This is a genomic window from Gabonibacter massiliensis (genome assembly GCA_001487125.1).
Classification (GTDB): Bacteria; Bacteroidota; Bacteroidia; order Bacteroidales; family Marinifilaceae; genus Gabonibacter; species Gabonibacter massiliensis.
This window is the reverse complement of sequence record LN913013.1, coordinates 57,672-115,342: the sequence shown is the minus strand read 5'-3', so window position 1 is coordinate 115,342 and position 57,671 is coordinate 57,672. Positions and strand designations below refer to the sequence as shown.

Genomic DNA, 57,671 nt, shown 5'->3' with positions numbered 1-57,671 from the left:
GCTCGACCGTCTATGGCCAACCAGAAGGTCAAATCCCGGACAAAATCGATCTCCTGCCACAATCCCTTCACGTAAGATAAGGCCGCAAGAACCGCTAAAGTTCCTACAGCGGCAACGATCTGGTAAGAGGTCAGGCTCGACATGAACAAACCGATCGCCGCATAAGCGCAGATCAGTAAGTATAATCCCAATAAGCCGGAAAGGATATAGGGAATATCGATATTTTTGGCGGCACAAATTGCATATATAGCATAAAGCATCAAAACTCCGATCAAAACGAGAGCGTACACCATCATCGAGGCGTATTTCCCGAGAATGATCTGCCAGTTCGTCACCGGCGAGGAGTATAGTAATTTAATTGAACCGCTACCGAACTCCCGGCTCATCAAGCTCATCGTCAACAAAGGGATGTAAAGGTAAAGGTAAGATTGAACGGTTACAAACAAACCTCTCCAACCGTCAAAAAGCCCCCCGGTAACATTGTAGTTTCCGTAGCCTAAAGAATTGGAGCGTACCATCCCTCCCATTAAATCGGAGAAGGCCATGCTGCATTGAAAGGTAAAAATGATCAGGATCAACCACGCGATCGGGGAATAGAACAGAGTTTGCAACTCCGTCTTCGCTATCTTGAATATTGTCTTCATTGTAAACGTGTTTTAAAATTATTTCTTTGATAATTCGGCAAAAACGGCATCCAAGGAACTCTTCTCCTGGTAAACCTCCGTCAATCTCCATCCTCGGGAAACACTCGTCTCAACGAGTCGCTCAGTAACCTCCTGGAAATCCGTGTATTGAAGACGATACTTCATCCCTCCCAGCTCTTCCACTCCACTCACGCCAGGAATAGAACGCAACTCCTCTACCGGCGGGGCGGCGACCAGCGTCACTACCAACGTGTTCGGGATGATGTAATTATCGAACTCGTCCACCGTTCCGGCGAAAACAAGGTTACCCTGCTCGATCATACGGATGTAGTCGCAAGTCGCCTGAACTTCTGACAAGATATGCGTCGACAACACAACGGTGCGATCCTCCGCGATCTCCTTGATCAGGTGACGGATCTCCACGATCTGGTTCGGGTCCAGACCGTTCGTCGGCTCGTCCAAAACCACGAACTCGGGGTTGTGGATGATGGCCTGCGCTATACCCACGCGCTGTTGATAACCGCCAGAGAGGTTACGGATCAAACGCTTGCTGAAATGACTGATCCCGCACTTGCCCATAACCGCCTTCACGGCGTTCGATATCTCGCTGTCCGGAACGTGACGCAAGCCCGCGCAATACTCCAGGTACTCCGTCACCGTCAAATCCGGGTGCAAGGGCGGCGTCTGGGGCAAAAAGCCGATATGGCGTTTCGCCTCTACAGGGTTCTCCCGGATACTCACTCCCTTGATATAAACGTTTCCTTCCGTCGGACGCAAGACACCGCACATGATATTCATCGTGGTCGACTTGCCCGCGCCGTTGGAACCCAACAGGCCATAAATACCGTTCTTGGTGATCTCGAAATTGATATCCCGGATCGCCCACTGGATCGTGTAACGATGAGACAAATTTTCTACTTTTACAATTGATTCTTCCATACAATAGATTTACTTATAATTGTGATTAAAATGCATCCGTTTCAACATAACAACTTATCGAAAGTATATTTTCCCTGTATCTGTTTTGCTCAAAATAACTTCTATAATAGGTAAACCTATTTTTTTCAGAAACTGGTACAAAGAGATACGACAGGATACCCCTGCTATCTTCTTTACATAAGTTTAATAAACAATTTTAGATTCCCACTGATTTTGTCACTCTCTTTTTGCCTTACAAACACTCTTTGCATACAAAAACCAGCTCTCGGTAGCTGTAGAAGAAAAAACTTGTTTACAATTCTCATGATTATTGTTTTTACACAAATACTACATCCGGCTAACAAAAATAAATAAATAATTTTTTATTTTAATACACTCGATAGTGAAAAATATAAAAAAATTTTACATGCACATCTCCAATATTTTATCACCGGACCGGTAAAATAGAGTATAAAATCCTATTTATCCGTTTCCATATCATGCTCAATCCTTATTGAATCGACGATTCGACCCAAAAAACGAGAGGGATCGTTCGTCTCCAAACGATCCCTCTTTAGATCAACATTACAAGTCAATACGGCTAATTACACACTACAAAATTTCCCCTCGGTTTATTTAAAAATTCTAACCATATTGTCCAAAAATCATCGCCGTCTCCCGCCGGGTAAGCCCGCAAGGAAACGAGCGATGAGTAAAAATCACCACGCAACTACTATCGCCCTCTTCTCCGTATCCATATAAATATGGCTATGAAAATTAAAATAGCAGACAGTACTCCCATGAACATGATCTTCGTGATGTACATACCGGTCTCGCTCGGGTAAACTTTATTGTCCGGTGGTGTCGGACGACGTACATCGATAGGCACTTCCTCGTTCGATAACCAGAAGAAGGCCCCTTGTATAATCGAGTAGTTAGAAGCCCTGATATCTTTTCGAGATATTCTCAATTCGCCATTACTGATACAATCGGCATCGCCAAATATCATGACGCGTTGCTCCTTACCCCCTATCTTCCGCGATAAAGCCAAGGCCGTCACGAACGTTTTCTGCATCTCCCCACTCGACGGGTTGAAACGGGCCGTGTCATCAACGAAATTAGTCGTCTGCAACTCGTTCCAGCAATCGATCGTGTCGCTCACGAACAACGGGGTTACATCGAAACCCTTGTCCGTCACGTAATCCAAACCCGAACAACCGGGCATCGTTGCCACGTACTCCCGGCGCCTCATCGTGTTATAGATATAAGAGAAGTCCGCTGCCTCGCGCGTCGGACGCGCAACGATCAAATCCGACTGGAAATTCTCCGTCGGGCGAACAAGAATTCCAGGTACAAACTGAACGCCGAATTGCTCTATCAACGGGTTCATGACATCCCGACGCCTGGGTTCCCCGGCGATCAGCAAGTTTCCCCCCCGGGCGATGTACTTGTCCAGGTTCACTTGCTCGGCTGCCGTCAACGGTTGACGCATCTCGGCGATAACCAGAATGTTCACGTCTGCAGGTACCTCCTTGTCGAGCGTCACGCTCTCGAAATCGAAGCCCTGGTTGATCAACGAGTAACGGAAAGGCTTGTCTCGCGTGAACATGCTGTAATCGCGATCCCCTTCCCGTTCCGTGTTACGCTCCCCGTGACCCGTCAAAAAGCCTACCTTCGGCAACTTCATCACGATACGTTTGAAAGCGGCCGAGATCTCCGTCTCCCCGGGGAAGATCATCATGTCATCGAACACCCGCAAGAAGGTCTTTTGACCGTTCTCCCTCTCCAACAAACGAACGAAACGATTGTACTCCCCGGACAAATCAATTTGTGCACGAATCTGTTCGGGCTTCAATACCTTCGTTGTGTCCAATCCGGTGGATTCAAGCGTCCTCTTCACCATCTGGTCGAAGGTCATGTTCGGGTACCTCTTTTCCAGGTTCTTCATGTTTTTTACCGAATCGTAATAATAAACATATTTCATCGTGATATCCGGTTTAAAACGGAGATACTGACGGAAACGACGCAAATCGTAACTTTTTTGCGAGGGCATACCGATCCAATAGTAATCATCCATGACATTCACGTAGGTCGTGATCGTCAACTTCCCGTCCATGCGGGCAACGATATCCTGACTGTTCGGGGTCAACGTGTTCTGTTTCGTACGCGTTACATCATAAAACGACATTAAAGACGGACGTGAAGAGAGGTAACCGACAAGCATGGCAATAAACCATACCACGGCGTATTTACCGATATTTACGGCCCACGAACTCTTCTGTCTGCGGGATTGCAAGCGAATGACGGTCATGAACAGGAACAAGCCGATCACGATCAGGAAATAGATCACGTCCTCGGAGCAGATCAAACCGTTAACGAATTCTCCGGCTCGACCGGAAATCGCCAGCCAGAACGTGATATCGCGAACGAAATCGATCTCCTGCCACAATCCCTTCACGTAACTTAAGGCCGCAAGGATCGCCAAAGTACCCACGGCGGCAACGATCTGGTAAGAGGTCAGGCTCGACATGAACAAACCGATCGCCGCGTAAGCGCAAATCAAAAGGTACAAGCCCAACATACCCGAAAGAATAAGAGGAATATCGGCATCTTTTACCGCGAAAGCCGTGTAAATCCCGAAAATTGCCAACACGCCCATCAGAACGAGAGCGTACACCATCATAGAGGCGTATTTCCCGAGAATGATCTGCCAGTTCGTCACCGGCGAGGAGTATAGTAATTTAATTGAACCGCTACCGAACTCCCGGCTCATCAAGCTCATCGTCAACAAAGGGATGTAAAGGTAAAGGTAAGATTGAACGGCCGTGAACAGACCCCTCCAGCCTGCGTATAAACCCATGGTAGCGTTATAGTTCCCGTATCCCAACGATTCCCGACGTACCAAGCCGCTCATCAGGTCGGAGAAAGCCATGCTGCATTGAAAGGTAAAGATGATCAGGATCAACCACGCGATCGGCGAGTAGAACAACGTTTGTAATTCCGTCTTCGCTATTTTGTATATTGTCTTCATTGTAAACGTGTTTTAAAATTACTTCTTTGATAACTCCGCGAATATCGCGTCAAGAGAGCTCTTCTCCTGGTAAACCTCCGTCAATCTCCATCCCCGGGAGACACTCGTCTCAACGAGTCGCTCAGTAACCTCCTGGAAATCCGTGTATTGAAGACGATACTTCATCCCTCCCAGCTCTTCCACTCCACTCACGCCAGGGATAGAACGCAACTCCTCTACCGGCGGGGCGGCAACCAGCGTCACTACCAACGTGTTCGGGATGATGTAATTATCGAACTCGTCCACCGTTCCGGCGAAAACAAGGTTACCCTGCTCGATCATACGGATGTAGTCGCAAGTCGCCTGAACTTCTGACAAGATATGCGTCGACAACACAACGGTGCGATCCTCCGCGATCTCCTTGATCAGGTGACGGATCTCCACGATCTGGTTCGGGTCCAAACCGTTCGTCGGCTCGTCCAAAACCACGAACTCGGGGTTGTGGATGATGGCCTGCGCTATACCCACGCGCTGTTGATAACCGCCAGAGAGGTTACGGATCAAACGCTTGCTGAAATGACTGATCCCGCACTTGCCCATAACCGCCTTCACGGCGTTCGATATCTCGCTGTCCGGAACGTGACGCAAGCCCGCGCAATACTCCAGGTACTCCGTCACCGTCAAATCCGGGTGCAAGGGCGGCGTCTGGGGCAAAAAGCCGATATGGCGTTTCGCCTCTACAGGGTTCTCCCGGATACTCACTCCCTTGATGTAAACATCACCTTCCGTCGGTCTCAACACGCCACACATGATATTCATCGTGGTCGACTTGCCCGCGCCGTTGGAGCCGAGCAACCCGTAAATACCGTTCCGGGTAATCTCGAAATTGATATCCCGGATCGCCCACTGGATCGTGTAACGATGAGATAGATTTTCAATTTTTACAATCGATTCTTCCATACAATAGATTTACTTTATATTAGTGATTAATATTTTATTATCTTTTATAAATCAACACTTTAAAACGTCAATTATTATTTCTTATCCAACATCTTCCGTATCTTGTACAACATGTACTCGTAATGCAATTTCGTATCACCGGAACTTTTCTGAACGGCAGTTTTCAACAAATCCTGAACTTTAAACAACATGTTGAAATAATGATCCACCGGGATATAATCACTCGGCATAACCACGTTCATGTTCGGGTAAAAACCGCTTTGTTCCTCAACGGCCTTTCCGTCGACACGCACCTGATTGCGGTACTCGTCCATTAACCGGTTTGCCGTTTTCATGTCTATAACGGGGAATACCGCTTTATATGAATCCACCAAACCTTTTTTGGGAACGAAATTCCCGGCATTGGTCGCTACCGTCGAGGAGGCGACAACGCTTCCCAAGAACTCCCGTTGCAAGGCCATCTCGTGCTTCTCTAACGGACGGTTTTTTATCGTGCCTTCCCAAACCGCTTTATAGATATCGTCGACATACTCCTCCACGGGATAACCGCTACCTTTTTCGGCTCCCAACGCCACGTACTTCAAACGGAAGGTCAACGTACCGAAAATAAAACCACGGATACGGTCGATATAAGAGTTGCCGATCTCGAGTTGTCGCAGGACGGCCTCGTTCTCCAACCAGGAAAGATCTTTCGCCAGGTCGACCATCGCTTTCAAAGTAGCTTTCTGCGTGGTTTTCGGAACCGCGGTGTAACTCGTCAGATCTTCATCGTCAAACGCCTCGCGTTGATAAAAACCGCCAAGGTTTATCGAAAGGTCGTTTACCCGTTTTTGTAATTGCCCGTATAACATGTTATACAAGATCGCGCGCTGGCGTTGATCAACGTCTCCTTCAGCGTACCATTCATAAAAATGACGAACGGAGAGTTTCAAATTATTAACGGCGTATTCGAGGGCCTTTAAATGATCGTCTCCCAAATCCCCGGCGAACGTCGTCGGGTCGTAATAGTAATAAGGCATTTTACCGAAACGACAATTGGGGTTGTCCCGGCCTTCCTTGATCCAACGGTCTAAGGTTTCAAATTCATCCTCCGGACGGGAAGCGTTAGCGATAGGACGGTACAACCAATTGATCACGTAATAGTCGTAATCGCCCAAACCTTTCGGAGTCATACGAACGCCTTTCTCCACATCTCCCGGTTGGGCGATGTAATTACAAGGCACATCATCCATGATCGAGGGACTCAAACCGTGTTCCCGCGTGAATGAAGGGGAACGCAAAGAGTCTACCGGATAAGCACTCGAGGCCCCAGCGTTGTAGACTAAACCCAAGTTAATACCCGTTTCACGCATGACATTCGCCCGGATAAGCTCCCCGATCTGTTCGTCGGAAAGCTGTTTCCGTCTCACTCCCGGGTCGGAAGCCATCGTCGTCACCTTGCGATCAAGTTGTAAACCGGAGGCCAACCCGTCATAAAGGTAAAGAGACGCCTGCAATATCTCTCCCGTACGAGGGTCGATCGTCATGGAACTTTGCATGTCCATCCATAGCGGGGCGTAACGGACCGTCGAATAACCGATGTTGTTGGCATTAAAATCCGGATCGTTCCTCGGGAAATCGACCACGCGTATCGCATTTTTGAATCCTATCTTCTCAAAAGCCGCATTCCAAGCCTCGATACCCTCTTTCACGGGTTTCTTCCAGGCCGGGGGCATCAACGTGTCCATGTAAAAAACGATCGGTTTCAGAGGTTCGACCAATTCTCCTCGCTGGTAAGCCACGCTATCGCTCGGCTCTAAACGCCAGCGTTTCGTGAAATACGTTCTTTCAAGGGGCTTTCGACCATCCGGAAACTGGGACACGCTTGTGAAAGAAACTCCCAAGCGGGGATCCGCCAAGCGGGGTTTCATCGGCTCCTCCGGTAACAATAACAACATCTTGTTAGTCGTAACGGAAACCTTAACATCGGCCGGTAACATCTTGAATGCACCGAACAAGTACATGTTTTCGATAAAACCCAACTCGCAAGTCACCGAGATATTATCTTTATAAGACCTGACCTCTTTCAAGAAAGAGGTCTCTTTCTTGTACTCGTGAACACGGGCGATATAACCGTAAAAAGAGTTAGCCGAGTAAGCGGCAAAAGGGGTCGTGTAAGGAGAGTATTCCATGAAAAGAGGGGTCATGTCAACCACGATAGCGCTACTATCCGGCGTGTAAGCCGCAACTTTGAAAGAAGCGTAAACGCCACCCGCATTGGACCGCTCTATCGCCTCGTCCAGGTTCTGGTCTCCGCCACGGTTCAAGGGCTTATCCAGGAGAGAAATCCGCGCCTGTAACGTCGAGTCCAAAAGAACGAAACGGAAGGGAAGCGAGTACCCCCCGAATTGACCGACGACTCCCTCTCCGTTATCGCTGATATCTTCGATAGAAGAGACCAGTAACATCTCTTTTCCCAGCAGATTCAGCGGATACTCGACGAGGACTTTGTCACCCACCTTGTGGATCGTCATCACCCCCCGGGAAGTTTGCACTTTTTTACCTTGAAAAAGTTGCCGGTAAGGGGTCAACGTTTCTCCCCTCTCCACTCTCTTCTTTTTCCGCGCCCAAGATTCCTGGCAAAAAAATCCCAGCAAAAAAGAAGTGATCAATATATATAGTATTCCTTTCATACGTGACATCATGAATTATTTCAACGCCTGTTCCAGTTTATAAAGTAGTAAACGGTAATGTTGACGGGTATCGGCAGAACCGGTATTGGATTTCGATTTAACCAGGGACTGTATCTTTTTCAACATGTCGAAATAGAGGTGATCAAGAGGCTCAACTACCGTATTCGAATTGACATTCACCCAGTAACCGAAACCCTGACGCTCTAAATGTTCCAAGCTCGTACCCCGTTCAAGTGCAGGCACCTCCTTGCAAGCCTCGACACGCGGAAAGTCCGAATACATGCCCATCCACTCCGTAGATAACATCCCGTATTTTTCACGGTGAAACGTCTTCACCACTTCCGGGACATCCACGAGCCCGCTACCGGAAACGATCGAGAACGGGTCACCCGAGATTCCTTTCTTCGCCACGTCCGAGAACAACATGATATTGGCAAGCAATTTCATCTGGAGTTTCTTCTCCGACACCGAAAGGGTCTTACCCTGTCTGGTCGGTTTGAAAACGAACTCTTGAACGTCATTTAAAAATTCCCGGGGGGTGTAAGTATCCTTATTTTCATCTTTCACCGCCGTTAAAGTGACACTCCCCAACCGGCTCATCACCGCTCCGAAGATTTTGTCTTCCAGTTCGGACGAGATTTCGCTCCGCAACGGCCATTTAGATTGCAACTCTTTAGCGTCAAGCCAATCAAGATCACCGATCTGGCTCAACAAAAAGTGAAACGCACGGCGTTGTTTCTCTCTCGGAACCACGGAATAACTGGGGCGGGAATCTCCGTCATAACGCTCGTTCAAGTAAATACCGCCGATATTCAATAAAACGTGGTTCACGTACCGAACGTACTGGTAAATAATCTCGTTGTACATGTTCTCCCGGAACGCCAGGTCGGGATCGTCTTTTCCTACCCAGGCACTCATGTTCGAGAGCACGTGTTTCAAGTTTTTCACGCCGTAGGTCGCCGACTTTATAGCGTCGTCTCCCAAATCTTCCTCGATTGAGCTCGGGTCAAAACGTGAATATATCTGTTGTTTGCCGTAACGATAAACGGGATCGCCAGATTTCTCGCTGATCCACCGGTTCAATGTCGGAACTTCATCTCGAGCGCTCTTGACATCCAATAGAGGAGTGTATAACCAGGCGATAGCGTACAAGTCGTACAAGCCCAGGTTGGGGGGAGTCAATTTTACCCCTCTCTCTTTATCGCCAGGTTGGGCCACGTAGTTGTTACGGGCGTAATCCATGATCGAGTACGTAGTTCCATGTTTTTGGGTGAAAGAGGGTGAACGCAACGAGTCCGTCGGGATCGAGGAAGAACCCGCCATATTGTGCATCAAGGCCAGGCAGTGCCCCACCTCGTGCGCCACCACGTAACGGATACAATTACCAAGGGTCTCCTCGTCAAAAGCGACCTTACGCACGTCCGGATCTGCCGGCGCCGTTTGCAGGAAACGCCAGTTCGTGACCAACTCTACCATGTTATGGTAAAGGTAAACGGAAGCGTTCAATATCTCTCCCGTGCGAGGGTCCGTCCAAGAGGGGCCCATGGCATTAGCGATCCAGGAAGGGGAGTACCTCACGCAAGAATACTTCAGGTTATCGGGATCGAACTCCGGATCGTCCGTCGGGAAGTCCCTCGCGATTATGGCGTTTTTAAAGCCTATCTTCTCGAAGGCAGCCTGCCACTCCTCCACTCCGGCTTTGATGTATTTTTTCCAACTCTCGGGAAAGGCGTTATCAACATACCAGACGATAGGTTTTTTAGGCTCTACCAGCTGCCCCGAACGATAGGCCGATTCGTCCGAAGGTTCCAGACGCCAGCGAGTCGCATAATAAAGGGCCTCGACTCCTTTATTGTCGTGACTGAAAGAGGATACCCCCTGGTAAAAAATACCGATACGGGGATCAGCCAGGCGGGGACGCATCGGCTCGTCAGGTAAAAGGATAAAACTGCGGGTCAATACCGACGTGAAAGGTAACTTGTAAATGTAGTAATACCGACCGTCGCGAACATTTACCTCGTAACTTAAAGAGGACTGCACGCTCGCATTATCAGAGAAAGACTTCACCTTCCCCAGCTGGGATTTATCCTTTTTAAACTCTTTGACGATCCAACGACCGTTTCCGAGGATCGGTGCGTATGGAGAAAACGGGGTCAACTCCTCGTTATCGCTGATAAAGAAATCGGTCACGTCGATTACCACCGCCGTGCTGTCCGGAGTGTAAGCGAGGATCCCGGTGTTGTATAACGTGGCAGGTCGTGTGCTTGCCTTAACGCGTTCTTTCAAGTTTTCCACTTCCGTGGTGTACATCGTGTTCACTTTACATAAGCTCACGAGAGAATCTCTTCTCGTGAATACAACGTGCAAGGGGTCCGTCGGTTTCTCTCCCACGCTACCGAACCAGTTGCTTGTCGTCTCCGATATGGTTGAACCCAGCAGCATTTCACGGTCCAATAAAGTCAACGGGATCTCGAAATAAACCTTACCATCCATCTTGTGTATGGTGAAAAGACCTCTTGCCGTTTCACAGGCTTTCCCTTTAAACAATTTATCGTAAGCAGTTTCGCTCTTCGGCTGAAGCTTGTCCTTTTTCTTTTGCTTTGCAAAGGCAAGCTGTCCGCTTCCGAATAAAGCAAACACGATAAAGAAAATCACAACTCTTTTTTTCATTACCAATTCTTTTCAATTTTACAAATACAATATAACATTCCCATTCCACAACAGTTACCAAACCGTTATGGTTCTATAAATCAATTAAATATTCAGGAAAGAAGGTATTCCAAAAGATACTTTTGGAATACCTTCCATTAGTCATCTACCAAAATCTTTTTACAAATCATCATTTATAAAAATCGGTATAACTATTATAGGCCAACTCCAAAAGGTCAACAATCTTTCCACCCACGTTAAATCTCGTCTCTTCTATGATCTTAGGAGTAATGATATTAGATATGTCAATTGCAAAAAAGTCTCCGTTTTCCAAAGCGACATACAATCTGTTGTAATCTATATTATACGCGTTATAAATAAACGCCACAACATTGGCAACAAACGGACTGCTCATTAAGCTTCCGGTCGTATTATTTTCCCGGTTCACGTAATGAATCTCTTTTCCTTTGGAATAGAAAATATAGTTATTGGATATCGGAGCACCGTAATTGGCGGCCGAAGTCAAAAACTTCGTTCCTTTGGGCAAATTTCCTCCCGGGAACGCTTGTTTACCGGCCTCTTCATGTTGAACGACCAAACCGGTAGCCCGATTGACAATAAAATCGGTCAACCAAGTTTTTCCATCCTTGTCATTGTAAATGATCGAATATTTATACACATTTCCCAGATAATTGTAATACTCTCCCGCAAACAGGTGCAGCACCTCTGTTCCTTCCGGCATAGCCCAGACCGGATCCGGATACTCGGCACCCTCCACGTAAGTCAAAGGGAAAATATTAAAGGGCTCAGAATTCATCTTAATCATCAATATTCTCCGGTTTTTCTCGTCCCAACAAGGTGAAATATATCCCCCCGAGGGAGTACGTCCTAAACCGAAGCCCGTCACTTGATATCCTTTTTCATCTACAATATAAGGTTCCGACTGGAATTTTCCTCCCAACCAACTGGCCGTTTTAACTCTCTGGTATAACTTTCCGTCTGCCGTTGCCAACAAAGAAAGCCGACTGCGATGGAACGCACTCACGACATCAAAATTAGCAGGAGCTCCGCTCATAAATTCATCCTTCAACTCCCCGGCGAATTTCATATTCTCGTTATTGACCACGTATATACCCTTACTCGTCAATACCGTCGTCGCCGCCATGGAAGAAGAGATCGCGTTGTCATGATTCGCGTACAATCCGCGAGGTGTTCCCTCCAATTTCATATCGGCATTTGCTACTTCAAAAACATTATCCTGCAAACTATAAACCACTTTACTCACCCCGTTAACGGTTTCTGTTTTTTGCGAATAACACGACAATTTGGCATTACTGCCGTTCTCGGACAAAATCAAGACGTTGCCTCTTCTGTATCTTCCATAAGTATAAAACCAAAGTCTTGCAACGAACTTCATTCCGGTTGACTGGTCAACGGCGGTGAAGGTTCCGGTTTGAGGAATCTCCGTATAAGAGGTAATCCCCAATCTCGAAAACAAGGTATCCGTAGATATCGCCAACACTCTTTCCTCACAGAAAAGTTTCCCGTCGTAAGTTCTCCATTCGAATCTAAAATTAGAAGAATCTCCTTCGAAATGCATCGGAACCGTCGCCTTCGTGGAATCCCCCTCGTAAGCACGAATATAAACCGGAGAAGAGGAGTAATTATAATCCCATACCGGACCGTTGATCTCCTTGTAGTCATATGTTCCCTCGTCATCGAAACAACCTATCAATAAGGCGGCGAGGAATAAACATCCTAACAATATTTTGTTTTTCATCATAATAACTTCATTTTAAATTACAACATCACTTGCATGTACTCGTTATTTTCATCGTCGTATATCCGAGGATTTTGTTCCAGCAACCACTCTTTAAACTGTAAAACAAGTTGTTTAGCCCTGTCGGGAGATTCCGCGATCAGCTCTTTACTCATCTCTCCCTTCTTATCGATTTCGCTCATGAATAATTTGAACTTCTTCTCCGAATATTTTCCTAACAGATAACTCGTTACCTCGCCATCCCACCAATCAGGCGGTGATACTTGCGTCGAAACGACGATAATCGCCCTTCTCCTCTCCCATTGTCCTAAGGCTAGTTTTTCGCCGGGAACCAATTCCACGATAATCCGCACGGGAGCTACATCCATTTTAGCTGTCCGGTGTATTTTCAAGTAGATGGTATCTCTTATGTCCACGGCATCTTCTCCCACAGTTGTCGACTTAAACGTATAAGAGGGATCCAGGGTAAACTCCTTTCCTTCCTCTCCCGTACTTCCTTCCGTAACGGCTTTTAACCCGAACGTAAGGTCTTCCGTCAAAAGATTTCCGGAAAGACAGACTACAAGCGGAACTTCTATATCCTTGGTTCCATCAGGATAATGGAAGAAAGAAACCTCGGTCGAATCGGCCCCTTCCGTACCGGGATAGATAGCATCCATATAAAATTTATCGAAAAAAACTTCGGGACGATCCGCAAACGTAAAAATTTTCTCTTCTTCACAGGCCCAGAATAAACAAAGAAGGAAACTTAAATATATACTCTTTTTCATATCTATAAATCATTTAAAATTTATCATAATCCTTCATTCGTCGGTATCGGCAACAAATATTCACTACGAGTAAAAGGACGAACCGTTCCATTACCGAAATCCACACTGGCATTCAAACGCTTGTATAAATAGAATAATTGTCCTTCACCGATCCACTCTCTGCGGGCATCCCGGATCAATTCGCTTACAAAATCCGCCCAACTGGAAATACTAAGGGACTCAACGCATCCTCTCGCCTTACGAATATCTTCCAATATTTTTTTAGCTTCAGGGAAATTATTTTGACGAGCGTAGTACTCCGCCATAATGTATTTCATCTCTGTCGCACGAATCAACGGGATAACCGTGGCATTATAATCCCGGGTCGTCTCATCCGTACTACAATAATACTTTCCTGAAATAGGATACTCTCCTCCGGCAAGATAGGTCAAACGCAAATAACGATAATCGCGGTCGGATTCGTCCACTCCCGCATAATTCTGGAAAACTTTCTGTCCATCGAGATTAAGCACGAACCATCCCGCACTTCCCGTATATTCCGGCGCATAACTGTAAGACAACCCGAAATCTTCATAAGCATTTTCATTATACACACCGAAAATCAGGTTACTGATCGTTTTCAGATCTTTTTTATTATTCCAATTGGTAGAACTGACTCCGGAAAAATCATCCTTATCGAATGCTAACTCGTTACCGTAATTACTCTTCACCTTAAATTCCAACACCTCTTTTGCACATTCATAGGCCTCCTGATACCTTCCGGCATATTGATAGGCTCTTGCCAACAAAGCCGTTACAGCAAAATAGTGCATGCGATATCCGCGTCCTTTGAAGAAGCTCTCCACATTCAGGGTCTGATTACCGTAAATTTCCGTTCCGAACACGAACGTATTATGGAATCTACTCTCTCCTCTGATTAAAGTTCCTCTTCCCACGAGAGAAGTATCCCAGACAACAACAAGCGGACGAGCCTGTTCCAAATCGGTTATTATTTTATCGATACAAGACTGTACGCCCAATTTTTGAGAATAGAGGCTGGGATAAGCTTCTACATAGGGAACATAAGCTTTTCCATCGTCATTGACCGGAGCCGGAGCAAACAACCGCAACATATCGAAATGCATAAAAGCCCGACAAGCGTAAGCCTCTCCCAAAATAAGGTTCTTTTCCATCTCTCCTTGAGAAAAAAGATCGGGACTTGCATTTTTTAGATTCTGTATCAAATTGTTAGCATTGGCGATGATATTATAAGCATCCGTCCACACACTTTTCAAATAACTGACGGAATAAGTGGTCGTGTAGTCGAGTTTTGCAAAATCCCTCCAAATCTTCCCCGCATAAAAATTATCTTCTCCCAGCTTATATTGTTGAGATATACAATCCAACATACCCCAAGTCAACTCTTTTCCGTACAAAGCTGTCTCTCCCATGGTTTTATATAAACCATTCAGGACGGATCTGTAACCATCTCCCGTGGTTAACAAAGACTCTTCGGTAATTTGCGTTTCCGGTTGCACGTCCAACCAGCTTTCGCAAGCGGCAAACGAAAACGATATCAATAATACCACTGTTTTTATATAATCTTTCATTTCTATTACTTTTTAGGTTAGAAACTTACATTCAAGGTAAAACTATAATTCCACGCGTACGGGTAATTGGTTCCCCTTTCTACTTTTACCGTTGACCAACGGGCAAGCTCGTTCACGTTGAAACGCAAGCCTAAGGCCGTTAATCTCCATTTGCTTATCAACTCTTTCTTAAAGTCATAACCGACAGATAAACTGGTAAATTCCAAAACATTCTCATCTTGCACGAATCGACTGGTCGGTTGCGTACTCGCACTATTCTGAAGATTACGATAAGGCGTTATATCTCCCGGTTTTTTCCACCTTTCGGTAAGTAACCGTTTGTCGACATTCACACTCTGGATATTAGGATTCTCAACCCGATTCATCAACGTCGTGTTGTAAACCTGTCCACCCCATTGGTAGCTGAAAGTGGCATTCATATAAATACCGCGGAAATTAACATTGAGTCCGAAAGACCCCTGTACGTCGGGTAATTCATCTCCGACAACCACCTGGTCATTGGAATCCCAAGTATAGGTACTCGAACCATCTCTTTTTATATATTTTTCCTTACCGTTTGCCGGATCGATTCCTGCCGAACGTACGGCATAAATAGCTGTTGTCGATGCACCTTTATAATATCTCGTAAACGGAGCATACTGCGTGTAATAAGACGAACCGTTTTGATAAGCCTCGTTAATTGCCTCGTTATAAGCTTCTGCCGCGGCTCCCAATTTCGTTATCTTATTCTTGTTTCCTCCCATATTACCCATAAAGCTAACGATCCAATCCTTATCCCGGTAAAGAGTAGCGGATAAGTCTATTTCAAAACCCTTATTCTCGACAGAACCCGAATTGTCCCGGTATTCGCTGAAACCGGAAGAGGGACGAATTGAAATCTGGTCGATCAAATCCACCGTCTTCTTGATATAATAATTGGCAGACAACAGTATACGGTCATTAAGGAATCCCAATTCGAAACCGACATCCGTCGTTTTGGTAGTTTCCCATTTCAATTTCGGATTACCCAGGTATTTTAAGGAAGTAGCAGGACCGGTATAATACCAATGCTCCGAATCCACTTCATAAGTAGAAACAGCCGTGTATGCCGGGAAATTCACCTTACCGGTACTACCGTAAGAAGCCCGAAGTCTTAACCTGCTTAACAACCAATTATCCCTCAACCAACTGTAATTATGGATATTGATACCAGCACCAACGGACCAGAAGGGAGCATATCTCTTATCCGAACCGAATTGTGAAGAACCGTCCAAACGTATAGATCCGTCAAAAAGATAGACATCGTTATACGAGTAGTTTATTGAAGCCAGGAAACCGATCAAACGGTTGGTTGATTCATCTACGGATGTCTTATCCGGTTGAGATTTGGCATAAGAAGGGTTATACATTCCCTCCATCTGGAATCCTTTAAACACACTCGTATGTGAATTGGAATTATCCTCTTTGATATTTATTCCAAGCGTCGCATTTATAAAATGTTTTTCAATTGCCCTATTATAATAGAACATGGCATTCAGGTTCCAACTATAACTATCCGAATAACTCTGGGTCAACTCTCCTCTTTCATTTTCATTGTAACTACCAGAATTCCTATATGCGTATACAGATTTAGGATCTATAAAAGACTCCTGTTTTTGAGTCGTTTTGGTTATACTCAGCTGTCCCTTGAATTGCAACCCTTCCAAAATAAATAAATTCACGTTCAGGTTGTCCTGAAATTCATGGTAACGGGTACGACCGTCAAATCCACCTAAAGTGACATCGAATAAAGGATTGGCTTTCGTACCGATACCATCTTTGAGGTACTTCAGGTATTCGCCGTCTTCATCGTATATTTCCAAATAAGGTTGCTGGGAGGCATACGTACTGAACAAACCGTAAGGAGAGTTTTCAGAACGCGTTCCCGCGTAAGAGATGTAATTTCGAATTTGCAATTTTTTGTAACGATAATCCAAAGACATACCTGCTCCGACACGGTCGCGATAGGAACCTTTCATCGCTCCACCGTTTTTATCATAGAAGAAATCAACCCCGTACCGTATGCTTTCCACACCACCTTCTATATAAATCGTATGCTTGTGATTGAATACGTTGTGTAAGGGCTGAGCCAACCAATCGGTATCAACCCCTTTCAATACCTGATTCAATTTGTTGTAATAATCTTGATCGCTGTTCGGCTGACTGCTCGGAGAAGAAGCCGTATAAACACCGGCTAACCGCTCTACTTCCAACTTCTCGGCGGCATTACAGAGATTGTAATCGGAAAGATCCGGCAATTCCAAACCTCCCGTAAAATTATAAGTAACCCGCATTTCTCCCGGTTGCGGAGCTACGGTAGTGATAACCATTACGCCATTGGCGGCACGGGAACCGTACATAGCCGTTGCTGCGGCATCTTTCAAGATAGTGATACTTTCCACCCGGTTCATATCCATATCGTATATCTTTTGAACATCCACCTCAAATCCGTCCAAAATAAACACGGGCAAATTAGGGTTATCTTTCAGGTTGGTACGTTGTGTCTGTTTCATATATTCCGATTCCAGACTTTTATTCATACCGATACTGGACTCTCCCCGGATATTGATTTCAGGCAAACTATTCGGGTCGGACCCCCACGCACTCTGCCGGATTCGGAAAGAGGGATCGAAAGTCTGAACAGCCGCAAGCATATTCTTACTATTGGTTCTCAATAGCTGTTCCCGGTTTACCGTGGTTACATTTCCCGTAAAACTCTCTTTTCGGATATTGGAATATCCCGTCACAACGACATCTTCCAACGCAACCTTATCCTCCTTCATGACGATTTTCAAATCTTTTCTAACCTCTCCTTCCTTTAAGGCATTGATCTTTACGTTTTGAGTCTGCATTCCGATAAAAGTAAAGATTAAAGTCGCCGTATCCCGGGGTATAGGAATGCGAAATGCCCCCTTATCGTCCGTGGCAACTCCCAAGGTCGTACCTTTTACGAGAACGGTAACTCCGGGTAAGAAGACCCCCTTTTCATCCACGACGACTCCCTTGATCAAGATAGGTTCCTTTTTCGTACTATCTTGAGCAGCCACTTTAGGAGCCAATCGGATAACGATCAAATTTTCTTTAAATTCATAGGCAAAACCGCGAGGTGTTAAAATCTCTTGTAACAACTCTTTTACCTCTACATTCAACGCCTCCACGTTCACACGACTCTCCCCCTTTATCAGATCATAATTATAAAGAAAATCATACCCGCTTTGTTCCGTGATTTCTTTAAAAACCTTGATTAACGTCGCATTCTTCATCTTAATGCTGACGGTCTCGTTTTGGGGAAAACCTTTTGCAGAGAGAAGCATTGTCCCCGCAAGAATAAAAAAAGTAATCCTTCCCATCGTAAATAAAATTTCCTGCAACCACGTTTTTCCACGTGACATGGCAAAAATCCATTTCTTTTTCATAAATTTGTAGCGTTTAGTCATTAAACATTGTATCCCGCGTCTACGCGCATTTGACAAAGGGACACGTTATCTAAAACTGAGAATGTTGGAAGCATTTTCAGTTTTACTTTTTATTCACAGTTATACTTCTATTTTCAATTTGGAAATCAACATCATAGGTTCCCTTTAAAATCTCCAAGAATTCACGAATATCGCCGTAACGCTTTATCCTACCTGAAAATCTGATTCCTTTCAACTCTTCACTTGCATAATGAATATCTATATTATACCACCGGGCCAACGTATTCATGATCTCTTCCAAGGTAGTTCCTTCAAACTTATAATACCCGTCCTTCCAAGAGATATACAGCGCCACGTCGACCTGACGCACATTCATTTGTCCCGTCAACGAATCAAATACGGCCTGATCTCCCGGCTTTAAAACGCCCAAAGACTTCTCGTCGCTTTGAATCGCCACGGCTCCTTCGACCAAGGTTGTAAATATCTCTGAAGTACCCTCGTAAGACGCAACATTAAACTTCGTTCCCAACACCCGAATATCGATTCCTTTACTCGTCACGATAAAAGGCCTCGACGAATCTCTCTTCACCTCAAAAAACGCCTCTCCGTCGATATACACACGTCGCTCCTTGGTCCCCCATGCCAACGGAAATCTCAATCGGGATTCCGAATTTACCCATATCCTCGTACCGTCTTCCAACTCCAAAGGATATTCTCCCCCTCGAGGTACTTCCAAAATACGATATTTCAGATTCTCTTCACTCGAAACAAGGGGGTCCCCCGTCACAGAACAAATCAATCCGTCCTCCTTGTTGCTGATCACCTGTCCCTTCTCCACAAACGTGAACGTTTTATCTAAGCTCAAAGCAATAGTCTCTCCTGAAGCCAAAGTCAGCACAGCTTTTGTCTCTCCCCCCTGAATGCTCAACGATTCCATCGACTTCACCCGGACAGGTTTATCACGGAAAAAATAATAAAAAGAGAAAGAAAACAACAGTAAAACAGAAGCCGCATAAGCCCATTTCTTAATATTTCTTAAATACCTGGTCTTACGCTTTTCTTGAAGTTTCTTTATACATATCTGATAAGCGACATCAACATCGATATACTTTTCCTGTTTACAATCAAAGTAATACTTCTCTAATTTCTCCAGCACGACTTGATTCTCGACCTCAGATTCTAACCATTCTTTTAAAATCGATTGCTCCTCTAACGTCAACACCTCACCGTTAATTTTGGCCGCAATTATTTCCCAAATAGAATTTTGCATATCTTTTAACATTGCATTTTATCAAAAGACCCCAAAATCTACATTTAATGTGACAAGGATTTCGTTTTTTTTAGAAAAAAATTTATTTTATTTGGTTTTCGCTGATTGTGAATACCTTAAGAAAATAAAATACAATAAAGCAGTAAACGATTTTCCATTTAAAGAAACTCGTAATGATTTGAAAGCTCTCGCCATCTGTGTCCGCACGGTATTTATAGAAATTCCCAACAGATTGGCAACTTCCTGATATTTCATACCCTCTACACAACACAGGTTAAAAATACGCCGGCATTGTTCCGGCAAACGATTCATAGCCCGATACAATTCTTCCCGCTCTTCCATCTCCTCCAAATCGACCTTACACTCCTCCTTTTCATTCACGATCATACGAACCAACTTATCGTTATGTCTTCTCTCGTTCCGTATATAATTGATACAATTATTACGAGTGGACCGAAACAAATACCGTTCCAATTCGGAACTTATATTCTCGTATTTTTTCTCGTACCAAAAATTAATAAATAGCTCCTGAACGATATCTTCCGCTACTTCCCGATCCTTCAATATGGTACTCGCGTAAACGACTAAATTGGCGTAATAAACCCGAAACAAACGTTTGTACGCTTGTTCATCACCCGTTTTCAACTCTTGTAGTAAATTAGCAGACACCAAACAACTGTATTAAATCTTACAAACAAAGATACGTCAAATTTCATCTCATTCGCAAGGCTATAATAAAAACAAATGTATTTTTTTCATAAAATCGTTAGTCAATTACGATTTTTTCAAGGAATTTATCAAATAGGCATACAATTATATCACTTCTTCACAATTAAGACAATAAAGCATGGAAATATTTTAATTTAGGAATTAACAACACCACACCAACCAAGAATAACGCACATATTATTAAATAATTATAATAAATATCATAAAAATAAATATAATCCGATAATGATCTTTTACACGAAAAAAAAGCTCGAATTACATCTCCTTTTTCTTTCCACTAAAACCGCAATGTTAATTCTTTTTTAATTTTCAAGCCAACACGCGACCAAACATAAATTTTTACAGGGACGATCGACGGATCAGGTTATCCTCTCATTCCACGATTCCGCGATTAACACGACGACGAACCGAAAGAAAACAGGGATGACCGAAATTGAAGAGTCTTTTCGGGACAAAACAAATCGGTAGCGTCATGAAACGATCGGGTGATTCACCATATCATCACCCGATCATCCGATCCTTTAATCGGTTAATATGATCGTCACCGCTTTCGGCCCGTGTGCTCCGATGACAAGAGCTTGCTCTATATCAGCTGTCTTTGAGGGACCCGCGATAAAACATCCGTATCCGAAATCGTTAAAATAAGGATGGCGGTAAGCTTCATGCATGTTGTTTACGATCTGATGTCGATCCAACACGATAACCAAAGATTCCGAAATAAAATAGAGTGCCTTATACCTTGTACTTTGCCTGATCCATACAGCTCCGTTCTCAATCACACCGAATTCCCCGCGGATAACTCCCACATCCGTCCCGTTTAACTCCCGGGGGTCCGTTAAGGCATCGGGATTCAATGTAGCACAAGCGATACCCGGCAAATCGGAAGCGATCACTTTGGCATCCGGATACTGCTTTCGAATCGTTTCGTTTATATCTCCGCCTTTTTCAAGTAAGAATACATCACACCCTACCAATTGCGCCACCTCCATAAAATGTCGAATCTTATCTTCGAAGGTCATCGGCTCAAAGTCCATAGCAGGCCGTTCGACTTCCGGCACCGGATGAGCTTTTATTCTGTTCAATATGTCATTTTTACTATTCATGGTCAATCTTATTATGTTTCCATATGGAATGAAAAGTTTCCGGAGCCATCCGGGGTAATTCCCGTCCTTTTCCCCAAGGATCCAAACGGTTATACAATACAAAACGAGGCATATGCTCCGCTACGCGTCCTGCTTTTACCGTTGCATAAAATAAATCGGGATGATTCATTATCCATTTCATACGCTTTACCATAAACTTTTTCATCGGATCGGCCAGGTTCAATCGGTCCATCTCCTGTCTCCATTTATAGATCTGTTCGGCCAGATCGATTTTAGCCGGACATACGTTGGAACAAGAATAGCACAAAGAACAGGCCGATACATTACCGGAATATTTTTGCGGAGAATTCAACATCCCCAAATTAATTCCAATCGGGCCCGGAATAAAATAAGAATAGGAATATCCTCCCGTACGACGATATACCGGACAGGTATTGATACAGGAACCGCAACGAATACACTTTAACATACCTATATGGTCAGGATTACCCAATATATCGCTCCTTCCGTTATCCACGATCACGATATGCATCTCTTGTCCTTCCACCGGTTTTTTATAATGCGAAGTATAAGTCGTCGAGGGTTGGCCGGTAGCGGAACGGGCCAACAAACGAATATAAACGGCTAATGCATCGTAATCTGGAATTACCTTTTCCATCCCCATGATGGCAATATGCACCTTCGGGAAAGAGGTTCCCATATCGGCATTCCCCTCGTTGGTACAGACCACGAAAGCTCCCGATGAGGCAACGGCAAAATTTATCCCCGTCATGGCAATATCGGCATGTAAAAACTTCTCTCTCAAATTTGCCCGGGCCGCGTGGGTCAAATAGGTAGGATCACTATTTCCCGGTTCCGTATGCAAGTATTTTTCAAAAACCTTTCCCACCTCTTCCCGTTTTACATGGATTGCCGGTAAAACAATATGACTGGGCGGCATTCCCATCAACTGCATGATCCGCTCTCCCAAATCCGACTCCACGACATCAATACCCTGTTCGGCCAGAAACGGAGTCATTCCGCACTCTTCGGACAACATGGATTTACTTTTTATCAAATTCTTACCGTCATGTTTTTTGATGATTTCATATACTATTCGATTGTGCTCCTCCGCATCCTTAGCCCAATGCACATGAATTCCGTTTTCCGCGGCATGTTTTTCGAACTCTTCCAAATAGTAAGCCAGATGGCTGATGGTATGTTGTTTTATACGACTTGCCATCTCCCGCAATTTCTCCCATTCCGGCACACCGAAGGCCATTTTATCACGTTTCTCCCTGACAAAAAAAAGGGCCTGGTCGTGCCACCGTGTCCGTTCCTTATCGGCTATAAATTTTTCGGCCGCTTTAGCATGTGTACTCATAATCTCGAGGTTAAAATTTCAATGATATGAATCGTTTTGATCGGTAATTTTTCACGTCTGATAACTCCCTCCATATGCATCAGGCAGGAACTATCAGCACCGGTAATAAACTCCGCCCCGGTCGACATATGATCCCTTACCTTATCTTCCCCCATGCACACGGAGGTTGCCGCCTCCTCCACGGCAAACATGCCTCCGAAACCGCAACATTCGTCTACCCGCTTCGGTTCCACTACCTCCACCCCTTTCACCAGGGAAAGTAAATCCCTCAACTTGGAAAACCGGGGAATATTCAACTCGCTCGGGGAAGAGAGATGCAGCAAGCGCTCCCCGTGGCAACTATTATGCAAACTCACCTTATGCGGGAAACAGGCATCCAACTGATCTACTTTTACCACATCATGCAAGAATTCACAGATCTCATATATCCGGCTACCGATACAAGCATGTTCCTCTTTACGCAACAACCGAGGATAATTCTCTTTGACAAAAACGACACAACTGGCCGAAGGTCCGACTACATAATCGTATTTTTCGAATAACTCCTCCATCTTCTTTGCCAAACCGATCGAATCGTGTTCAAAACCGCCGTTCGCCATAGGCTGGCCGCAACAAGTCTGCTCTAAAGGATAATCCACGTCTATCCCCAAGGACTTCAACAACCTGTAAGAAGCCACGCCTACTTTCGGATATATCGCATTGACATAACAGGGAATAAATAAACCTATCTTCATATGTTATATTTTAATTTGAAAAACGGATTCTATCCCATTTTTTCATTGTAATACATTCATCTTTCCAAAAATACAATCTTTAGCGTTTAAATTTCTTTCACGCGAATAAACAAACAATAACTCCTGTAATTATAACATAGGCTAACGCGTAAGGAATAGCCGCCTTCAATATAGCTCCCTCCTGTCCCTGCTGATCAGTCGCCGACGTTGCAATTGCAATACTCTGCGGAGAGATAATTTTTCCTCCCGTCGCTCCGGCAGTATTGGCGGCAGACAACCAATTGGGATCCACTTGAATATGTTCCGCTACCCCTGCTTGCAACTTTCCAAAAAGGATATTAGCCGACGTATCGCTTCCGGTTAAAAAAGTACCTAAAGCCCCGATCGTCGGAGCAAAAAAAGGGTACAAAGCCCCGGTCGCCGCGGATAAAGCCATTGCCAAAACCTGTATCATTCCGGCTGTCTCCATGACGGAAGAGAGACCGACCAAACAAATCACCGTAACGACCGTTTTTCTCAATTGAATGAACGTTTTCCAAAGTAAACGCAACAGCACTCCGGCTGAAGCTCCTTGAATCAATCCCCCGATAAAGGAACCTAAAAACAAAAGGACTCCCCCTTGGGTCAACCACTGAATAACATACCGGTTTTCCTCTCCGCGAATGGTAAAAGAAACGGTTGATACCCCAACGGATTGTAAAGAGTTTTTTATCGTCGGAAATATCGGACTCGTTACCAACACGAAAAACATAATCAAAACATAAACCATCCATGCCGACACGATCTCTTTTCCCCGATACGGAGATTCTACTCTTTTCTTCCCCTCTTTACGAATCAACTTTCCGAAAGAAACAATAACGACCGCCGCAACAATACTACCGATAATGGCCGGAGTTTCCGCTCCTATATAACGAGCCGACAAATACTGGGCAGCTAAAGAAAAACTTCCGACCAACATACTTAATACCAAATTTTTAGGCAAAGATTTAAGTTTTGGATCTGCTAAAAACGTAAGGACGAAAGGTACTAAAAACATCAACACGGATAATTGAAGCACCACAGCCGTACTCAAAGGACTTACCGGCAAACCCGTTTCCTGAGCCAAAACAATCACAGGCACCCCCACGGCGCCAAAAGCCGTCGGAACACTATTGGCAATCAAACTCACGACAGCAGAAAAAAGCGGCCGGAACCCCAGGCTAATCAATATGGCTGCCGGGATGGCAACAGCGGTACCAAATCCTGCCATTCCCTCCAACAACCCGCCAAATCCCCAGGTAATCAAAAGTACTTGTATGCTTTTATCCGTGGAAATAGAGGAAAATTGTTGCTTCAACACCTCTATTTTTTTCGTACGTAACAATACGTTATAACTATATATAGCCATCAGAATAATAAAAAGAATAGGAACCAGCGCCTTTAACATACCGTACACAAAAGAAAGTGCCGTATCCCGTAGCGAACTATGAAAAGCAAACATAGCCAAAAATGCCGTTACGATCAAAGTAATCGCACTGCTTGCATCCCCCGACATTTTAAAGAATCCCATCAGGATAATCAATAAAAGAATAGGCAATGCCGCATAAAAGATTTCCATAACTTCTATCATTAAATCAACGAAAATAAAAAGATAACGAAAAACCTTTTCCATTCACTTAGATACGAGGAATAAACGTATAAAACAAAAAAAATGTTACTTCCCGTGGCTGATTTTTTAAATTTATTTACGAGCCGACTATTTTAACCAAGACGGAAACCTTCCCATTCCCGATCATGCTAAAACAAAATAAGAATCCGGGACCTTAATTGAATAAAAAATCATATTTTTGCAAGTCAAATGAGTAACGTACATTTAAAATACATAGCAATTCGATTGAAACATTTGCTGACGAACCCGGAAGCAGAATGGGATACAATCAGAACGGACGAGACGGGAAGGATCGAACTTTTCAGAAACTACATCGTCTTGCCGACGCTTCTATTTTCCATCCTGGTCTTTTTGCTCAGGCTTGCGAGCAATGATGCCATGGTCGCTTTGGGATGGGGAATCATTAATTTCATCGCCTGTACCGCGGGATGTTACGTCTGCTTCCGTCTTACGCGGGAATATCTTTCTAACAAAACGATAAACCCGGGCAAGACAGCCTTGCAACTATCCGTCTACAGTTCGGCTGTATTCATTCTATTTCATAGCCTTGCCGTCGGTTTTACGCAAAATTTTATCGGAGACGTGATGGCTATTCTCAGTCTTCTCTCGCTTAGAATATTATACATCGGATTAAATACAATATCGGGATTAAATACACGATACAAAAAAAGTGCCGTTATTATTATCGGATTACTGATTATTTGCACCCCCATTATCATTACGAGACTCTTGACAATTATTTTTAGAATCCCGGCTATTAACGCGTAAAGAAAAAATTATGGAAAACATCAATATAAGAAACAAACGAGCCTCTTTCGATTACGAATTTATAGAAGAATACACGGCCGGCATTGTATTGACAGGAACCGAAATCAAATCCATTCGCGCCGGCAAAGCCAGCCTGGTGGATGCCTATTGCTATTTCCATAATGGGGAACTGTGGGTAAAAGGAATGTATGTGGCCGAATACAAGTTAGGCACCTATTACAATCATATCGAACGACGCGAACGTAAACTGTTACTTCAGAAAAAAGAGTTGGTCAAACTGGAACGTAAAACAAAAGAATCCGGCCTGACGATCGTCCCGATCCGGCTCTTTTTAACTGAAAAAGGCTTTGCCAAACTCCGAATTGCACTGGCCCGCGGTAAAAAAGAGTTCGACAAACGAGAATCTTTAAAAGAGAAAGATGCCAAAAGGGAAATGGATCGTTTTATGAAAAAATAAATAAAATTCAAAGCCGGAATTCAGGATTTTCTCATCGTATTCAAGTTTCTTTTATCGATCAACATCCATAAACACCCGCACGTAAGTGCTTTGCTCCGCAACGATTATTGGAAAACAGGAGCCTTTTACCTTACCTGTATTTATCGTTCTATTCTCTTTTTTAGAAAACATTTTCAATAGAAAAAATCAAAAAAACAACATCCAAATGTTAAATTTTTAAAAAGTGTAGTACCTAATAAAGGTCGGCGTATTTTATATATGAAGAAAAATATTTTATTTTGTCACAAAAAAAAACCGGGTTTTATTTATATGGAATAATTTACAAATTTAGTGAATCTATTTTCACTATGATAACGTAAATAATACAGGTCTAAAGCAATAGATTTATAATGATTAATAACCAAAAGGGAATATATCCCAATTCCGGGCGAGGACCCCTTATTCCTCCCCGGAATTTTTTATTCGCTTGTTCTGAATAAAAAAATCAAATCAATAAGAACGTTCATTACGTCCTTCCATCCAATTGATATAAGCCGTATTGACGACCTTATTTCCCCCGGGTGTCGGATAGTTTCCGGTAAAATACCAATCCCCGGTATTGCCAGGACATGCTTCGTGAAGATTTTCAACGGTTTGGAAAACTACTTTTATTTCGGCTTTTATGGCATCACTTTTTACCATCTGGGCTATTTTATCGGAAATTTCTTCATTACTGAAAGGGGCGTAAATCTCTTTCACGTAATTTCTTATCTGCTCTTTAGGAAGTTTCTCCTGTCGTTTGCATTTTTGATAAACCTCATCAATTAAACGAATCATATTCCGTTCTTTCAGTAACTCTATGGCCGCGTTAAAGGCTATAAATTCTCCCATCCGGTTCATATCTATCCCGTAACAATCCGGATACCGTATCTGGGGAGCCGAAGAGACAACAATAATTCGTTTAGGGTGCAAACTGTCCAATATCCGTAAAATACTCCTTTTTAAAGTCGTTCCGCGAACAATGGAGTCGTCGATTACCACTAAATTATCCGTATCCTTTACAGCTCCGTAGGTTACATCATATACATGTCCGACCATATCGTCACGTCCTTCGTCCCCAGTGATAAAAGTACGCAATTTAGCATCCTTGATGACAATCTTTTCAACACGAGGCTCTTTACAGATAATTGCATCCAACGTCTCTTCGCACCAATTCGCTTTCCCCTCCCGGATCAATCTTTTTTTATCTTCGACCATATACTGTTGTATCCCTTTTACCATTCCGTAAAAAGAAGTTTCAGCCGTGTTCGGAATAAAAGAGAAAACGGTATTATCCAGGTCACCCTCTATCGCTTTCAACAGCTGAGGCGTCAATAACTCCCCTAACCTTTTCCGCTCCCGATAAATACTTCGGTCGTTCCCCCGTGAAAAATAAATCCTTTCAAAAGAACAACTGCTTTTTTGCCGCGGTTCCCGTACCAACTCTTCCCGAACAGAACCATCCTTTTTTACAATCAAGGCATATCCCGGACGAATTTCCCGTATATTCGCATCGTCTACACGGAATGCCGTTTGAATGACAGCCCCTTCTGAAGCCACGACGACCACTTCTTCGTCTTTATAATAATAAGCCGGACGAATACCCCAAGGATCACGCATTACAAAAGCATCTCCGTGCCCTACCACTCCCGCAACCGCGTATCCGCCATCCCAGTCGGCACTACTCCTGGACAAAACACCGACCAAGTCCAAATGCTCCTCTATCAAGGACGAAATATCCTGTTTCGCATATCCCTGATCCCGGTAATCCCGATACCGATCCTGAATCTCATTATCTAAGTAATAACCGACTTTTTCCAATAAAGTTACCGTATCGGAATAGTTCCGGGGATGTTGACCCGCCTGAATCAGGCTTTCAAACAACTCATCCACGTTTGTCAGGTTAAAATTAGCCGCCAATGCCAGATTACGGGAACGCCAGTTACTCGCCCGCTTCAACGGATGTACATAATCAATATTATTTTTTCCGAAAGTAGCATAACGCAAATGGCCCAGATAAATCTCCGAAACAAACGGGAGATTCTGTTTACTCCAAACCGCATCTTTCTCTTTTACCTCCTCGGCGTGAATAGATTCGTGGATCTTGTCAAACACCTCTTGAATCGGATTAGCATCACACGAACGTACCCGGTCCATGTATTTAAATCCCGGAGCCATATCCAACTTTACTCCCACGACTCCAGCACCGTCCTGCCCACGATTTCGCTGTTTTTCCATCAAAATATACAAACGATTCAAACCGTATAGGTATGACCCGTATTTTTCCCGATAATATTCCAAGGGCTTTAATAACCGAATGAATGCAATCCCACATTCATGATTAATGACATCACTCATAAATAATTATATTTACCTTCCAATGAATAGATTCCGAAAGCGATACAAAATTAATAAAATCAAAAAGCTTTGACCGTTTCGGACAGACTAAATCATTTTATTTTTTTATTTTTTCAGATTTTATTTCAGAATATATCGATTTTTTTTCCGATAACCTTTATCTTTATACCACATAATACAGAAAAAAATGAAAAAAAAATACTGGTTTATCATCATCGTCGTTAGCTCTATCGTTGTTCTCTTTTTTCTTTTTTCAGAGGATGCTACTTTCGACAAGCCAAAGCAACAACAGACTGCAATCGAAGTAAACCGGGATTCGGTCTATTTAGATACCTTCCGGTACAGCGAGTCGAAAAAAACCATATTTGAAATTAAAAATACAGGTCATTTCCCATTGATCATAAAAAAAATAGAAACATCATGCGGATGTACCGATGTGACATGGAATAAAAAACCTCTATTGCCCGGGAAAACAGAAAAGATTCAAATCACCTTTACACCCAACTCCCTGGGACATTTCTCCAAAACCATCCGAATATTTTGCAATATCTCCTCTCAAACTTACACGTTAAGACTAAGCGGATTTGTAAAAGAATGATAATACTTAATTTTACACAAAAATCAATCCGCCCCGGTGTATTCAAAATAAAAACATTAACTTGTAAAAACATCGCTTAGAGAAATGAACCAAATCTAACCCATCATGAAACGAATATCATTGCTATTTAGTATAATAGTTTCACTATATGCCTTTCAGGAGCATCCTCCATTTGAGGAAGAAATATCCGATCGATTCTATAATCTTTTCCAAAAATATCCTAAAGAAAAACTCTACCTACATACCGACAAAGATATATATATCGCAGGAGATACCGTTTGGTTCAGAAGTTACATGGTAAATGCTTTTACGAATATTCCGATACTTCTCAGCAGACTCATATACGTGGAACTATCGGACAAGAGGGATTCCGTCATTCAGCGCCTCAAATTCAGGGAATGGGACTCCACTTTTTACGGCAACATCAATCTGCCGGAAGATATAAAGCAAGGAGATTATTGCATACGGGCCTTCACGTATTGGATGCAAAACGAGGGAACCGACTACTTTTTCAAAAAAAACATCCGGGTAGTGAACCCGCATGAAGCCAGAATCAATACCGAAGTGAAATACATCAGGCAAGAGAACGGCAGGTTAACGGCAGAGATCAGGTTATCGAACGCCATGAACATCGTCTACAATAAGCAAATGTTTATATATCAGGTAAATAAACAAAATCAAGCAGGTAAAATCCGCTCCGCCCGCACCGACGATAACGGTATTTTACGCGTTCAACTCCAGCCGGATGACCGTATCATATACTTGAGCACGAAAGACGACTCCTCCATCGAATGTGACCGTTACCTCTATATACCCAAGGAGGTAACAGACTTCGACGTACAATTTTTCCCGGAAGGAGGAAATTTACTTAGCAACAATTACCAACGAGTTGCCTTTAAAGCCATCGATTCCAACGGGCTTTCAACAGCAATCGAAGGAACCGTATATTTAGACAGTATGCCTACCGTCCTAATCAAAAGCGAGCACAAGGGAATGGGAAGTTTTAAACTCCCTGCCTACACGAACAAACACTACTACGCCGAAATTACGAACAAGGACGGCATCACCAAACGTTTCGCTCTACCACCCGTCGTCAGCGAAGGGATAGGCATTCAATTGGCCTCCAAGGATTCCTGTATATATTATACGATTATTACCGCAAACAACTCTCGTTTCCCCGATGGACTTTCCCTGTTGATGCAATGCAGGGGACAACTTCTTAACTTAATTCCTATCAATGCGCGGCACAAAAAGGGAAAAATCACCATCTCTTCCCTGCCGGAAGGAATAATACAGGCCGTTTTAGTGGATTCCTCTTTCAAAGTATACAGCGAACGTCTGTTTTTCATCCGCCCCGGGAAACAAATAAATGTAGATATCCGTACAGATAAGGAAACATTCGGCCCGCGGGAAAAGATAAACCTTCGCCTGCTTTTAGACTCCAACGCCACCCGGGGATCGTTCTCCATGGCCGTGGTGAAAGATTCCGGGTTAGACACCACCTCCTATAACGACAACATCCACTCCAACCTGCTGATGACCTCCGACCTGAAAGGATACATCGAGGAGCCCGGGTACTACTTCAGCGACACGACCGAGGAGATCAACCGACACTTGGATTTGGTCATGTTAACACACGGCTGGACACGGTTTAACGTGGCCGACCTGGAAAAAAATCAATCTCCTATAATGAATTTCTATCTGGAATTAGGACAAGCCATTACCGGGAAAGTGAAAAATGTCTGGGGAAAAGCTTCTGAAAAGGCCAATTTGCTTTTTATTTCCGACAAGGGAAGCATCACCATGACTACCACGGATTCTACCGGATATTTCAGTAACAATCAATTGTTTTTTACCGATGGCACTAAATTTGTCGTCAGAGCCACTAACCAAAAAGGCAAAAAACGGGTAGAGATTCATTTCGATAAGGATTCGTTTTTAACCGTATCGAACTTTTTTCCTTACAACGAAAAAATCATGAGAGAAGAGGAAGAGTTTTACGACAAATTCAATCAAAATTATTATTACGAGAACGGGGAAAAAGTGTACCTGTTGAATGAAGTGAAGGTCAATCGCAAAGCTCCTCTCAAAAAATACTCTAAATACGACAGCTGGGCCGATGATCTCTACCGGTTGGATTCCGCCCGGATCGCAAATGATCCGGAAGAGAATATCGTCAAACTTATTGCCAGGAAAATACCCGGGCTCATGGTTTACAACGAACAACTATGTGCCATAGGCCCGTTCCCGCCTCGCGCAATTCCGGTTGCATTAAACGGATTCATGGAAAGGAGTTATACTTTTATCAACATGATTCCCAAAAGATATTTCTTGGGAGTTACTTTATTAACAGGTTCTATTGCCAAAAACTCTTTCGGAGAAGATTCCGTTCTTTTAATTACGACACAACCCGATTATCATTTTGAAAAACCATCCAATCAGATCAACATAAACCGGATACGTCCGATGGGAATTCGAATCCCGGATGAGTTTTACGTTCCGAAATACGAAATCGACTCCATACGCAACGCCCCTGAAAAAGATAAAAGAGTAACCCTATTCTGGGATCCGGTCATCACGTTAGACCCCGGAAAAACGACAGCACTTTCATGTTACACGAACGATAAACCGGGAACTTATTCCATCATTGTCGAAGGGATAACCTCAGACGGGAAAACGGTAAGAAAAATAAAAAAGATAAAACTCAAATAACAACATCATGAAACGCATAGCATTACTAACCTGTTTGGTATCCGTTTTATATGCTTTTCGGGAAATTCCTCCTTTCAAACAAGAGTTAGTTGAAAAATTTTACAATCTTTTCCAAAAAACACCCAAAGAAAAAATCTACCTACACACGGATAAAGAGATCTATTATGCCGGTGAAGACATTTGGTTCAGAGCTCACCAAGTCGATGCCGCCACCCATATTCCTCATGTCATCAGTAGAATCCTCTATGTCGAATTAACCGATAAACAGGACTCCATTCTTCAACGTCTCAAATTCATGGAATGGGACTCCGCCTTTTCAGGTAACATCAGGCTACCCGAAAAAATGGTTCAAGGCAATTATTGTATCCGGGCTTTCACCTACTGGATGCAAAACGAAGGAACGGACTATTTTTTCAAAAAAAACATCCGTATACTCAATCCTTCCGAAGCCCGAGTAAACACCGATATCAGATACATCCGGGCGACAGACAATACCCTCAGAGCCGAAATCACGTTCACTAACGCCAGGAATACTCCCTATGTCAAAGAATCTTTTCAATATCAAGTGAACAAACGCAACGCAACTGGTAAAACACAGAACAGACGTACCGACGATAAAGGAATTCTCCGAATCGAACTGGAACCTGACGACTACTCCATACACCTCTCGACCAAAGACAAATCATCCGTCGATCTGGATCGCTACCTGTATATTCCGACGGAATCCACAGACTTCGATGTTCAATTCTTTCCGGAAGGAGGCAATCTAATAACAAACAATTACCAGGTTGTCGCATTCAAGGCTATCGATACCGACGGTCTTGCTACCGAAGTGCAAGGGCACATCTATACGGACAGCACAATCATCGCCAAAATAAAAAGCGAACACGAGGGAATGGGTAGTTTTAAATTACCCGTATACAACAACAGACGTTACTTTGCCGAACTGACCAATAGCAAGGGTATCACCAAACGTTTCGAACTTCCTTCTCCGGTCGACCACGGTTTCGGTATTCAATTAACAGCCCGTGATTCCATTATAGAATATAAAATCATGCAAGGAGAGAAAGCATCGTTTCCTCCCGACATGACCCTATTATTACAATGCAGGGGACGACTCATTAATCTTGTCCCCGCGGACGAACACCATTTCGAAGGCAAAATACTTCGCAACACCCTGCCGGAAGGCATCATTCATGCCGTCCTCGTAGACACCGCGTACAGAATATACAGTCAACGAATCTTCTTTATTCGTCCCGGGCATCTCGCAAAACTGGACATTGCTACCGATAAAGAAGAGTACGTCTCGCGCGAAAGCGTCACCGTAAAACTACTGCTCGACTCGATTGCCGACAGAGGATCATTCTCCATGGCCGTTGTTCCCGATTCCGACCGCGATACGTCGCATTATATCGACGACATTCAGTCCAACCTGCTGTTGACCTCCGATTTAAAGGGGTACATTGAAGAACCTGGATACTATTTCAGCGATACGACCGAAGCGATCGCCCGACACACGGATCTCCTTATGCTCACCCACGGCTGGACCCGTTTCAATATCGCCGATATCGCAAAAGCGAAAACGGAAGAGTGTGAATTTTACTTAGAACGAGGGCAATCCATTGCCGGCAAAGTAAAAGACGTCTGGGGAAAAGCGGCCCGAAACGCCAGATTACTTTTTCTCTCCGACAAGGGAGATATCACGATGACCGAAGCCGATTCTTCCGGGCGTTTTTGCAACAATTTATTTTTCATCGACGGGACCAAGTTTGTTGTCAGAGCAACAAATCAGAAAGGAAAACACCGGGTAGAAATCGAGTTTGACAAAGAAAAGTTTCTGCCCGTTTCCAACTTTTTCCCGTATAACGAAAAAATCCGCCGGGAAGAAGACGAATTCTATAAAAACGCTTACGAAAACTACTATTACGAAAACGGAGAAAAAATCTACTTATTGAACGAGGTAAAGGTCGTTCGCAAAATACCCCCCAAAAAATATACGACATACGATAACTGGGTAGACGACCTCTACCGGTTAGACTCCGCTCAGATCGCCGACGAACCGGAAGAAGACATCGTAAAACTGATCGTTCTCAAATTTCCGGGGCTTATGAGATACAACGACGAAGTATACCCTTTGGGTCCATACCCGCCGAAACGTAAAATTCCAATGACGGTAAACGGTTTTTTAGAACGCAACTCCACGTTTGTTCGCATGATACCCAAAAGATTTTTATTGGGAATAAGTCTTTTAACCGGCCCGGTCGCCAGAAATATTACGGACCCTTTTGATACATCGTCCTGTAAGGATACCGTTCTCTTGATAACGACCCGACCGGATTACCATTTTGAAAAACCGTCGACTCATTTCAACATAAACCGGATCAGCCCCCAAGGCATTCAAATACCCGATGAATTTTATGTACCCAAATACGAGATCGACTCCGTACGGCTCAGCACAACCAAAGACGAAAGAACAACGCTTTACTGGCAGCCGTTGATTCGGCTTGAACCGGGTAAATCCGTTAAATTTTCGTTCTATACCGGGGATAAACGAGGAAGTTACACCATTATTATAGAAGGAGTCACTCGAACGGGAGCTATTATAAGAAAAATGAAAAAGATCAAGGTAAACTGATCGTTTGCATGTAATAGTTGTTAATTAACATACTTTACAACCTAATTTGGGAACTATGATTTAAAATTAAGTTATCTTTGTGGACCTTTTAAAAAAGAGACAAATGCGTAATTTACTAAAATACAGTCTATTAACACTATCCATTCTCTTAATGAACGGATCTTCTCAAGCCATTTCCGCCCAACCGGAAGTGTTAAGAGAGAGTTATGCCGCTCAAACAACCTTACGCCAAGCCTCTAATGAAATTCTCCACTTACTGGAAGCAATCTCTTCCTACTTCGGAGAAGCCCCGTTAGGTAACACGCATATTACCTCGGATCTAAAATCTTACATCCATCACCTGTTTCATGCCAAGTATGCAAAGAACATTACACAGTCTTTAGCACCTTTCAATCTGAACAGGTATTTTCATCCTTATTCGACTCTTAACAAAACAAAATACTACGTTTTTGCCTTACGCAAAATCATTATTTAGTTTATTGAAAGAGGGAGTATCCCTTTTTCCTTTTCTATCCTTTAGTATAAATTAGTCATCTGATTTATCTATTTTATATCTACATTTTAACATTTTATTTTATGAATCTGACCTTATTTGTAGTAGTGCTACTTACGGCCATCGCACTTGTCGTCATGGCCATGGGAATAGCCCGGTTGATCTCTCCCCGTTCTTACAATCAACAAAAGGGGGAAGCCTACGAGTGCGGTATCCCGACGCGAGGAAAATCCTGGATGCAATTTAAAGTAGGATATTACCTGTTTGCCATCCTGTTTCTGATGTTTGACGTGGAAACCGTATTTCTGTTTCCCTGGGCTGTCACGGTTCAAAGTTCCGGCATATACGGATTACTAAATATATTGTTTTTCATGTTGATTCTAATCTTAGGATTAGCATATGCCTGGAAGAAAGGAGCGTTGGAATGGAAGTAAATATCAAATCCATGAAATATGAAGAGTTCAATGACAACGAGTATCTTGAACAACTTCGGGCATCCGGCACAAACGTGTTCATGGGATGCCTTGACGAGGTTATCAACTGGGGACGTTCGAACTCCCTCTGGCCTCTTACCTTTGCGACCAGCTGCTGCGGTATCGAATACATGGCAGTCGGAGCAGCCCGTTATGATTTTGCCCGTTTCGGCTTCGAAGTAACCCGGGCCAGTCCGCGGCAAGCCGACTTTATTGTCGTAGCGGGAACGATCGTCCATAAAATGGCTCCGGTATTAAGACGCCTTTACGACCAGATGGCAGAGCCGAAATATGTTATCGCCATGGGCGGATGCGCTATTTCCGGTGGCCCTTTCAAAAATTCATACCATGTCGTTAAGGGAGTTGATTCCATTATCCCGGTTGACGTCTACGTACCCGGTTGTCCTCCCCGGCCGGAAGCATTGTTATACGGTATCATGCAACTCCAACGGAAACTAAAGGTTGAAAAATTCATCGGGGGAGTCAATCGAAAAGAAGAGAAGAAATAAATGATCTATTTATGCTAACAGATAAAATCAAACATATCAACCCGGATATCATCATAGAGGAAAACGGTATACCCACCGTTATCGTCCCGGTTTCCGAATATCGAAATACAGCCTTGTTTTTCAAAAACGATCCCCAACTCTCTTTTGATTACTTGGTATGCATGACCGGCATGGACTGGGGAGATTCCATGGGTGTCATCAACCTACTTGAATCCACGATATACGGGCATCGTATCTTCCTAAAAACAAGCACTACCGACCGGGAGAACCCGGAACTTCCCTCGATAAGCGATATTTGGGAAACAGCCAACCTAAACGAACGGGAAGTGTTCGACTTTTTCGGTATACGTTTCATCAATCATCCGGATATGCGTCGTCTTTTCTTACGCAACGACTGGGTAGGCTACCCGTTACGAAAAGACTACGACGCAAGCGAAGTCATCAATCCCGTCCGTATAGAAAGCGATGAGACATTGGATACCGCCCCCACTTACAAGGAGAATAGAAGCGGAGAGATACAGGAAAAAGAGAATATCGTATTCAAAGAAAACGAATACGTGGTGAACATCGGTCCTCAACATCCGGCTACCCACGGAGTTCTTCGTTTTAGAGTATCCTTGGAAGGTGAAATCGTAAAAAAAGTAGATGTCAACTGCGGTTACATCCACCGGGGCATCGAAAAACTGTGCGAAACCCTCACCTATCCCCAAACATTAGCCCTGACGGATCGACTGGACTATTTAGCCGCACAACAAAACCGTCACGCTTTATGCATGTGTATCGAAGAGGCTTTGCAAATCGAAATACCGGAACGGGTGAAATACATCCGGACTCTTATGGACGAACTGAACAGACTCTCTTCTCATCTCTTGTTTTGGTCGGCTCTATGCATGGACTTGGGAGCTCTTACGGCTTTCTTTTACGGTTTCCGTGACCGGGAGAAAGTATTGAATATGCTGGAAGAAACGACCGGAGGACGTCTGATTCAGAATTACAATGTAATCGGCGGAGTCATGGCAGATATTCATCCCAACCTAACCCGCCGGATCAAAGAGTTTATCACCTATCTACCTCCCATGATCAAAGAGTATCATGAGGTATTTACCGGAAATATCATTGCACAGCAACGCCTGAAAAACATCGGTATCTTATCCAAAGAGAACGCGATCTCTTATGGCGTTACCGGACCTTCCGGAAGAGCTTCCGGGTGGGCATGCGACGTTCGCAAGCGAATGCCGTACGGAGTCTATGATAAAGTAGATTTCAAAGAGATCATCTATAACGAAGGAGACTCGTTCAGCAGATACATGGTCCGGATGGAAGAGATGCTCGAATCCCTCCATATTCTGGAGCAATTGGTCGACAATATACCGGCCGGGGATTTTGCAGTAAAAACGAAACCGGTGATTAAACTCCCGGAAGGCCAATATTTCAAGAGTGTAGAGGCCAGCAGAGGAGAATTCGGAGTATACATCGAAAGCCGGGGTGAAAAAACACCCTACCGGATGAAGTTCCGTTCCCCTTGTCTGACATTGGTCTCCGTTGTCGATCAATTGGCACAAAACAACAAGATCGCCGACCTGATCGCCATTGGAGGTACCTTAGATTACGTGGTCCCGGATCTCGACAGATAAATAAAAATAAAAGATACTTAGGTTTAGTAAGGAATACAAATAGTGTTGGAATTATAAATCTAAAATCATAAATCTAAAATAGCATATATGTTTGATTTTTCGACAATAACAGAATGGATAGACAACTTACTCCGAAGTTTCCTGCCCCATACCGCGGCAACTTTGATCGAGTTCGTCATCATCGGGTTATGCCTGTTGGTGGGCTACGCGCTCATTGCCTTAGTATTGATTTATGCCGAACGAAAAGTGTGCGCCTTTTTCCAGTGTCGGATCGGCCCTAATCGCGTAGGACCTTACGGCATCATACAAAGCATCGCCGATATGATTAAAATGCTCACGAAAGAGTTGATCGAAATCAATCAGGTAGACCGTTTCCTGTTCAACTTAGCCCCCTTCGTGGTGATCGTCGCCTCCGTATTGGCATTCGGGTGCATTCCGTTTGCCAAAGGACTGCATGTTATCGATTTTCACGTGGGTATTTTTTTCCTGATTGCCGTCTCTTCCATCGGTATCGTCGGGATTCTGCTTGCCGGATGGGCCAGTAATAACAAATACTCCCTCATCGGGGCCATGCGAAGCGGAGCCCAAATGATCAGCTACGAACTCTCCATCGGACTCTCTATCTTGACGATAGTTGTATTTGCGGGAAGTATGCAACTCTCCACGATCGTAGAAGAACAAGCCAACGGATGGTTTATTTTCAGAGGTCATATTCCGGCTCTTATCTCATTCGTAGTATATCTGATAGCCGGAACGGCAGAAACCAACAGAGGTCCTTTCGACCTGCCGGAAGCCGATTCGGAGCTGACGGCCGGATACCACACGGAATATTCCGGGATGCAGTTCGGATTTTTCTATTTGGCGGAATACCTGAACATGTTTATCGTGGCCGCTGTTGCCACTACCCTGTTTTGGGGAGGATGGATGCCGCTGCATATTCCGGGATGGGAAAGTTTCAATCAGATCATGGACTACATTCCGACCATCGTCTGGTTTCTCGGGAAAGTGGCAGTCATCATATTTATTATTATGTGGTTCAAATGGACCTTTCCGCGATTGAGAATAGACCAATTGCTTAAATTGGAATGGAGATATCTTCTGCCCATTAACCTGTTCAATCTTTTTTTAATGGTCGTCATCGTGGTTTTTAAACTACACTTTTAAACTTTGAATTATGAACGTGAAAGAATATATCACTTCCTTTTTCAGCGGATTACACTCGCTGCTTGTCGGAATGCGGGTAACGTTAAACGAATTTTTCACCCGGAAAACAACGGAACAATACCCTGAAAACAGGGCCACACTAAAAATGTTCGATCGGTTCCGGGGAGAATTGACCATGCCGCATAACGAAAAAAACGAACATAAGTGCATTGCTTGCGGAATTTGCGAGATGAATTGTCCTAACGGAACCATCAAAATCACTTCGGAATTCCTGACGGACGAGGAGGGAAAAAAGAAAAAGGTATTGGTAAAATACCAATACGATTTAGGTAGTTGCCTGTTTTGCCAACTATGCGTAAAAAATTGCCCCCAACAGGCTATTACCTTTATTCCCACGTTTGAACACGCCGTTTTCACGCGTTCCAAATTGGTCAGGATACTGAACCGCGAAGGTTCTAAAGTGGAAAAAAAACAAAACAATGAAAAGAGAGAGGGATAACAGGAACTTCTGTTACAACCCCGTCTCTATATTAATAGATTGAATTATGAATATTGCTTTACAAGATGCCGTTTTCTTTATTTTGGCAACAGTCATCGTAGTTTGTTCCATTCTGACGGTAACGACAAAAAGGATTCTACGATCTGCGACCTACCTGTTATTCGTGCTTTTTGCCACGGCAGGTATCTATTTTCAGCTTAATTACTCCTTTTTAGGTGCCGTTCAAATAACCATCTACGCGGGAGGCATTATCATACTTTACGTATTCTCCATTTTATTGACCAGTCCGGATGGAGATAAAGCGGAAAAACTAAAAAACAGCAAAATGGCCGCGGGTTTACTGACAGCTTTGGCAGGTACGGTCCTATGTGTTTTTATCACCTTAACGCATTCGTTCGGCCCCAGTCGGCCTGCGGATGGAGAAATTCATATGAAAACCATCGGAACGGCCTTAATGGGCATGGATAAATACCAATACCTGCTGCCTTTTGAAGCCATTAGCGTCTTACTGTTGGCTTGTATGATCGGAGGTATTGTCATCGCCCGGAAACGATAAAAACAAAACGAAAGAAAAACATTGCAAAATCTAAACATAAGCACATGGAAATACACATGGAATATTATCTGGTAATCAGCACCGTCATGCTTTTTGCAGGAATATACGGATTCATCACCCGCAGAAATTTATTGGCCATCTTGATCTCGATCGAGCTGATCCTGAACTCGGTTGATATCAATTTCGCGGTATTCAACCGTTACCTTTTTCCCGATCAATTGGAAGGTTTTTTCTTCACCTTGTTTGCAATCGGAATATCAGCCTGCGAAACGGCCGTGGCCATCGCCATCATTATAAACATATACCGGAACATCAGGAATATCCAGGTAAAGAACTTGAATAAGATGAAACATTAAAATCCGACGAATTACAAAATCGGGAATTTGAAAATATAAAATTATAAATCATGGAATACGTTTTACTCATTCTGATCCTGCCGCTATTTACCTTCTTGGCCATCGGGCTACTGGGGACGAAGCTTAAACCGCTGACAGCCGGTTGCATCGGAACCGCCTCTCTCGCCCTCTCGGCCATCTTAGCCTATATTGCGGCAGGGCAATATTTCTCAACGGCACAGGTAAACGGCATATATGAAAAATTAATCCCCGTGAATTTCACGTGGCTTCAATTCACGGACCGTTTGCATATCGATTTGGGGCTTTTATTAGACCCGATCTCGGTCATGATGCTGGTGGTCATTACCACGGTCTCGCTGATGGTGCATATATACAGTCTCGGATACATGAAAGGAGAACGGGGATTTCAGCGTTATTACGCTTTTCTCTCCCTATTCAGCTTTTCCATGTTAGGGTTAGTCGTGGCAACCAACATTTTCCAGATGTATATATTCTGGGAGTTAGTCGGGGTCTCCTCCTACCTGCTGATCGGTTTCTATTATACCAAACCGGAAGCTGTATCCGCCTCTAAAAAAGCATTTATCGTCACCCGGTTTGCCGACCTCGGTTTTTTGATCGGAATTCTGCTATTATCTTATTTCACAAAGACATTCAGTTTCGAATTGCTGACTTCCGGCGACCGCTCCCTGTTTGCCGACGCATCCGGAATGACATTTATGGGCTGCTCTGTTATCAGCTGGGCATTGGCCCTTATCTTTATCGGGGGAGCAGGAAAATCGGCCATGTTTCCTTTACACATCTGGTTACCTGATGCCATGGAAGGTCCGACTCCGGTTTCCGCGTTGATTCACGCCGCCACCATGGTCGTGGCAGGAGTATATCTGGTAGCCCGATTATTTCCCGTCTATTACTTGGAGGCGCCCGACGTTTTAGTCGTCATCGCTATCGTGGGGGCTTTTACCTCTTTATACGCGGCTGTCGTCGCATGCGTACAAACCGATATCAAACGGGTATTGGCCTTCTCTACCATCTCCCAAATCGGGTTCATGATGGTAGCTTTAGGTGTCTCCGGCATGGAGGGACATGCCGGATTGGGCTACATGGCCTCCATGTTCCACCTCTTCACTCATGCCATGTTTAAAGCCTTGTTGTTCCTCGGCGCAGGAGCCATCATTCATGCCGTACACAGCAACGAGATGAGCCATATGGGAGGATTGAGAAAGTATCTTCCGGTTACGCATATTACCTTTTTGGTCGCTTGTCTTGCCATTTCGGGGATTCCCCCTTTCTCCGGTTTTTTCAGTAAAGACGAAATATTAGCCGCGACCTTCAATTTCAGTCCTATATTGGGAGGTGTCATGAGTTTTATCGCCGCTTTAACCGCATTCTATATGTTCCGGCTGTATTACAACATTTTCTGGGGAAAAGAGAGTCCGCACGAACACACGCCCCACGAAGCTCCTCGGTCCATGACCTTACCGTTGGTATTTCTGGCCATAGTCACCCTGTTTGCCGGTTTTATTCCCTTCGGGAAATTTGTCAGCAGTAACGGAGCCGAATACGCGATTCATTTGGATTGGGTCGTAGCCGCCAGTAGCGTACTTATCGCTTGTATAGCGATCGCTATCGCAACCCGCCTGTATAAAAAAGAGAGCTCCGTCCCGGCTCAAATGGCCAATACTTTCCCTACCTTATACAAGGCAGCATCCAAACGGTTCTATATCGATGAGTTTTATCTGTTTATTACCAAACGGATCATATTCAACGGAATATCCCGTCCGATCGCCTGGTTCGACCGCCACATCATCGACGGAACGATGAACGGTATAGCTCAATTGTCCCAACGAACCGCTTACGCAATCCGGGGATTCCAATCCGGACAAATACAACAGTATGCTTATATTATCCTGCTGGGTACCTTATTCATCGCCTTTTTGGTTTTATTCGTGTAATCTAAAATACAAAAGATATGAATTTTTTATCCTTATTCGTTCTTATTCCGATCCTGATGATGTGCGGATTGCTCTTTTCAGCGAACCTGAAACAGATACGAGCCGTTGTTGCCGCAGGAGGATCTCTATTGCTGGCTTTGGCCGTCGGATCGGTATTCGCCTACATCGGAGAACGAAACGCCGGAAACACGGCGGAAATGCTTTTTACGGCAGATTGCGTATGGTACGCTCCGCTTAACATTCACTACTCCGTAGGGGTCGACGGAATCTCCGTCGCCATGTTACTGCTCTCTTCCGTCATTGTTTTCACGGGAATATTTGCCTCCTGGAAAATGGAGTTCCTGCAAAAAGAATACTTCATGTGGTTCTGTTTGCTCGCCGTCGGCGTATTCGGTTTCTTTATCTCCGTAGATCTGTTCACCATGTTTATGTTTTACGAGATCGCCCTGATTCCCATGTATCTGCTGATCGGGGTATGGGGTAGCGGAAAGAAAGAGTACGCGGCCATGAAATTAACCCTCATGCTGATGGGAGGCTCGGCCTTATTATTGGTAGGAATCTTGGGTATCTATTTCCATTCGGCAACCGACGGGGGACAGTTGACCATGAACCTGCTCCGGATCGCCCGAACCCATATCCCGGTAGAAGCCCAACATTGGTTCTTTCCTTTGACATTCGTCGGTTTCGGTGTTTTGGGGGCCTTGTTTCCGTTTCATACCTGGTCTCCCGACGGACACGCATCCGCCCCGACGGCCGTTTCCATGCTACACGCGGGAGTATTGATGAAGTTAGGAGGCTACGGTTGTTTCCGGGTAGCCATCTACCTGATGCCCGAAGCCGCCAAGGAACTATCTTGGATATTTATCATCCTGACGGGTATCAGCGTAGTATACGGGGCCTATTCGGCCATCGTACAAACCGATTTGAAATACATCAATGCCTACTCTTCCGTAAGCCATTGCGGATTAGTATTGTTCGCCATTCTGATGCTGAACCAGACTGCCATGACCGGAGCTGTACTCCAGATGCTCTCCCACGGTTTGATGACGGCTCTCTTTTTCGCCCTCATCGGCATGATATACGGACGCACGCACACGCGGGATATCCGGGAAATGGGCGGATTGATGAAAATTATTCCCTTCTTGGGCTGCTGTTACGTTATTGCCGGCTTAGCCTCTTTAGGTTTACCGGGATTAAGCGGATTCGTGGCCGAGATGACGGTATTTGTCGGGGCGTTCCAACACACGGATACCTTCCATCGGGTCTTCACGATCATCGCCTGTACCTCAATCGTCATTACGGCGGTCTATATCCTTCGGGTTGTCGGCAAACTTCTGTACGGACAAGTCGTTAACGACCACCATCTGGCCCTCACGGATGCCAACTGGTACGAACGCCTGTCCGTCATCGTATTGATACTGGCGATAGCCGGTATCGGTCTGGCTCCCCTGTGGATATCCGACATGATCCGCGAAAGTTTATTGCCGGTCGTTAACGTGTTGAACTATTAGTAATCATTAAACCTCAAAATAAAATGTATTACACGAATCTAATGCCATTAAAAGAAGAACTATCCTTAGTCGCCCTGATAGTCATCCTTTTGCTATACGATATATTCGGTTCTCCCAAAAGTCTGAAATATTTTCAGCCGACAGCCTGTATCCTGATGGGAATACATACCCTGTTGAATCTGTTTCCCGGCGAAACTGCTTCCGCGTTCGGGGGCATGTACCATTACGAACCGATGGGAGGAATCGTAAAAACAATTCTGAATATAGGTACACTGCTTATTTTCATGCAGGCAAACAATTGGCTGAAAAGCGAAGAGACCGTCATTCGAAGGGGCGAATTTTACATGATCACCCTCTCGACATTGTTAGGCATGTATTTTATGATCTCTGCCGGAAACTTCCTGATGTTCTTTATCGGCATGGAAACCGTATCCATCCCGATGGCCACTTTGGCCGCTTACAATAAATACCAGCATCTTTCAGCGGAAGCCGGAGCCAAATACATTCTTTCGGCCGTCTTTGCTTCCGGGCTGGCTCTTTACGGCATATCGTTGATATACGGTACGGTGGGAACCCTCTATTTCGAAGATATTCCCGCGGGTATCAACGGCAGCCCGATCCAAATCATGGCCTTTGTATTCTTCTTTACGGGTTTAGGATTCAAACTATCCTTAGTTCCCTACCACCAGTGGACGCCCGACGTTTACGAGGGAGCCCCGACTAACGTAACCGCCTATCTTTCCGTTATATCCAAAGGATCGGCCGCTTTCGTGTTGATGACCGTTTTATGTAAGGTATTCGGAAACCTGATCCACGAATGGCAAGCCATCCTTTATGGCGTGATTATCGCCACAATCACCTTAGCCAACCTCTTCGCCCTGCGCCAACAGAATATAAAACGATTCTTCGCCTACTCCTCCATCTCCCAGGCCGGATATATCATGCTGGGGGTAATCAGCGGATCGGCCATGGGCATGACCGGATTGGTATATTATATTCTGATCTACACGCTTTCGAACTTAGCCGCGTTCGGGGTTATCGCCATCGTCGAAACCCGTTCCGGAAAATTGAATATCGACGAATATAACGGCTTATACTCGACAAATCCCAAATTAAGTATCGTTATGATGATCGCCCTGTTTTCCTTGGCAGGGATTCCTCCTTTTGCCGGATTCTTCAGCAAATTTTTTATTTTTGCCGCTGCCGCCAAAGAGGGATACTACGTTTTGGTTTTCATCGCCCTGCTGAACACGATCGTCTCGCTTTACTACTACCTGAGAATCGTAAAAGCCATGTTTATCAACAAAAACGAAGAAGCCGTGACAGCTTTCCGTTCCGATAATTACACCCGGTTAAGTTTAGTGATTTGCAGTGCGGGTATTCTCTTATTAGGCCTCATCAGCAGTGTTTACGAATACATCGACACATTCAGCAGATTCTAATTTTCCTCCATATACGGATCCCCTTTATTCTTCGGAAGAGATTAAAGGGGATTTATCTTCCCGATATAACGATCGCAATAAATATTAATTTATTTGAACAATACCGTCCCCGTAAAAATAGAGCCCGAAGATAAAAGAGTGGAAAGTTTGTCGCTCCGGGTTATACACGCCTAATAAATTGCTATTGCTTCCTACCTCTTTAAAATCGGAAACGACATAAAAAAGTTCGGAACATTTTCGATAAACGGGAGAATGCCAACGCCCTCGCAATTCCGTCATTTCTCGCTTTATCTCTAAAGTTGCCGGATTTAAAATTCCTATATAAGTTCTATCTTCCCCATCCTTCTCGTGAACCCTTAATAAACCAATCTCTTTATTCATACGGAATAGCTCATTTCGTTTTCCATCTAATATTCTCTCTTTCATACTACCCGATTTGGTATTCAGGGAGATCACACACTCCTTTTCCGGCTCGGACTCCGAATTCGGGGAAATTCCGGTAATAAAAACAATATTTTCGCTCACGGGATCATATACAAACGTATTCTCTTTTCCCACGAACGGTTGTAGATTCTCTCCTTTCACCCAAGTCCCGACCTCCGTCTGATCGCCGGTTTCATGATCTATTTTTAACAATTGCAATACCGTTCGCTCTTTAGCCTCCTTGTCTGCGCGCAAAACACAGAGATCATTCCCGATTTTACCCCAGGAGATCAAATCACGCACGTCCGTTAACTCCTTGTATCCTACCATCTTCAATGAGTCATACATCTCCGGATCAAAAGAGACTACTGTAATCTTATCCTGATCCTTTAACAGGCCAAACACGGGCTTAACCCCGGAAATCTTGATCAAACTTTTCAAAGGGAGTATTTCAGGCAACAAACACCGGGGATCAAACATACACCAAGGAAAGCTGCCCATCTTTCTAATTCCATATCCCTCATATCCACCCCGCCCTCGTCCCCAGGCATATAAACCACAATCCTCTTTACCGATATTCAACTCTCCTATATCCTGTCCCACTTTATTCCGGATAACAACAATCCGGAATCTCCCTGCCCTATACCGGGGAACAAAAAAAGTGATATAATCCTCCGTACATTCCAACGGTTTTATATTAGAAGCCGTACTAAGTCCTATCGTCTCCGAACGGGAATAAGCCACCGACTCCAAAACGATTTCGTCTTTTACCGTAAAACCCTTAGCCCGGATCATCACCAAGCTATTGGCAGGAAAAGCAGTCGATAAGTCAGGCATTTGAACATCCGTAATACCGATATGACCCTTTTTATATCTCTTCCAACCAAACTCGTCTTTATCGCAACTCGTAAAAGAGACCATTAGAATCATCATTATACCCCAAAACAGTTGTTTTTTCATTTTTTACAATAAATATATAAGTACTTAATTATCTATATAAGCCGTTTTATCCAAGCTTTTAAGCGTCATAAAAAATATTCACGTCAAAATACTTTTATTTATTCACAGTTTCTATTTATTACCATTGCGGATAAATTCTCCGAACAGCAATTATATCATACTCACTAAATCCAGCCCAATGAAGTTCTGCCGTTCCTCCGTTCATAACAAAAGAATTATCTGTTTGGGGAGTCCCCGAAATAAGGATTCCCGTTTCACCTAAACTTAAATAATTCGTATGTTTTAGACCTATAATATGCCCTATTTCATGAACTAAGTTTCGTACTTTCTGCCTATGCTCAAAAGGCTCTTCTGACCCGTAACTACTCCAATAGTTTATTCTTATCATCTCTCCCGGAGCCCCATTTCTTGGTAGATTTGCAACAGCAGCAGTACCAGAAAGTAAATGATCCATTCGAACCACGACATTAGAAGGTCCTCCGCTTATATATATAATACGAACACTTGTCTGCCCCATGGAATTCCATATCTGTACAGCCTCTAATAAAGCATCGAGCCAATTATCGGGACCGGATGTCGGCATATTATAAGTACTAAGCGATATAAAATTCTCGTACGGAACCTGAATCAAGGTTGTATGACGAGCCTGACGAGCTTTAGGCTGATAACAAAAAAGAGAATCTATATCAAAAGCAATATCTTCTTCGACAATATAATAACTTCCCATATCACGAATTGTCGACGTATCAAGTCCCAACGAAGCAATAATTTGCTTATCCATATTTTTTGAGGAATACTACTTTCTGCAAATAACTCATCAACAATCATTTCTTCCGTTTTACTTCAACTATAAATATAGTCATCACAAGTAAAACAACGGTATAATTCAATAGTTTCATAATAGTTAAAATTTTAAATTTGATGACGTGAATATTTTATGCGTAGATTATTGGAATACTTTCAAAATACCCCAACCTATGATTAGCCCAAAATTAAACATAAATAATCAAACAAACAACAGTAATAGAAAAATGACAATATTATATTGATACAATATCACCCAAAAATGTCAATCCGTATACATTTTTATCAGGTAATTCAAACAGAAAAGCAGTTAGAAGTAAAAACCCAGATCAAAATAGAATTTTAATTTTTTATCCCGGTCGGAAAGGCTGAACACTATATCTATCGGTCCCAAGCGGGAATCCCGCGAATAAGAAACGCCTCCGCCCCAAATACCCCGTCGGCCCCACATATCGAAAAAGCGGTCGTCTTGTTGGGCATAATTACCAATCAGAGAGGCATAATGCCGACCTCCCATCCGTTGTCGCAATCGAAGCCGCCACACGATAAGCGAGTTCCCGGCCATCTCCATATGATTGATCCCTAAAAAAGCTATCTGTTGGGGCAGATAACGGCCGGGATGAACTCCTCCCATGCAATTCAGATAAGAATATGCCGGGCTGCGACCGATCAAAACCCGCCCCGAAACAGAAGGCAATATCTTCAAACGGTTCGTTAACGGTATCACTCCCTCCAAACGAGACTCCAATACAGAAAAAGGAGAATGCTCCTTATAGGTAATCATATTATCGGTATACAGGGAATAATCGGCCCTGAAAGAGACCCCCCGGGTCGGATAGTAACGCCGGTCGTAGGTCTCCAAACGAGCCGACCCGCAATAACTGAAAAAGCCCTCCGGCCGCACATCCATCACCTCCCCCCCAGCAGAATAGAGAAAGGAGTTGTAATCGAAATATTCGTAACGCAAACCTACCTGAAACTGGAAGTTCCGGAAATAAAAATTGGAAAGCCCGAGCTCTCCCATATGATAACGGAACGTCATATTGTAATCCTTATGCCCTTCTTTATACACGTTAACGTCGCTAAAACGAAACATATAGGCCAAATTGAACCGGCGCAAAAAAGTATTTTCCAACGTATACTCCAAACGCACGTAAGGATTGGCACTCAAACGTCCCGTTACGGAAAATCGAGAACCGCGTAAAGCCCTATTCGTCCACGTCGTATTTAAGAGGATTGCCGCCATCTCCTCGGAGTCAAACCGAAAACCTATGTTTACGCGATTCACCGGATGCTCTTTCAGGGTCAGTTCCAAATCATAGGGAGGATCCCCGACCAAACGGTAATTAACGGCACTGAATGCTTTCGTACCGTACAAAACGGCGATGGTCCGGTGCAAATCCCGTAAAGAAATTTCACTATTTTCTCGGACATACAATTTTCTCCTTACCCATTTTTCATCTTTCGGGGAGACTCCCAAAACCCGGATATCCCGTATCCTAAAATACCCGGGAGACACAAAACGACTCTTCCCGACTTTCGATTCCACCTTTTCCGGTTTGATTCCGATTTTCTCCTTGAAAGCCATCAATTCGTCCCACTTCGACAAAGCGGCGATTTTTCCCCGGGCCAATAACGAATCGATCGCTTTCGTACTGAAACTGGCCGCAGTGTAACCCTTTACATTAGGACGTATCAATAGATCCGTCTGTTTGAGGTTTGCCTCGTATTTATTCATACAAAGCAAATTAATAATCTGGGGTATCACCTGGGAAACGGATTTCAATTCATCCGCACCCAACAAATCGGCCTGTACATCCACCCCGATAATCACTTCCGCACCCAACGCCTTAGCCACATCCACCGGAAAATTATTCAATACCCCCCCGTCAACCAACACCATATCCTCCATTCGAACCGGCGTAAAAGCTCCCGGAATGGCCATGCTGGCACGCATCGCCAACGCCAGGTTGCCCCGATCGAGCCGGACCTCCTTCCGGGTTATCATATCCGCCGCGATACAGGTAAACGGAATAGGCAATTTCATAAAATCCAAGGAATCATGATAACCGATCGTCAAATCCTGAAACAGATTATAAATATTCTGGCCGCTTACAAATCCCAAAGATCTTCCCTGCTTTCTGCTTCTATCAAAAGGTATGGACAATAAGTACTTTTCATCCTGCTCTTTTTCGTAAAAAGAGAGATCATACCGGTACACCTTATCGCTCAGTAAAAATTCCCAATTCTGATGGCGTACCAAACTGTCGAGAACATCCGCACGATAACCGATGGCATATAACCCGCCAACAATGGATCCCATACTGGTTCCCACGATTATATCGACAGGTATCCCCGCCTTTTCCAATACCTGCAATACTCCGATATGAGCCACACCTTTGGCTCCTCCCCCGCTCAACACGAGTCCGACTTTTTTCCGTTGTGCGTCCGCAGTACTGCACAACAACAGGAAAAATAAAAAAGACAACCAGACTCTTTTCATGGGAAGCACTGTTATTCCGTCATTTTTTACCGTGTAAATCCAATATCCATTCGCCGATCTCTTTCAACGCCACAGGAGAAAAAGTTTGCTCTATGATTCCATATTCCCCGGGAGTCCCCGTTATACATTCTTGAAACAAATGATTCAATCCGGGTAATATCCTTACTTCGAACCGTCTGTTTTTTCCCTCTGTCAAAGCATTTCGTATCGCCTCTATGTTAACACCCGCGGGAACCTGCAAATCCATCCCTCCATTCAAAGCCAAAACCGGACACTTTACCTTTTTCAGTATCGTATAAGGATCATATTTGAGCAAAGCCGTATACGAAGGAGTCAGACAACCATCCACCTGTACTCGAATCCAACTATCGAGACTCATATTGCCGGGTTTCAAAAAAAGATGTTCATGTGCAAAACGGGAGACAAGAGCGGTAATGGAATCCCGTTCCTTTTCAGGATCCTCCGAAACAACAAGCCGATCAAAGATCGCCCGATCCAAATCGCCAATCTTTTCCATCAACTTCGGATCCGTTCCGTAAGCTTTCCCGATCAACTCCTTTTGCAATAAAACAAGCCGATCCCCCCGAATACCTGGTCCTGCCAATAAAACGATAAAACCAACACGCTTGTTTCTGCTTGCCGCAACAGAAGCCACACATCCCCCTTCACTATGACCGATCAATCCGATTCGCCGGATCTTTTTTTCTCTCCTTAAAAAATCTACCGCCGCTTCCGCATCCGAAGCAAAATCCCATAAAGAGGAGGAATTAAAATCTCCTTCGGAAGCTTCCACCCCCCGATCATCCACCCGCAACACGCCGATACCTTGTCGCGTCAAATAATCGGCCAAAACCCAAAAAGGTTTATGTCCCATCATCTCTTCATTTCTATTCTGCGGGCCGCTACCGCTAATCAACACAACCGTAGGGAAGCTCTTCTTTCCTTCCGGTAAAGTCAAGGTTCCGCCTAATCTGACGGAATCTCTTTTATTCTCAAAAAATACCTCCTCGACCCGGTAAGGATAGGGTCCCCGGGGTTCCTGATAGCGTACATTTCCGTCTCCCGGGACAAAAAGCAAAAAAGAGGTGTATCCCATCTGCTTAAAAGTTCCTTCGATCTCCCCCTTTTCATTCAATTTTCCCGTGTATTCAACACCCAATTCCCGAATGACGAAACGCAATTGTTCATCTCTCCAACAAACGGTATCGACAGGGATACCGAGGACCCCCTGAGCGGGGCTATCCAAAGAGGCGGTATATCCGCCTTCGTTTCTCTCGATATGCAACACGAGCTTTAAAACCCCGCCCGGAAGAAGCAACATTCCGTTCCATGCCCCCGTATCATGCTGAGCCGAAACCGTTCCGGCTCCCCCTATAAAACATACTATGCAAACGATTAAGAAGTTTCTCATCAGTCTCGTGTTGATTCTTTTACAAATCTACAAAATTTGTAACTTGATCCCGAAAGAAAGACTTAAAATATCTCCTAAACCGATATACCTGTTTCCGACAGCACTGATAAAATATAAATCACAGGTACTGAATTCGTAAAAGACCGTCATTTTTTTAAAGGGGGCACTCCGGTCTAACCCGAAAGTAAGCCGTTGTCCGATAAAAGCATGGAAACGAACCCGCGTGGAAAACTTATAATAGTTACTCGGATAACGATCCGGTTCCTTCACCCAAAAAGCATCGTCCAATACCGTATTCACGTAAATACCCGTCGTCAAGGGATCGAACGACCAACGTTTGGCTAAATAAACATTGGTCCAGGGAATATAATTTTGTTTTAATGTAAGAGTAATCTTTGCCTCATTGGAAGAAAAACGGGGTATGAATCCGATCAGGAAATCGGTTTCCCATTGGTCTTTTTTACCGTAATCCCATCCCATTCCTAACGAAATCAAACCTATGGAACCGGCAAATTGCAGTTTTTGATATTTAGGAATCAATTTTTGCCAGGTCGTCTGGTAATTCATCAATTTTCGCTCGTAGCGTGCCCGTAAACGTTCTTGCCTGGCCAAACGATGAGCTTCCCGTTCCTTTATCCGAATGCTGTCGGCATCCTGCTGTGCACAAAGAGGTGAAGTGACAAAAAGAAATAACCCGACTCCCCATTTAATAATAGACCACTTCATAACCATATCCTTTCGGGGTTAAAGTAAACAACAAATAATTTTTATCTTTCATACAACTGCAACCGTAATACATGACTCCGTCTTCAAACAGATCTTCCGCCATCAAAGTATGATTGTGTGCATGCAAACAAAATTCCATCCGGGGAAAACGCCTCAACAACTCATGAAATACCTGAGACACGTTATTATTGAATTCAACATCCCCCGGTCGGACATGCATCACGGGGATCGTACGCTTAAAACCGGAAACACTATCCTGCAACTCTTTATAAATAAATGAAAAATCAGGGATCGGATGGGAATAATCAAATTCCAAGGCACAAGTGTTCATGCAGATAAATTTCGTATCACCCGCAATAAACGAAAAATTCATATCTCCGTATATCTTCTTGTACACCTCCACCCCGTTTCCCAACACATCATGATTACCGAGCAAAGCAACATAGGGCACTTTCAACTTCGACATAATATCCCGCACCCACTCGAACTCCTTGGTTAAACCAAAATCGGAAATATCCCCGCCATGAATAACAAAATCCACATCATCACGGGTATTCAAGTGGGAGACAAACTTTTCAGTCTCGTCATACCAACGCTGACTATCTCCCATCAACACGAAACGGATTGTATCTTTCCCTTTGCAAGCCTCCTCGATACGGGCAATATTCTTCTCGTTTATTCCCCTCTCCCCACCCAATCGGACATCATAAGGATGGTACTCTATCAGATCGCAACCATATACAAACAAAGCGACCATTAACATTACACCTACTCTCATCACAAGTTTATTTTTACACTACACGGAAAAATAAAATACAAAAAACAGACCAAATACAATATATTTAAGATAATAAATATTAAAATAGAAAGTTAAACCGCTCCTCGTTTCCGATACTCTAATCCCATCCGTTTTTCCTCACAATACACTATCTTTGTAATGAAAAAAAAAGATCATGAAGGCTAAAGTAAACAAGACGAATGCAGCCCGTCTACTCGACAAAGCAAAAATCGATTACGAGCTTGTTCCTTACGAAGTCGACGACAATAACCTGGCTGCCGTTCACGTTGCCGAACAATTAGGGGAAAATATCGGGCAGGTCTTTAAAACCCTCGTGCTGAAAGGAGATAAAACCGGCTTTTTCGTATGCGTTATTCCAGGCGATCGAGAAGTCGACTTGAAAATAGCTGCCAAAGTGTCCGGAAATAAAAAAGCCGATCTTATTCCCATGAAAGAGCTACTCCCCACGACCGGCTATATCCGGGGAGGCTGTTCCCCCATCGGAATGAAAAAAGAATTCCCGACTTATATTCACGCCTCCTGCCTTATCTTCGATTACATTTATATCAGTGCAGGAGTGAGAGGCTTACAAATTAAAATAGCTCCTGCCGATTTGATCCGTATCACGCAAGCCAAGACGATTGTAGATTGACGATTGTAAATCGTAGATTAAAAAGATTTAATGATTCGGTGATTTCGAGATTAAAAAAATCTTGATATTATTGAAAACAACCTCACAAATTAACGTACACCCCAAACAACATCTTGCCACCTCAAAAAAGCACTCAAAAACGAACAATCTGCAATTAAAAAACATTGCACCTATCCCCGTGAGTCACGAAAGTACCGAATCATTTTAATTTACAATCGTCAATTTACAATCTACAATTGTCCGTAGTCAATTCTTCCGTCATGTGTTCTGCCGCACGCCTGCCGTCCCCCATTGCCAAAATAACCGTAGCTCCTCCGCGTACGATATCTCCGCCCGCGAAAAGTCCGGGAATATTAGATTCCATGGTCTTTTCATCCACGATAATCGTTCCCTTGGAAGAGATATTCAGTCCCTCCACGGAACGAGGAATTATCGGATTGGGAGAGACTCCCACGGCCACGACGACCACATCGGCATCGATCAGGTATTCGGAACCGGGAACCGCAACAGGACTACGTCGTCCGCTGGCATCCGGTTCTCCCAATGCCATTTGTTGCACTTTAACCTGTTTGACCCGACGATTTTCATCGGCAATATATTCAATAGGATTGGTCAGGGTGATAAATTCACATCCCTCCTCCTTGGCATGTTTTACTTCTTCAATTCGAGCAGGCATCTCCTCTTCGCTCCGGCGATACACGATCATAGCCCGCTCGGCCCCCAAACGTTTTGCTGTCCGGACAGAATCCATCGCGGTATTTCCTCCGCCGACTACGACCACCCGTTTTCCGTGATACACGGGAGTATCCGACTCTTCACTATCGGCACCCATCAAATTCACCCGGGTCAAATACTCGTTGGAAGAGAGTATGCCATTGTAATTTTCTCCCGGTATATTCATGAAACGGGGCAACCCCGCTCCCGAAGCTACATAAAATCCCTTAAAACCTTCCGACTTCAAATCTTCCATCGAATCCGTCATACCCACGATAAAATTGGTAACGAATTTCACCCCCATCTTTTTCAGGCTGTCAATCTCCGCATCCACTACCCGATTAGGCAAACGGAACTCGGGAATTCCATATTTCAGCACCCCTCCGATCTCGTGCAAAGCCTCAAAAACGGTCACATCATATCCCTTTTTAGCCAAATCCCCGGCACACGAGAGCCCGGACGGCCCGGAACCGATCACCGCCATTTTTATACCGTTAGCCGGAGCCACCTCAGGAACGGATACACGACCGGATTCCCGCTCGTAATCCGCCGCAAACCGCTCTAAATAACCGATAGCTACCGGTTGCTTATCTAACTTTTGAATATAAAAACACTTGGATTCACACTGTTTCTCCTGAGGGCAAACCCGGCCGCAAACCGCCGGCAAAGCACTCGTATTCTTCAATATTACGGCCGCTTGTAAAAACTCCCCCCTTTCGATATTCTTCACGAAACCGGGAATATCAATCTTCACCGGACAACCTTCCATACACGTGGGATTTATACAATCCATACAACGTTTCGCTTCCAGAACGGCCATTTCCGGCGTTAACCCTTTATTCACCTCTATCCTTTGGCTCTTAATCCTCTCCACGGGATCTACTTCCGGCATACGAACCCGTTCTATGGATGTCCGTTCCTTACCCGGCACATCTCGACGTAACTGCTGTCTCCAGGCAGCATTCCGATCACTTACCCCACTCATATTCTTATTTTTCAAATTCATGCAATTTTTCACTCTCGGTATCTTTATACCCGTTTAAGCGGGACAACATCTCGTCAAAGTCAATCTGATGCGCATCAAATTCCGGTCCGTCGACACAGGTAAACCGGGTTTTTCCTCCCACTGTAACCCGGCAAGCTCCACACATACCAGTACCGTCCACCATGATAGCATTTAAGCTGGCTATCGTGGGAACGTCATATTCCCGTGTCAATTTCTCACAAAACTTCATCATGATTGCCGGACCGATAGTCACAGCCAAATCGATCTTCTCCCGTTTTATAATCTCCTCCATTCCCTCCGTAATCAATCCCTTCTTTCCGTAAGAACCGTCATCCGTCATAATAATCATTTCGTCCGACGAAGCCCGTATCTCATCTTCCAAAATAACCAAATCCTTCGTCCTTCCGGCGATCACCGATAGGACCCGATTACCGGCCTCCTTAAATCCTTTGACAATAGGCAACAAAGGTGCGACACCGACACCGCCCCCGCAAGCCAACACCGTTCCTACTTTTTCTATGTGAGTCGGTTTTCCCAATGGTCCTACTAAATCCGTGATATAATCCCCTACCTCCAAGGCACATAATTTCCGGGAAGAAACTCCCATCACCTGCACAACTAATGTAATACTCCCCCGTTTTAAATCGGCATCCGCTATCGTCAAAGGCATTCGCTCTCCCTTCTCCCCCACCCGCACGATGACAAAATTACCGGGTTTTCTCGCCTTGGCGATCAAAGGGGCCTCCACTTCCAATTTCACCACCCGCTCCGAAAAATAGGTTTTACTCAGTATCTTATTCATATCCGTTACTCTCCTAATATTATATCACACATTCAAAGGGTGTGAAGATAATAAAAAATATCAACAAAAAACACCCGTAACCTCCTTCTCTCCTTCATATATGACATTTCAACATCAAAATACTATATTTGCAATAAATATAAATCGATTATCCGCTATGAACAATAAGAAAGAAAAAAAGGAAAAAATAAACGTGGTATACTCTACTGATCCCAATTTTCAATACGAATACGACGAAGAAACAGAAGCAGAAACGCTGGCTCCGGAAAAACAGAATCTCAGGGTATCTCTCGATTCCAAACAACGCAAAGGTAAAATCGTCACGCTCGTGCAGGGTTTTATCGGCACGGAAAACGATCTAAAAGAATTAGCCAAATTACTTAAAAACAAATGCGGGGTCGGCGGCTCCGTGAAGGACGGCGAAATCATTATTCAGGGTGAGCTCAAAGAAAAAATACTCACCATTCTAAAAGACAACAACTATCGGGCCAAATAAAAAAGCAGCTTTAATAAGCTGCTTTTTTATTACGTGCTACAACCATTTCACTAAAGCAAAATCTTGCCTGTGCGGTAGCAAAGGATTCTTCGGATAAATGCGTAGACCTAACGTAAACAGCCCCGGATCATCCGGAGTGATCTCTACCGAATAGAGAGCCTTGCCGTTTTCAAAAGAAATCGGGGCAAAATCATAGGTAGAACGAACGACCATTTTTCCGTTTACCTGTTCCGTAACGATCAACTCGACTCCCACATCGTCGATCGAAAGATCTCCTATATCCAAAAGAACTTTCCCCACGTACGACTTACCTAAAGAGATGATCTGTTTCGACTTATCCGGAAGAGTCAGCGAATCAACAGTTACATTCTCCCATTCGCGTCCGACTTTTTTCTTCCATTCCGCAATCTCTACGGCTAAAGCATCATTATCGGCTATCAATTTATGATACCGACGGGACATCGGCAAGTAAAATTTCTCCTCGTAATCCGTCAACATTCGATTCGAAGTAAAGTTGGAAGCGACCTTGGCTATCGTATTCTTAATATACTCTACCCAGGCCGACGATATGCCGTTTTCTTCTTTGGCATAGAAAACCGGAGCGATCTCAGTCTCAATGATATTATAGATCAATTCTGCATCCAGTTGATTCTGGAACTCTTGATTCTCATAGGTACGTTCCATGGGTAAAGCCCAGCCTGCTCCTTTCTGATAACCTTCCACCCACCAACCGTCCAACACGCTGAAATGCATAACCCCGTTCATAGCCGCTTTTTCCCCGCTCGTACCTGAAGCTTCCTGCGGGCGGGTGGGGGTATTCATCCACACGTCCACCCCCTGCACCATCCGGCGGGCCAAATCCATATCGTAATTAGGCAAAAAGACGATCTTCCCTAAAAATTGCGGATACTTGGAAACCTCCACGATTCGCTTGATCAAATCCTGCCCCGCCTGATCCGCCGGATGAGCCTTCCCGGCAAATATGAAC

Annotated in this window: 44 protein-coding genes (2 of these 44 cut by a window edge); 18 read left to right on the top strand and 26 right to left on the bottom strand. The window is 44.1% G+C overall.

The features are described 5' to 3' along the window. From BN3283_RS04715 to BN3283_RS04640, 16 genes are all read right to left on the bottom strand, one after another. Positions 1 to 644 carry the start of a Gldg family protein gene (locus BN3283_RS04715; RefSeq protein ID WP_041505002.1) on the bottom strand. 1,654 nt of this gene lie to the left of the window's left edge, so only the first 644 of its 2,298 coding nucleotides appear in the window; it begins with the start codon at positions 642 to 644; its stop codon lies off the left edge, out of view. Between the two features lie 18 nt (positions 645 to 662). Beyond that, the gene (locus BN3283_RS04710; protein ID WP_059025831.1) at positions 663 to 1,583 is read right to left on the bottom strand and encodes an ABC transporter ATP-binding protein; all 921 of its coding nucleotides are present in this window, start codon (positions 1,581 to 1,583) and stop codon (positions 663 to 665) included. Positions 1,584 to 2,295: 712 nt separating this feature from the next. Continuing rightward, positions 2,296 to 4,593: a Gldg family protein gene (locus tag BN3283_RS04705; protein ID WP_059025830.1), complete on the bottom strand. Its 2,298-nt coding sequence runs from the start codon at positions 4,591 to 4,593 to the stop codon at positions 2,296 to 2,298. A gap of 18 nt (positions 4,594 to 4,611) precedes the next feature. After that, on the bottom strand, positions 4,612 to 5,532 hold the full coding sequence (locus BN3283_RS04700) for an ABC transporter ATP-binding protein (protein ID WP_059025829.1): 921 nt from the start codon (positions 5,530 to 5,532) through the stop codon (positions 4,612 to 4,614). 74 nt (positions 5,533 to 5,606) lie between these two features. Then, positions 5,607 to 8,204, bottom strand: a complete 2,598-nt coding sequence (locus BN3283_RS04695) for a zinc-dependent metalloprotease (RefSeq protein ID WP_286137521.1) — start codon at positions 8,202 to 8,204, stop codon at positions 5,607 to 5,609. A gap of 15 nt (positions 8,205 to 8,219) precedes the next feature. After that, on the bottom strand, positions 8,220 to 10,874 hold the full coding sequence (locus BN3283_RS04690) for a zinc-dependent metalloprotease (protein ID WP_059025827.1): 2,655 nt from the start codon (positions 10,872 to 10,874) through the stop codon (positions 8,220 to 8,222). A gap of 169 nt (positions 10,875 to 11,043) precedes the next feature. Continuing rightward, positions 11,044 to 12,636, bottom strand: a complete 1,593-nt coding sequence (locus BN3283_RS04685) for a PKD-like family lipoprotein (RefSeq protein ID WP_059025826.1) — start codon at positions 12,634 to 12,636, stop codon at positions 11,044 to 11,046. Positions 12,637 to 12,653: 17 nt separating this feature from the next. Beyond that, a complete protein-coding gene (locus tag BN3283_RS04680) occupies positions 12,654 to 13,403 on the bottom strand; it encodes a DUF4843 domain-containing protein (RefSeq protein ID WP_059025825.1) in 750 nt (249 codons plus the stop codon). A gap of 23 nt (positions 13,404 to 13,426) precedes the next feature. Further along, positions 13,427 to 14,992: a RagB/SusD family nutrient uptake outer membrane protein gene (locus BN3283_RS04675; RefSeq protein ID WP_059025824.1), complete on the bottom strand. Its 1,566-nt coding sequence runs from the start codon at positions 14,990 to 14,992 to the stop codon at positions 13,427 to 13,429. 17 nt (positions 14,993 to 15,009) lie between these two features. Next, positions 15,010 to 18,426 carry a SusC/RagA family TonB-linked outer membrane protein gene (locus tag BN3283_RS04670; protein WP_052634885.1) on the bottom strand — a complete coding sequence of 1,139 codons (3,417 nt, stop codon included), beginning with the start codon at positions 18,424 to 18,426 and terminating at the stop codon, positions 15,010 to 15,012. Between the two features lie 103 nt (positions 18,427 to 18,529). Beyond that, the gene (locus tag BN3283_RS04665; protein WP_286137519.1) at positions 18,530 to 19,696 is read right to left on the bottom strand and encodes a FecR family protein; all 1,167 of its coding nucleotides are present in this window, start codon (positions 19,694 to 19,696) and stop codon (positions 18,530 to 18,532) included. 87 nt (positions 19,697 to 19,783) lie between these two features. Beyond that, positions 19,784 to 20,365: an RNA polymerase sigma-70 factor gene (locus BN3283_RS04660; RefSeq protein WP_052649443.1), complete on the bottom strand. Its 582-nt coding sequence runs from the start codon at positions 20,363 to 20,365 to the stop codon at positions 19,784 to 19,786. A 581-nt stretch (positions 20,366 to 20,946) separates the two neighbouring features. Next, complete coding sequence (locus BN3283_RS04655; RefSeq protein WP_059025822.1) at positions 20,947 to 21,528, bottom strand: LutC/YkgG family protein; 582 nt, start codon at positions 21,526 to 21,528, stop codon at positions 20,947 to 20,949. Continuing rightward, positions 21,521 to 22,891 (bottom strand): lactate utilization protein B, encoded by a 1,371-nt coding sequence (locus BN3283_RS04650; RefSeq protein WP_059025821.1) that lies wholly within the window; start codon positions 22,889 to 22,891, stop codon positions 21,521 to 21,523. The genes BN3283_RS04655 and BN3283_RS04650 overlap by 8 nt, the downstream gene beginning before the upstream one ends. Next, on the bottom strand, positions 22,888 to 23,625 hold the full coding sequence (locus BN3283_RS04645; RefSeq protein ID WP_059025820.1) for a (Fe-S)-binding protein: 738 nt from the start codon (positions 23,623 to 23,625) through the stop codon (positions 22,888 to 22,890). Before BN3283_RS04645 ends, BN3283_RS04650 begins: the two co-directional genes overlap by 4 nt. Before the next feature lie 97 nt (positions 23,626 to 23,722). Further along, positions 23,723 to 25,222 (bottom strand): L-lactate permease, encoded by a 1,500-nt coding sequence (locus BN3283_RS04640; RefSeq protein ID WP_059027167.1) that lies wholly within the window; start codon positions 25,220 to 25,222, stop codon positions 23,723 to 23,725. 240 nt (positions 25,223 to 25,462) lie between these two features. On the opposite strand from BN3283_RS04640, the gene BN3283_RS04635 reads away from it, so the two are divergent. Further along, entirely contained in the window at positions 25,463 to 26,041 is a 579-nt protein-coding gene (locus BN3283_RS04635; protein WP_041504545.1) for a YIP1 family protein, read from the top strand. Between the two features lie 10 nt (positions 26,042 to 26,051). Next, positions 26,052 to 26,498 (top strand): SsrA-binding protein SmpB, encoded by a 447-nt coding sequence (gene smpB, locus BN3283_RS04630; RefSeq protein WP_041504546.1) that lies wholly within the window; start codon positions 26,052 to 26,054, stop codon positions 26,496 to 26,498. A gap of 489 nt (positions 26,499 to 26,987) precedes the next feature. Here the strand turns inward: smpB and BN3283_RS04625 are convergent, their stop codons facing one another. Further along, positions 26,988 to 28,874, bottom strand: a complete 1,887-nt coding sequence (locus BN3283_RS04625) for an amidophosphoribosyltransferase (RefSeq protein WP_041505590.1) — start codon at positions 28,872 to 28,874, stop codon at positions 26,988 to 26,990. Between the two features lie 187 nt (positions 28,875 to 29,061). Between BN3283_RS04625 and BN3283_RS04620 the strand changes: the two genes are divergently transcribed. From BN3283_RS04620 to BN3283_RS04555, 14 genes are all read left to right on the top strand, one after another. Beyond that, the gene (locus tag BN3283_RS04620; RefSeq protein ID WP_059025819.1) at positions 29,062 to 29,472 is read left to right on the top strand and encodes a DUF1573 domain-containing protein; all 411 of its coding nucleotides are present in this window, start codon (positions 29,062 to 29,064) and stop codon (positions 29,470 to 29,472) included. A gap of 105 nt (positions 29,473 to 29,577) precedes the next feature. Further along, the gene (locus BN3283_RS04615) at positions 29,578 to 32,184 is read left to right on the top strand and encodes an alpha-2-macroglobulin family protein (RefSeq protein WP_059025818.1); all 2,607 of its coding nucleotides are present in this window, start codon (positions 29,578 to 29,580) and stop codon (positions 32,182 to 32,184) included. Positions 32,185 to 32,191: 7 nt separating this feature from the next. Further along, positions 32,192 to 34,819, top strand: coding sequence for a hypothetical protein (locus BN3283_RS04610; RefSeq protein ID WP_059025817.1), 2,628 nt, complete (start codon positions 32,192 to 32,194; stop codon positions 34,817 to 34,819). A gap of 103 nt (positions 34,820 to 34,922) precedes the next feature. Then, positions 34,923 to 35,294, top strand: coding sequence for a hypothetical protein (locus BN3283_RS04605; protein ID WP_146216447.1), 372 nt, complete (start codon positions 34,923 to 34,925; stop codon positions 35,292 to 35,294). Positions 35,295 to 35,395: 101 nt separating this feature from the next. Then, entirely contained in the window at positions 35,396 to 35,746 is a 351-nt protein-coding gene (locus tag BN3283_RS04600; RefSeq protein WP_041504553.1) for an NADH-quinone oxidoreductase subunit A, read from the top strand. After that, positions 35,737 to 36,294 (top strand): NADH-quinone oxidoreductase subunit B, encoded by a 558-nt coding sequence (locus BN3283_RS04595; protein ID WP_082027585.1) that lies wholly within the window; start codon positions 35,737 to 35,739, stop codon positions 36,292 to 36,294. Before BN3283_RS04600 ends, BN3283_RS04595 begins: the two co-directional genes overlap by 10 nt. Before the next feature lie 11 nt (positions 36,295 to 36,305). Then, entirely contained in the window at positions 36,306 to 37,928 is a 1,623-nt protein-coding gene (locus BN3283_RS04590; RefSeq protein ID WP_059027165.1) for an NADH-quinone oxidoreductase subunit D-related protein, read from the top strand. Between the two features lie 87 nt (positions 37,929 to 38,015). Beyond that, complete coding sequence (nuoH, locus tag BN3283_RS04585; protein ID WP_059025816.1) at positions 38,016 to 39,092, top strand: NADH-quinone oxidoreductase subunit NuoH; 1,077 nt, start codon at positions 38,016 to 38,018, stop codon at positions 39,090 to 39,092. Between the two features lie 10 nt (positions 39,093 to 39,102). Further along, a complete protein-coding gene (locus tag BN3283_RS04580; protein WP_059025815.1) occupies positions 39,103 to 39,591 on the top strand; it encodes a 4Fe-4S binding protein in 489 nt (162 codons plus the stop codon). 46 nt (positions 39,592 to 39,637) lie between these two features. After that, positions 39,638 to 40,147, top strand: coding sequence for an NADH-quinone oxidoreductase subunit J family protein (locus tag BN3283_RS04575; protein WP_059025814.1), 510 nt, complete (start codon positions 39,638 to 39,640; stop codon positions 40,145 to 40,147). A gap of 56 nt (positions 40,148 to 40,203) precedes the next feature. Further along, positions 40,204 to 40,503 (top strand): NADH-quinone oxidoreductase subunit NuoK, encoded by a 300-nt coding sequence (gene nuoK / locus BN3283_RS04570; RefSeq protein WP_041504607.1) that lies wholly within the window; start codon positions 40,204 to 40,206, stop codon positions 40,501 to 40,503. Positions 40,504 to 40,553: 50 nt separating this feature from the next. Further along, positions 40,554 to 42,455, top strand: a complete 1,902-nt coding sequence (nuoL, locus tag BN3283_RS04565; RefSeq protein WP_059025813.1) for an NADH-quinone oxidoreductase subunit L — start codon at positions 40,554 to 40,556, stop codon at positions 42,453 to 42,455. A gap of 17 nt (positions 42,456 to 42,472) precedes the next feature. Further along, a complete protein-coding gene (locus BN3283_RS04560) occupies positions 42,473 to 43,966 on the top strand; it encodes a complex I subunit 4 family protein (protein WP_059025812.1) in 1,494 nt (497 codons plus the stop codon). A 23-nt stretch (positions 43,967 to 43,989) separates the two neighbouring features. Next, complete coding sequence (locus BN3283_RS04555) at positions 43,990 to 45,408, top strand: NADH-quinone oxidoreductase subunit N (RefSeq protein ID WP_059025811.1); 1,419 nt, start codon at positions 43,990 to 43,992, stop codon at positions 45,406 to 45,408. 84 nt (positions 45,409 to 45,492) lie between these two features. Here the strand turns inward: BN3283_RS04555 and BN3283_RS04550 are convergent, their stop codons facing one another. The 6 genes from BN3283_RS04550 to BN3283_RS04525 all read right to left on the bottom strand — a co-directional run bounded on the left by BN3283_RS04550 (position 45,493) and on the right by BN3283_RS04525 (position 53,013). Continuing rightward, a complete protein-coding gene (locus tag BN3283_RS04550) occupies positions 45,493 to 46,791 on the bottom strand; it encodes a hypothetical protein (RefSeq protein ID WP_059025810.1) in 1,299 nt (432 codons plus the stop codon). A gap of 118 nt (positions 46,792 to 46,909) precedes the next feature. Continuing rightward, positions 46,910 to 47,572 carry a M57 family metalloprotease gene (locus tag BN3283_RS04545; protein ID WP_059025809.1) on the bottom strand — a complete coding sequence of 221 codons (663 nt, stop codon included), beginning with the start codon at positions 47,570 to 47,572 and terminating at the stop codon, positions 46,910 to 46,912. A gap of 333 nt (positions 47,573 to 47,905) precedes the next feature. Continuing rightward, the gene (locus BN3283_RS04540; protein WP_059025808.1) at positions 47,906 to 50,098 is read right to left on the bottom strand and encodes a patatin-like phospholipase family protein; all 2,193 of its coding nucleotides are present in this window, start codon (positions 50,096 to 50,098) and stop codon (positions 47,906 to 47,908) included. A gap of 19 nt (positions 50,099 to 50,117) precedes the next feature. Further along, positions 50,118 to 51,509 (bottom strand): alpha/beta hydrolase family protein, encoded by a 1,392-nt coding sequence (locus tag BN3283_RS04535; RefSeq protein ID WP_059025807.1) that lies wholly within the window; start codon positions 51,507 to 51,509, stop codon positions 50,118 to 50,120. Positions 51,510 to 51,536: 27 nt separating this feature from the next. Beyond that, positions 51,537 to 52,235, bottom strand: a complete 699-nt coding sequence (locus BN3283_RS04530) for a hypothetical protein (protein WP_059027163.1) — start codon at positions 52,233 to 52,235, stop codon at positions 51,537 to 51,539. After that, complete coding sequence (locus BN3283_RS04525; RefSeq protein ID WP_041504564.1) at positions 52,216 to 53,013, bottom strand: metallophosphoesterase family protein; 798 nt, start codon at positions 53,011 to 53,013, stop codon at positions 52,216 to 52,218. Before BN3283_RS04525 ends, BN3283_RS04530 begins: the two co-directional genes overlap by 20 nt. A gap of 175 nt (positions 53,014 to 53,188) precedes the next feature. On the opposite strand from BN3283_RS04525, the gene ybaK reads away from it, so the two are divergent. After that, on the top strand, positions 53,189 to 53,665 hold the full coding sequence (ybaK, locus tag BN3283_RS04520) for a Cys-tRNA(Pro) deacylase (RefSeq protein ID WP_059025806.1): 477 nt from the start codon (positions 53,189 to 53,191) through the stop codon (positions 53,663 to 53,665). A 223-nt stretch (positions 53,666 to 53,888) separates the two neighbouring features. Here the strand turns inward: ybaK and gltA are convergent, their stop codons facing one another. Both gltA and BN3283_RS04510 read right to left on the bottom strand, forming a co-directional pair. Continuing rightward, the gene (gene gltA, locus BN3283_RS04515) at positions 53,889 to 55,364 is read right to left on the bottom strand and encodes an NADPH-dependent glutamate synthase (RefSeq protein ID WP_059027161.1); all 1,476 of its coding nucleotides are present in this window, start codon (positions 55,362 to 55,364) and stop codon (positions 53,889 to 53,891) included. Positions 55,365 to 55,368: 4 nt separating this feature from the next. Next, positions 55,369 to 56,187, bottom strand: a complete 819-nt coding sequence (locus BN3283_RS04510) for a sulfide/dihydroorotate dehydrogenase-like FAD/NAD-binding protein (protein ID WP_041504566.1) — start codon at positions 56,185 to 56,187, stop codon at positions 55,369 to 55,371. Between the two features lie 157 nt (positions 56,188 to 56,344). On the opposite strand from BN3283_RS04510, the gene BN3283_RS04505 reads away from it, so the two are divergent. Next, complete coding sequence (locus tag BN3283_RS04505) at positions 56,345 to 56,683, top strand: translation initiation factor (RefSeq protein WP_041504567.1); 339 nt, start codon at positions 56,345 to 56,347, stop codon at positions 56,681 to 56,683. Between the two features lie 36 nt (positions 56,684 to 56,719). Here BN3283_RS04505 and glgP read toward each other — a convergent pair whose 3' ends face one another. Continuing rightward, positions 56,720 to 57,671, bottom strand: the 3' portion of a protein-coding gene (gene glgP / locus BN3283_RS04500; RefSeq protein WP_059025805.1) for an alpha-glucan family phosphorylase. The gene runs 3,293 nt beyond the window's last position; only the last 952 of its 4,245 coding nucleotides appear in the window; the start codon falls outside the window, past its right edge; it ends in the stop codon at positions 56,720 to 56,722.

Coding starts and splice junctions, on each gene's coding strand:
- BN3283_RS04635 (WP_041504545.1), top strand. CDS start 25,463: ATGAGTAACGTACATTTAAAATACATAGCAATTCGATTGAAACATTTG.
- nuoK (WP_041504607.1), top strand. CDS start 40,204: ATGGAATATTATCTGGTAATCAGCACCGTCATGCTTTTTGCAGGAATA.
- BN3283_RS04600 (WP_041504553.1), top strand. CDS start 35,396: ATGAATCTGACCTTATTTGTAGTAGTGCTACTTACGGCCATCGCACTT.
- BN3283_RS04685 (WP_059025826.1), bottom strand. CDS start 12,636: ATGATGAAAAACAAAATATTGTTAGGATGTTTATTCCTCGCCGCCTTA.
- BN3283_RS04645 (WP_059025820.1), bottom strand. CDS start 23,625: ATGAAGATAGGTTTATTTATTCCCTGTTATGTCAATGCGATATATCCG.
- gltA (WP_059027161.1), bottom strand. CDS start 55,364: ATGAGTGGGGTAAGTGATCGGAATGCTGCCTGGAGACAGCAGTTACGT.
- BN3283_RS04605 (WP_146216447.1), top strand. CDS start 34,923: ATGCGTAATTTACTAAAATACAGTCTATTAACACTATCCATTCTCTTA.
- BN3283_RS04525 (WP_041504564.1), bottom strand. CDS start 53,013: ATGAGAGTAGGTGTAATGTTAATGGTCGCTTTGTTTGTATATGGTTGC.
- BN3283_RS04675 (WP_059025824.1), bottom strand. CDS start 14,992: ATGAAAGATTATATAAAAACAGTGGTATTATTGATATCGTTTTCGTTT.
- BN3283_RS04610 (WP_059025817.1), top strand. CDS start 32,192: ATGAAACGCATAGCATTACTAACCTGTTTGGTATCCGTTTTATATGCT.
- BN3283_RS04670 (WP_052634885.1), bottom strand. CDS start 18,426: ATGAAAAAGAAATGGATTTTTGCCATGTCACGTGGAAAAACGTGGTTG.
- BN3283_RS04555 (WP_059025811.1), top strand. CDS start 43,990: ATGTATTACACGAATCTAATGCCATTAAAAGAAGAACTATCCTTAGTC.
- BN3283_RS04650 (WP_059025821.1), bottom strand. CDS start 22,891: ATGAGTACACATGCTAAAGCGGCCGAAAAATTTATAGCCGATAAGGAA.
- BN3283_RS04640 (WP_059027167.1), bottom strand. CDS start 25,222: ATGGAAATCTTTTATGCGGCATTGCCTATTCTTTTATTGATTATCCTG.
- BN3283_RS04695 (WP_286137521.1), bottom strand. CDS start 8,204: ATGAAAGGAATACTATATATATTGATCACTTCTTTTTTGCTGGGATTT.
- smpB (WP_041504546.1), top strand. CDS start 26,052: ATGGAAAACATCAATATAAGAAACAAACGAGCCTCTTTCGATTACGAA.
- ybaK (WP_059025806.1), top strand. CDS start 53,189: ATGAAGGCTAAAGTAAACAAGACGAATGCAGCCCGTCTACTCGACAAA.
- BN3283_RS04690 (WP_059025827.1), bottom strand. CDS start 10,874: ATGAAAAAAAGAGTTGTGATTTTCTTTATCGTGTTTGCTTTATTCGGA.
- BN3283_RS04665 (WP_286137519.1), bottom strand. CDS start 19,696: ATGCAAAATTCTATTTGGGAAATAATTGCGGCCAAAATTAACGGTGAG.
- BN3283_RS04680 (WP_059025825.1), bottom strand. CDS start 13,403: ATGAAAAAGAGTATATATTTAAGTTTCCTTCTTTGTTTATTCTGGGCC.
- BN3283_RS04655 (WP_059025822.1), bottom strand. CDS start 21,528: ATGAATAGTAAAAATGACATATTGAACAGAATAAAAGCTCATCCGGTG.
- BN3283_RS04580 (WP_059025815.1), top strand. CDS start 39,103: ATGAACGTGAAAGAATATATCACTTCCTTTTTCAGCGGATTACACTCG.
- BN3283_RS04625 (WP_041505590.1), bottom strand. CDS start 28,874: ATGAGTGATGTCATTAATCATGAATGTGGGATTGCATTCATTCGGTTA.
- BN3283_RS04540 (WP_059025808.1), bottom strand. CDS start 50,098: ATGAAAAGAGTCTGGTTGTCTTTTTTATTTTTCCTGTTGTTGTGCAGT.
- BN3283_RS04505 (WP_041504567.1), top strand. CDS start 56,345: ATGAACAATAAGAAAGAAAAAAAGGAAAAAATAAACGTGGTATACTCT.
- BN3283_RS04700 (WP_059025829.1), bottom strand. CDS start 5,532: ATGGAAGAATCGATTGTAAAAATTGAAAATCTATCTCATCGTTACACG.
- BN3283_RS04590 (WP_059027165.1), top strand. CDS start 36,306: ATGCTAACAGATAAAATCAAACATATCAACCCGGATATCATCATAGAG.
- BN3283_RS04575 (WP_059025814.1), top strand. CDS start 39,638: ATGAATATTGCTTTACAAGATGCCGTTTTCTTTATTTTGGCAACAGTC.
- nuoH (WP_059025816.1), top strand. CDS start 38,016: ATGTTTGATTTTTCGACAATAACAGAATGGATAGACAACTTACTCCGA.
- BN3283_RS04550 (WP_059025810.1), bottom strand. CDS start 46,791: ATGAAAAAACAACTGTTTTGGGGTATAATGATGATTCTAATGGTCTCT.
- BN3283_RS04535 (WP_059025807.1), bottom strand. CDS start 51,509: ATGAGAAACTTCTTAATCGTTTGCATAGTATGTTTTATAGGGGGAGCC.
- BN3283_RS04615 (WP_059025818.1), top strand. CDS start 29,578: ATGAAACGAATATCATTGCTATTTAGTATAATAGTTTCACTATATGCC.
- BN3283_RS04620 (WP_059025819.1), top strand. CDS start 29,062: ATGAAAAAAAAATACTGGTTTATCATCATCGTCGTTAGCTCTATCGTT.
- BN3283_RS04705 (WP_059025830.1), bottom strand. CDS start 4,593: ATGAAGACAATATACAAAATAGCGAAGACGGAATTACAAACGTTGTTC.
- BN3283_RS04560 (WP_059025812.1), top strand. CDS start 42,473: ATGAATTTTTTATCCTTATTCGTTCTTATTCCGATCCTGATGATGTGC.
- BN3283_RS04530 (WP_059027163.1), bottom strand. CDS start 52,235: ATGAAGTGGTCTATTATTAAATGGGGAGTCGGGTTATTTCTTTTTGTC.
- BN3283_RS04545 (WP_059025809.1), bottom strand. CDS start 47,572: ATGGATAAGCAAATTATTGCTTCGTTGGGACTTGATACGTCGACAATT.
- nuoL (WP_059025813.1), top strand. CDS start 40,554: ATGGAATACGTTTTACTCATTCTGATCCTGCCGCTATTTACCTTCTTG.
- BN3283_RS04510 (WP_041504566.1), bottom strand. CDS start 56,187: ATGAATAAGATACTGAGTAAAACCTATTTTTCGGAGCGGGTGGTGAAA.
- BN3283_RS04710 (WP_059025831.1), bottom strand. CDS start 1,583: ATGGAAGAATCAATTGTAAAAGTAGAAAATTTGTCTCATCGTTACACG.
- BN3283_RS04595 (WP_082027585.1), top strand. CDS start 35,737: ATGGAAGTAAATATCAAATCCATGAAATATGAAGAGTTCAATGACAAC.